The sequence below is a fragment of the Micavibrio aeruginosavorus EPB genome, assembly GCF_000348745.1.
Lineage (GTDB): Bacteria > Pseudomonadota > Alphaproteobacteria > Micavibrionales > Micavibrionaceae > Micavibrio > Micavibrio aeruginosavorus_A.
Map to the genome: position 1 here is coordinate 2,128,196 of NC_020812.1, position 57,671 is coordinate 2,185,866.

The 57,671-nt window shown below is 51.7% G+C and carries 53 protein-coding genes and 1 tRNA gene (2 of these 54 running past the window's edge); 11 read left to right on the forward strand and 43 right to left on the reverse strand.

The window, feature by feature from the left end:
- The 3 genes from A11S_RS10005 to A11S_RS10015 all read left to right on the forward strand — a co-directional run.
- A protein-coding gene (locus A11S_RS10005) for a hypothetical protein (protein WP_015468397.1) crosses the window boundary here: on the forward strand, nucleotides 1-658 show its 3' portion. Its footprint begins 137 nt before the window's first position; the window shows 658 of its 795 coding nt (coding positions 138-795); the start codon falls outside the window, past its left edge; it ends in the stop codon at nucleotides 656-658.
- A gap of 2 nt (nucleotides 659-660) precedes the next feature.
- The gene (locus tag A11S_RS10010) at nucleotides 661-2,343 is read left to right on the forward strand and encodes a methyl-accepting chemotaxis protein (protein WP_015468398.1); all 1,683 of its coding nucleotides are present in this window, start codon (nucleotides 661-663) and stop codon (nucleotides 2,341-2,343) included.
- Nucleotides 2,344-2,524: 181 nt separating this feature from the next.
- A complete protein-coding gene (locus tag A11S_RS10015; protein ID WP_041802698.1) occupies nucleotides 2,525-2,980 on the forward strand; it encodes a hypothetical protein in 456 nt (151 codons plus the stop codon).
- Between the two features lie 248 nt (nucleotides 2,981-3,228).
- Here A11S_RS10015 and A11S_RS10020 read toward each other — a convergent pair whose 3' ends face one another.
- Nucleotides 3,229-3,612 carry a DUF5681 domain-containing protein gene (locus A11S_RS10020; RefSeq protein ID WP_015468399.1) on the reverse strand — a complete coding sequence of 128 codons (384 nt, stop codon included), beginning with the start codon at nucleotides 3,610-3,612 and terminating at the stop codon, nucleotides 3,229-3,231.
- Nucleotides 3,613-3,737: 125 nt separating this feature from the next.
- Between A11S_RS10020 and A11S_RS10025 the strand changes: the two genes are divergently transcribed.
- Entirely contained in the window at nucleotides 3,738-5,156 is a 1,419-nt protein-coding gene (locus tag A11S_RS10025) for an ApeA N-terminal domain 1-containing protein (protein ID WP_015468400.1), read from the forward strand.
- A 63-nt stretch (nucleotides 5,157-5,219) separates the two neighbouring features.
- Here A11S_RS10025 and A11S_RS10030 read toward each other — a convergent pair whose 3' ends face one another.
- Nucleotides 5,220-7,055 carry a hypothetical protein gene (locus A11S_RS10030; protein ID WP_015468401.1) on the reverse strand — a complete coding sequence of 612 codons (1,836 nt, stop codon included), beginning with the start codon at nucleotides 7,053-7,055 and terminating at the stop codon, nucleotides 5,220-5,222.
- Between the two features lie 643 nt (nucleotides 7,056-7,698).
- On the opposite strand from A11S_RS10030, the gene A11S_RS10040 reads away from it, so the two are divergent.
- Nucleotides 7,699-7,893, forward strand: a complete 195-nt coding sequence (locus tag A11S_RS10040) for a hypothetical protein (RefSeq protein ID WP_041802702.1) — start codon at nucleotides 7,699-7,701, stop codon at nucleotides 7,891-7,893.
- 54 nt (nucleotides 7,894-7,947) lie between these two features.
- Here A11S_RS10040 and A11S_RS10045 read toward each other — a convergent pair whose 3' ends face one another.
- From A11S_RS10045 to A11S_RS10080, 7 genes are all read right to left on the reverse strand, one after another.
- Nucleotides 7,948-9,066: an AAA family ATPase gene (locus A11S_RS10045; protein WP_158497197.1), complete on the reverse strand. Its 1,119-nt coding sequence runs from the start codon at nucleotides 9,064-9,066 to the stop codon at nucleotides 7,948-7,950.
- Nucleotides 9,067-9,373: 307 nt separating this feature from the next.
- Nucleotides 9,374-9,565, reverse strand: a complete 192-nt coding sequence (locus A11S_RS10055; RefSeq protein ID WP_041802705.1) for a helix-turn-helix domain-containing protein — start codon at nucleotides 9,563-9,565, stop codon at nucleotides 9,374-9,376.
- A gap of 118 nt (nucleotides 9,566-9,683) precedes the next feature.
- A complete protein-coding gene (locus A11S_RS10060; RefSeq protein ID WP_041802707.1) occupies nucleotides 9,684-10,352 on the reverse strand; it encodes a hypothetical protein in 669 nt (222 codons plus the stop codon).
- Between the two features lie 67 nt (nucleotides 10,353-10,419).
- Nucleotides 10,420-12,030, reverse strand: a complete 1,611-nt coding sequence (locus A11S_RS10065; protein ID WP_015468406.1) for an AAA family ATPase — start codon at nucleotides 12,028-12,030, stop codon at nucleotides 10,420-10,422.
- A 120-nt stretch (nucleotides 12,031-12,150) separates the two neighbouring features.
- The gene (locus A11S_RS10070) at nucleotides 12,151-12,693 is read right to left on the reverse strand and encodes a HEPN domain-containing protein (protein ID WP_015468407.1); all 543 of its coding nucleotides are present in this window, start codon (nucleotides 12,691-12,693) and stop codon (nucleotides 12,151-12,153) included.
- Nucleotides 12,694-13,929: a tyrosine-type recombinase/integrase gene (locus A11S_RS10075; RefSeq protein WP_015468408.1), complete on the reverse strand. Its 1,236-nt coding sequence runs from the start codon at nucleotides 13,927-13,929 to the stop codon at nucleotides 12,694-12,696. It abuts the gene before it with no gap.
- A gap of 188 nt (nucleotides 13,930-14,117) precedes the next feature.
- Nucleotides 14,118-14,191, reverse strand: a tRNA-Gly gene (locus A11S_RS10080).
- Between the two features lie 158 nt (nucleotides 14,192-14,349).
- Between A11S_RS10080 and A11S_RS10085 the strand changes: the two genes are divergently transcribed.
- Nucleotides 14,350-15,177 carry a hypothetical protein gene (locus A11S_RS10085; protein WP_015468409.1) on the forward strand — a complete coding sequence of 276 codons (828 nt, stop codon included), beginning with the start codon at nucleotides 14,350-14,352 and terminating at the stop codon, nucleotides 15,175-15,177.
- A gap of 5 nt (nucleotides 15,178-15,182) precedes the next feature.
- On the opposite strand, the gene A11S_RS10090 is transcribed toward A11S_RS10085, so the two are convergent.
- From A11S_RS10090 to A11S_RS10145, 12 genes are all read right to left on the reverse strand, one after another.
- Complete coding sequence (locus A11S_RS10090) at nucleotides 15,183-16,121, reverse strand: hypothetical protein (RefSeq protein ID WP_015468410.1); 939 nt, start codon at nucleotides 16,119-16,121, stop codon at nucleotides 15,183-15,185.
- A gap of 117 nt (nucleotides 16,122-16,238) precedes the next feature.
- Nucleotides 16,239-17,060 carry an SAM-dependent chlorinase/fluorinase gene (locus tag A11S_RS10095; RefSeq protein WP_015468411.1) on the reverse strand — a complete coding sequence of 274 codons (822 nt, stop codon included), beginning with the start codon at nucleotides 17,058-17,060 and terminating at the stop codon, nucleotides 16,239-16,241.
- A gap of 22 nt (nucleotides 17,061-17,082) precedes the next feature.
- The gene (locus A11S_RS10100; RefSeq protein WP_015468412.1) at nucleotides 17,083-17,874 is read right to left on the reverse strand and encodes a polysaccharide deacetylase family protein; all 792 of its coding nucleotides are present in this window, start codon (nucleotides 17,872-17,874) and stop codon (nucleotides 17,083-17,085) included.
- Nucleotides 17,875-18,849 (reverse strand): glucokinase, encoded by a 975-nt coding sequence (locus tag A11S_RS10105; protein ID WP_015468413.1) that lies wholly within the window; start codon nucleotides 18,847-18,849, stop codon nucleotides 17,875-17,877. It lies immediately after the preceding gene.
- Nucleotides 18,850-19,770: a cation diffusion facilitator family transporter gene (locus tag A11S_RS10110; RefSeq protein WP_148285137.1), complete on the reverse strand. Its 921-nt coding sequence runs from the start codon at nucleotides 19,768-19,770 to the stop codon at nucleotides 18,850-18,852. It abuts the gene before it with no gap.
- Nucleotides 19,771-19,866: 96 nt separating this feature from the next.
- A complete protein-coding gene (locus A11S_RS10115; protein ID WP_015468415.1) occupies nucleotides 19,867-22,947 on the reverse strand; it encodes a MexW/MexI family multidrug efflux RND transporter permease subunit in 3,081 nt (1,026 codons plus the stop codon).
- 72 nt (nucleotides 22,948-23,019) lie between these two features.
- A complete protein-coding gene (locus A11S_RS10120) occupies nucleotides 23,020-24,156 on the reverse strand; it encodes an efflux RND transporter periplasmic adaptor subunit (protein WP_015468416.1) in 1,137 nt (378 codons plus the stop codon).
- A gap of 207 nt (nucleotides 24,157-24,363) precedes the next feature.
- Nucleotides 24,364-25,572: a response regulator gene (locus A11S_RS10125; RefSeq protein WP_015468417.1), complete on the reverse strand. Its 1,209-nt coding sequence runs from the start codon at nucleotides 25,570-25,572 to the stop codon at nucleotides 24,364-24,366.
- Nucleotides 25,573-25,588: 16 nt separating this feature from the next.
- Nucleotides 25,589-25,981, reverse strand: a complete 393-nt coding sequence (locus A11S_RS10130) for a response regulator (RefSeq protein WP_041802709.1) — start codon at nucleotides 25,979-25,981, stop codon at nucleotides 25,589-25,591.
- Nucleotides 25,978-28,188, reverse strand: coding sequence for an ATP-binding protein (locus tag A11S_RS10135; protein WP_015468419.1), 2,211 nt, complete (start codon nucleotides 28,186-28,188; stop codon nucleotides 25,978-25,980). Before A11S_RS10135 ends, A11S_RS10130 begins: the two co-directional genes overlap by 4 nt.
- Before the next feature lie 178 nt (nucleotides 28,189-28,366).
- Nucleotides 28,367-28,897 carry a rhodanese-like domain-containing protein gene (locus A11S_RS10140; RefSeq protein ID WP_015468420.1) on the reverse strand — a complete coding sequence of 177 codons (531 nt, stop codon included), beginning with the start codon at nucleotides 28,895-28,897 and terminating at the stop codon, nucleotides 28,367-28,369.
- Nucleotides 28,894-29,208: an ArsR/SmtB family transcription factor gene (locus A11S_RS10145; RefSeq protein ID WP_015468421.1), complete on the reverse strand. Its 315-nt coding sequence runs from the start codon at nucleotides 29,206-29,208 to the stop codon at nucleotides 28,894-28,896. Before A11S_RS10145 ends, A11S_RS10140 begins: the two co-directional genes overlap by 4 nt.
- Nucleotides 29,209-29,278: 70 nt before the next feature.
- On the opposite strand from A11S_RS10145, the gene A11S_RS10150 reads away from it, so the two are divergent.
- The gene (locus A11S_RS10150; RefSeq protein ID WP_041802711.1) at nucleotides 29,279-29,626 is read left to right on the forward strand and encodes a carboxymuconolactone decarboxylase family protein; all 348 of its coding nucleotides are present in this window, start codon (nucleotides 29,279-29,281) and stop codon (nucleotides 29,624-29,626) included.
- A 68-nt stretch (nucleotides 29,627-29,694) separates the two neighbouring features.
- On the opposite strand, the gene A11S_RS10155 is transcribed toward A11S_RS10150, so the two are convergent.
- Nucleotides 29,695-30,477 (reverse strand): META domain-containing protein, encoded by a 783-nt coding sequence (locus A11S_RS10155; protein WP_148285138.1) that lies wholly within the window; start codon nucleotides 30,475-30,477, stop codon nucleotides 29,695-29,697.
- 32 nt (nucleotides 30,478-30,509) lie between these two features.
- Entirely contained in the window at nucleotides 30,510-31,097 is a 588-nt protein-coding gene (locus A11S_RS10160) for a DNA-3-methyladenine glycosylase I (protein ID WP_015468424.1), read from the reverse strand.
- 95 nt (nucleotides 31,098-31,192) lie between these two features.
- Here A11S_RS10160 and A11S_RS10165 point away from each other — a divergent pair, with 95 nt between their 5' ends.
- The 3 genes from A11S_RS10165 (at nucleotide 31,193) to A11S_RS10175 (ending at nucleotide 33,101) form a co-directional block, all read left to right on the forward strand.
- Nucleotides 31,193-32,254, forward strand: coding sequence for an NAD(P)-dependent alcohol dehydrogenase (locus tag A11S_RS10165; RefSeq protein ID WP_015468425.1), 1,062 nt, complete (start codon nucleotides 31,193-31,195; stop codon nucleotides 32,252-32,254).
- A 21-nt stretch (nucleotides 32,255-32,275) separates the two neighbouring features.
- Nucleotides 32,276-32,635 (forward strand): NirD/YgiW/YdeI family stress tolerance protein, encoded by a 360-nt coding sequence (locus tag A11S_RS10170; protein WP_015468426.1) that lies wholly within the window; start codon nucleotides 32,276-32,278, stop codon nucleotides 32,633-32,635.
- A gap of 115 nt (nucleotides 32,636-32,750) precedes the next feature.
- Nucleotides 32,751-33,101: a zinc ribbon domain-containing protein YjdM gene (locus tag A11S_RS10175; protein WP_015468427.1), complete on the forward strand. Its 351-nt coding sequence runs from the start codon at nucleotides 32,751-32,753 to the stop codon at nucleotides 33,099-33,101.
- Between the two features lie 61 nt (nucleotides 33,102-33,162).
- On the opposite strand, the gene A11S_RS10180 is transcribed toward A11S_RS10175, so the two are convergent.
- From A11S_RS10180 to A11S_RS10210, 7 genes are all read right to left on the reverse strand, one after another.
- Nucleotides 33,163-34,464, reverse strand: a complete 1,302-nt coding sequence (locus tag A11S_RS10180; protein WP_015468428.1) for a hemolysin family protein — start codon at nucleotides 34,462-34,464, stop codon at nucleotides 33,163-33,165.
- Between the two features lie 131 nt (nucleotides 34,465-34,595).
- Nucleotides 34,596-36,755 (reverse strand): catalase/peroxidase HPI, encoded by a 2,160-nt coding sequence (gene katG / locus A11S_RS10185; protein WP_015468429.1) that lies wholly within the window; start codon nucleotides 36,753-36,755, stop codon nucleotides 34,596-34,598.
- Nucleotides 36,739-37,116: a Fur family transcriptional regulator gene (locus A11S_RS10190; RefSeq protein WP_015468430.1), complete on the reverse strand. Its 378-nt coding sequence runs from the start codon at nucleotides 37,114-37,116 to the stop codon at nucleotides 36,739-36,741. Before A11S_RS10190 ends, katG begins: the two co-directional genes overlap by 17 nt.
- Nucleotides 37,117-37,248: 132 nt before the next feature.
- Nucleotides 37,249-37,977 carry an outer membrane protein OmpK gene (locus A11S_RS10195; protein ID WP_148285140.1) on the reverse strand — a complete coding sequence of 243 codons (729 nt, stop codon included), beginning with the start codon at nucleotides 37,975-37,977 and terminating at the stop codon, nucleotides 37,249-37,251.
- 204 nt (nucleotides 37,978-38,181) lie between these two features.
- Nucleotides 38,182-39,876, reverse strand: a complete 1,695-nt coding sequence (locus A11S_RS10200; protein ID WP_015468432.1) for a methyl-accepting chemotaxis protein — start codon at nucleotides 39,874-39,876, stop codon at nucleotides 38,182-38,184.
- A gap of 419 nt (nucleotides 39,877-40,295) precedes the next feature.
- Entirely contained in the window at nucleotides 40,296-41,219 is a 924-nt protein-coding gene (locus A11S_RS10205) for a DUF4238 domain-containing protein (protein WP_015468433.1), read from the reverse strand.
- Nucleotides 41,220-41,228: 9 nt separating this feature from the next.
- The gene (locus tag A11S_RS10210; RefSeq protein ID WP_148285141.1) at nucleotides 41,229-41,738 is read right to left on the reverse strand and encodes a hypothetical protein; all 510 of its coding nucleotides are present in this window, start codon (nucleotides 41,736-41,738) and stop codon (nucleotides 41,229-41,231) included.
- A gap of 120 nt (nucleotides 41,739-41,858) precedes the next feature.
- On the opposite strand from A11S_RS10210, the gene A11S_RS10215 reads away from it, so the two are divergent.
- Complete coding sequence (locus A11S_RS10215) at nucleotides 41,859-44,150, forward strand: AAA family ATPase (protein ID WP_015468435.1); 2,292 nt, start codon at nucleotides 41,859-41,861, stop codon at nucleotides 44,148-44,150.
- A gap of 18 nt (nucleotides 44,151-44,168) precedes the next feature.
- On the opposite strand, the gene A11S_RS10220 is transcribed toward A11S_RS10215, so the two are convergent.
- The 13 genes from A11S_RS10220 to A11S_RS10280 form a co-directional block, all read right to left on the reverse strand.
- Complete coding sequence (locus A11S_RS10220; protein WP_041802718.1) at nucleotides 44,169-45,425, reverse strand: type II toxin-antitoxin system HipA family toxin; 1,257 nt, start codon at nucleotides 45,423-45,425, stop codon at nucleotides 44,169-44,171.
- The gene (locus tag A11S_RS10225; protein ID WP_015468437.1) at nucleotides 45,418-45,747 is read right to left on the reverse strand and encodes a hypothetical protein; all 330 of its coding nucleotides are present in this window, start codon (nucleotides 45,745-45,747) and stop codon (nucleotides 45,418-45,420) included. Before A11S_RS10225 ends, A11S_RS10220 begins: the two co-directional genes overlap by 8 nt.
- Nucleotides 45,748-45,936: 189 nt before the next feature.
- Complete coding sequence (locus A11S_RS10230; protein WP_015468438.1) at nucleotides 45,937-47,235, reverse strand: hypothetical protein; 1,299 nt, start codon at nucleotides 47,233-47,235, stop codon at nucleotides 45,937-45,939.
- Nucleotides 47,236-47,248: 13 nt separating this feature from the next.
- Nucleotides 47,249-48,667 carry an efflux transporter outer membrane subunit gene (locus tag A11S_RS10235; protein WP_041802720.1) on the reverse strand — a complete coding sequence of 473 codons (1,419 nt, stop codon included), beginning with the start codon at nucleotides 48,665-48,667 and terminating at the stop codon, nucleotides 47,249-47,251.
- The gene (locus tag A11S_RS10240; RefSeq protein ID WP_015468440.1) at nucleotides 48,654-51,791 is read right to left on the reverse strand and encodes an efflux RND transporter permease subunit; all 3,138 of its coding nucleotides are present in this window, start codon (nucleotides 51,789-51,791) and stop codon (nucleotides 48,654-48,656) included. Before A11S_RS10240 ends, A11S_RS10235 begins: the two co-directional genes overlap by 14 nt.
- A 6-nt stretch (nucleotides 51,792-51,797) precedes the next feature.
- A complete protein-coding gene (locus A11S_RS10245; RefSeq protein ID WP_015468441.1) occupies nucleotides 51,798-52,964 on the reverse strand; it encodes an efflux RND transporter periplasmic adaptor subunit in 1,167 nt (388 codons plus the stop codon).
- A 145-nt stretch (nucleotides 52,965-53,109) separates the two neighbouring features.
- The gene (locus tag A11S_RS10250; RefSeq protein ID WP_015468442.1) at nucleotides 53,110-53,328 is read right to left on the reverse strand and encodes a PAS domain-containing protein; all 219 of its coding nucleotides are present in this window, start codon (nucleotides 53,326-53,328) and stop codon (nucleotides 53,110-53,112) included.
- 99 nt (nucleotides 53,329-53,427) lie between these two features.
- Nucleotides 53,428-53,637, reverse strand: coding sequence for a hypothetical protein (locus A11S_RS10255; RefSeq protein WP_041802725.1), 210 nt, complete (start codon nucleotides 53,635-53,637; stop codon nucleotides 53,428-53,430).
- Nucleotides 53,638-54,098: 461 nt separating this feature from the next.
- Complete coding sequence (locus A11S_RS10260) at nucleotides 54,099-54,338, reverse strand: hypothetical protein (RefSeq protein WP_041802727.1); 240 nt, start codon at nucleotides 54,336-54,338, stop codon at nucleotides 54,099-54,101.
- The gene (locus A11S_RS10265) at nucleotides 54,338-54,997 is read right to left on the reverse strand and encodes a structural protein P5 (RefSeq protein ID WP_015468444.1); all 660 of its coding nucleotides are present in this window, start codon (nucleotides 54,995-54,997) and stop codon (nucleotides 54,338-54,340) included. The genes A11S_RS10260 and A11S_RS10265 overlap by 1 nt, the downstream gene beginning before the upstream one ends.
- 72 nt (nucleotides 54,998-55,069) lie before the next feature.
- Nucleotides 55,070-55,360, reverse strand: coding sequence for a DUF6127 family protein (locus tag A11S_RS10270; protein ID WP_015468445.1), 291 nt, complete (start codon nucleotides 55,358-55,360; stop codon nucleotides 55,070-55,072).
- Nucleotides 55,361-55,380: 20 nt separating this feature from the next.
- Entirely contained in the window at nucleotides 55,381-57,636 is a 2,256-nt protein-coding gene (locus tag A11S_RS10275; protein ID WP_015468446.1) for a host specificity factor TipJ family phage tail protein, read from the reverse strand.
- A protein-coding gene (locus A11S_RS10280) for an NlpC/P60 family protein (RefSeq protein WP_015468447.1) crosses the window boundary here: on the reverse strand, nucleotides 57,611-57,671 show its final stretch. It continues 374 nt past the right edge of the window; 61 of the gene's 435 nt are visible here — the last part of the coding sequence; the start codon falls outside the window, past its right edge; its stop codon occupies nucleotides 57,611-57,613. The genes A11S_RS10275 and A11S_RS10280 overlap by 26 nt, the downstream gene beginning before the upstream one ends.

A 57,671-nucleotide genomic window follows, 5' to 3' on the forward strand; every position in this document is an offset into this window, starting at 1 on the left:
CCACGATTTCATCGACCGCGACATTGTCCGCCTGTCCATCCTGAATCAGAACCAGAAATACAGCGATCTGGACCCCGCCGCGATCACCGCCCTGGACCAGCAATGGGTGGCCGAGTTGAAGGCGGATGAAAAGCCGCTGGTCGCCGCGACATTGTCCAACCCGCTCTCCACCTATCTGACCCGGGTTCAGGCCCATTCCTCCGGGCTGTACACCGAAATTTTCGTGATGGACAAAAACGGCCTGAATGTCGGGCAGAGCAACCTGTCCTCGGATTTCTGGCAGGGGGATGAAGGCAAATTCCAAAAAACCTACCCCGTCGGCCCCACCGCCGTGTTCGTCGATGACGCCGAATTTAATGACGAAACCCTGACATGGAACGCGCAGGTCAATCTGGCCATCGCCGATGAAACCGGAAGCACCGCCATTGGTGCCGTCACCGTTGAGGTGAACCTGACCGAACTGCAACGCCGCATGAACGCGCGCAAGGATGTGAAGAAGGCAGAGGCGCCAGAAGCCAAAGCACCTGTCGCAGAGCCTGTAGCCGAACCTGTGGCAGCAGCCGCGCCAGAACCTGAAGAAGCCCCCGCCGCCGAACAGGCCCCCACAACCAATGCCGACGCAAACAACACCCCGGCCGCAGAATCGACAGGTGAGTAATCATGTTTAAAAATATGTCGTTACAGAAAAAATTGCTTCTGGGTATGGGCTTCACAATGCTGATCAGTATTGCGGTCGGTGCCTATATTCTGATCAGCGTGCTGAGCCTGCAGAAAAACCTGGAATACGTCGAATCCGTCAACAAGGTGCAGGAAGAAGTCTACGCGCTGGAACGCGATCTGGCCGAAGTCAGAACATCCCTGGCCGACTTCCTGAACTCCGGCGATCTGGCCAAGCGTGACTTGTACCTCAAGGAACAGGCCCAGCTGGAAACGGAGAAAGCCGACACGCTCGCCCTGCTGAAAACCATTGGCGGCGATTACGCCACCAAGGGTGAGACAATCTATGCGGATCTTGCGGAATGGAAAGACACCATTGTCGCCAAACAGTTGGATTACATGACCCGGCCCGACACCGTGGACTTGGCTCGCCTGATTCAAGCATCCGAAGAAAACGCGACGATCCAGCGTAATCTGACTGAACATTTGAACGCCATCAACACGCCGCTGACCCAACTGTTACAGGACAGCGCACAATCGCAACGCCGTGTCATGGCAACAACGCGCATTGTGGTGATTGTTGGTGCCATCCTGATGTTCGCCGCCACTGTGGCCGTGTCCATCTTCCTGGTCCAGATGATCAGCAAACCGCTGGCCCGTCTGGTCGGCGTGACCAATCGCCTGGTGCAGAAACAATGGGATGTATCCGTCACCGACACCGACCGCAAGGACGAGGTGGGACAGATGGCGTCCGCCCTGTTGCTGTTCCGTGACAACGGGCTGGAGAATGAAAAGCTTCAGGAGCAACAGCGCAAGGAGGACGAAGCCCGCCTGCAACGCGCGCAGAAGATCGAGGCGCTGGTCGCCCGTTTCCGCGACGATTCCGCCACAACCACCAGCGCGCTGGAACAGGCCACGGCGGATATGCAATCGGCATCCGACATGATGTCGCGCATCGCATCCAAAACCATGGATTTATCATCCCGCGTGACCGAGGCCGCCAGCGAAACCGGCACCAACGTCCAGAGCGTGTCCGCCGCGACCGAGGAATTGACCGCGTCCATCAACGAAATCAGCGTCCAGCTGAACAAAACCAGCCAGCAATCGGTTGACGTTCAACGCGCCGCCGAAACCGCAGTGACGCAAATGAGGACACTGGAAGAAACCGCCAACGCCGTTGGTAACGTTATCCAGATCATTTCGGAGATTGCCGAGCAAACCAACCTGCTGGCCCTGAACGCCACGATCGAATCCGCCCGCGCCGGGGAATCCGGCAAGGGCTTCGCCGTGGTCGCCAACGAAGTCAAAACGCTGGCCAGCGAAACCGCCAAAGCGACGGAGAAAGTGCGCGAACAGATTGAGAGCATGCAGGCCCAGGCCCAGGATGCTGTCAGCATGATCGACAACATTTCCACCGTGATTGAGGACCTGACCGCCGCGTCCGCCTCCATCGCCGCCGCGATGGAAGAACAAAGCAGCGCCACGCAGGAAATTTCCCGCAGCGTCGCCAACGCCGCCATCGGCACCGAAGATGTGGTCCGCAACATCACCGAGGTCAACGCCTCAACCGAAGAAACCGGCACCACCTCCAGCAAGGTGCGCGACGTCTCCGAAGAACTGTCCCAACGCTCGGAAAGCCTGAAAAAGAGCATTCAGACGTTTATTGAGTCGATCAAGACGGCGTAGGACTGGACTAAATGAACAAATAAAAAACCCTCCCGATTTGGGAGGGTTTTTTATTTGTTCCCTGCACTGCCGGTCATGATTTTGGCCCACCAATAAAAGTCCGATTGCATATTTAACAATTGCAATTCAATATAGCCACGATATAACAACCAAAGGTATTTACTTAAGAAAGAAACGGCCAATGAAACTCACAATCATCCAGACCCTCATCATTGCCGTTGTATTATCAGGATGCGTTACAGCCCGACCGCCCATGACAGACCAACAGATCGCAGAGGTAAACGATGCGGCATTATGTTCATTATCCAATACAGAGAACGACATAAGAATTGACGCCGAGATAATGTCAAGGAAACTGGATTGCGATCCAGCCTCCCTTGTTTGTGCTGCCAAGGGGCTCAAAAAAGGAACATCAAAATTCGCGCAATGCAGAAAAGAAAAGGCTGCCGAAAATAAACTTCAAGCCCAGAAGCGCGCAAACCCAGCCTTCGGATATTGCTTTGATAGTGGTTTTGAAATTGGCAGCCAGGCTATGGCAACTTGTATGGCGGCTTGGAGCGATCGTGAACAAAAAGCCAAGCCCGTACATACAAGCTGTAGCACAAGAAAGAACTCCGTCCATTGCACCACTTATTAGCCTGCATGAATTGAAACGAGGAGATAACTTTCGAAAAGAGGATTCTCTTCTTTAGCAATCCAGAATTTGGGGCCAATAAAACCAAATCCGATGCAAGATTGCGGATAAATTGGAGGGTGAAGGGAATCACATTAAAAATCTAAGGCTTTGATTTGAATCAGTTTTGCCCTATGTGAACTTGTCACCCACCCCCATTTATGCCCCCAGCGTGATAAATCACCCGTAAACAGGGACGGACAGAAGTGAACCTACATGGAATTTGCTTCGCTGCCAACATTGAAGGTGAGCGCACTTAATTCACGGCCCTGCATACCAATCATAACGCTCCCCATCTGGGTGTAGGTGTGCTTGATTTCCGAGGATTCGGTGAGTTTGCCGTGTACCGTATCCTGAATTTCTTTAATGGCCGAAATATCGCCGGAGAGAGCCTTCTTGATTAAAGCTAGAGCAATCGCCTCCTCGACGGTGATCTTACCTTCAAGTTCAAAGGGAATATCCGAAGGGTTGTCTCTAAGACTGAGAGCAAGATAACGCTTAAGGATGGTGGAACGATTCAACGAACCCTTTGGCTTTCCCGCAGGATTCCCCGACTGCCCAGCTTGCCAAGGCGTTAAGTTTTCAGAATGTTTCACTGTTTCCTCACTGTATATACTTATTATACAATTTGTCCCATTGCTGACCATCATTAATAGTCAAATAATCATTTCTCTGACCTTCCATAAAAAAATTTTAGGCCCGTCCCAAGAAAGGCTCACTCATGCACCCACTGAAACCTGATGAACAAAGTAAAAAATGGATAGGTCGATTCTCAGTACAAGAGCGACCGGACGTATATGGTCATTTGTTTTTTACAGCCGACGAGGGCATCAGAACGGAACTCTTCTATGATACAAAAGAAGAAAAAACTCCTCACATTCCACTGAATGGCATGATCGACTGCATATCAGGAGTTACAGAAGGATCAGATAAAGTAACATTGATCAATTGCTTTGAAGGAGGATCGATACAACGGGGAGGCCTGAATCAATTCAATTTACATGTTAATTATCTTTTATGGGGGCAACATGTCACAGACCTAAACAAACCATTATTCAAATTATTTTCTTTCAGCTCTCAATCTTTCCACGCATTCATATCTCCTGAAAATATCCGAGTGCACCACAATCATAAGAATGACCGGCTTAGCGTTAAGTATGTAAAACCTAGGAATAAGATATACGAATGTGAAAATCTGGGAACCTTAGAAATTGATATTGGTATTCGGCAATTCTATTTGGGAGAATTATCCGATGGAAGTTATCCACTTAAAGAAGAAGCAAGATTAGAAATTAACTTTAAAAAGAAAAAGTCACTTAATGAAATAATAGCTATCGCAAAAACTCTCGATCTTTTTTTCTCAATTACCTCCGGAAAATTTATGGCTATGCCAAGAATATCTCTTGGGAAAAATGACCTCAAAGAACTTTCCGAAGGGAAAATTCATGAGAACTTTGCCGATCTCCTTTTGACAATGGATTGGTACAAGCCTCAAGAATTCTCGCATTGGAGAGATAATACTCTTGTGTTCTATGAGGTATCTAGAAATTGGGGAAAAATTATTTCTAAGCTAATACAAGAGTCAGATATTTTGATCAGGCCAATGGGGCTATATGCTGCCGCAACAGCGAGAAACCTAGATATAGAAACAAGGTTTTTATATCTAATTCAGGCTATAGAAGGGTTTCATCGTCGGATTTATGAGACCGAAATTATATCTAAAAGCGATTTTAAAGAATCTAAGAACAACCTATTAGCTACTGCAAAAAAAATTAAATCAAAATCCGCTCAAGATCTTTTTGTTAGAAAAATATCCGGATTAAGAAACGATCCCTCATTAAATCAAAGGATACAGCATCTCTTTGGAAATCTTCCAAAAGAGGTTGCATTCTGTAAGCCTGAATATGCCCCTAAAATAGTTAAAATTAGAGATACGCTATCGCATAATCTAGAAAGTAAATTTGATAACCATGCCTACCAAGAATGTGCTTCTTACAGCGATCTCTTGCAAAGGCTGTTTGAGCTTAGTTTGCTAAAGTATCTAGGAGTTACCAACAACACTCTTAAAAAGATATATGATAGAAACTGGAAAATTAGATACGTTAATAAAACCATAACAGAAATTTTAAAAGAAAAATAAAAGATCGGGTCAAAAATACGTTTATAGAGCACCCAAGCCTACGGCTCTTTACAAAACTATCTATTATTCACTCTCTTCCTGATTAGTCAGCCTTTCTATTTTTTCCAAGTAAGCCATTAATCTGAAATTATTGAGTTCTGATTCTTGGCTCAATTTTTTTACGACAGGAATAAGCTTTTCTTGAACATGCCGATGCTGAGTAACACAACCTGATATGGATGGCCTTTCCGATAAGAAAATCTCCATAAACCCTCGGAGTTGCCGTGATTCCTCAGAGGTTCTAAGAAACGCCTCAAAATCCCCCTCTTCAAAGCGAGATAATATTTCGTAATCTCCTTCAGTAAGCCTATATTCTGGACATCTTTCTGCCGCCTCCTTGATTCGATCAATTCGATCAACGGTAGAAAGTATTTCGGCAATCTCTTTATTGTAGAGCTCGTTATGAGCTTCATTAATTGAGGCGCTCAATTCGGCATCCAAGACACCGGAAAAATATATATCTACATCACGCAAGCGCAGAAATGCTGAATTTTTTGTACGAGCCAATTCAACATAGATACTTACTAAATCAGTTGCGGCTTCGTTCTCATTGAGCTTTCTTAAAATGCTTACATACTGATTTAAATGCCCAATCGAAGGAAAAAGATTAGTGCTTTTTTCTATGCTTTCCTTCATAACCGCAATCAACTCATCGGTATTATTTTCAAAGCCATCCCATAGAACATCACCCACCTTGCTGTGCAAATGAGATGCTTCGTTCTTTAGTTTAATTTTTTCCGCATCCTCTTTTGTTCGTTTCAAAAGGGTAGAGAGGTTATCTTTGTTTAAAAACCCCTTCTTAACATATTCTCCAAAAATTTGATCAAGGTCGTCTGCTCCATTCCAATCATATTGGGCTTTCAAACGAGAAAAACTTTCCACCCAGTTTTTATCAATCTTTTCGTCAGAATTTCTCTCCGAAGCGAGATAATCAATCATAGAGAACTGACGTGTATCCGTTTCTAAAGCCTCCTCTAAGCTTGGCCATCCCTCTGGCCTAGAGAAATATAAAACAGTAAAAAGACTTATAGAATTAATCGCATTTTTATAATAATCATCATCTCCTGAACCCCCTAAAAGCTCACTTAGCTTATCCAAATAGTTTTTAATTTTTTGGATAGTGCGAACATTCTCAACATCCATGGATATTATGCACTTTTCGATATACTCGTAATGAGCGGTATCTTCTGGGAAGACCAGTCTTACAAGATCACGACATTCCGGCTTATAATGCAGCTCTATATCTACAACTTTTTCTCTATGCTTCTCATATTCCGGCTTTCTCTCCCCTGCAATATTTTCGTCATTAACAATGATCACAACTTTGCATTTTTTTTGCTCTTTTAATAATGATACGAGGCCATAGATATCTTTGATATCCAACTCCCTTCCTGCCCGCTCTAGATCATCAATACAAATGAGCTGATCTCTAACTGAAAACCACCCAACACGCCATAAATCCAGACCGCTGCCCACAAAGGGTATATCTCCAAAACTTTTTATGAACTTATTCAGCTTACCAAAGGAGGCTTTTAAATAATTTAGCCCGTGGCCTTCCACAATCTGATTAAGATTGCTAGAAAGTGTTTCTAAATTAATTTCTTGATATGTATGCGAAATCGGCACCGATTGTTCAAATATCAGCGCCTTCAACTCATCTAAAGAGTTACAACCAAACAAAGAAACATAAGAATACTGCTTATGAGGAATAAAATTTCCTTCATTCTCCTGCGCCGCTTTTTCTAGCCATCTCGACCAAGCATATGTTTTTCCTATTCCCCATGCCCCCTTGATGACTAAAACTTTGGGTTCCTTCGCCCCCAAAAACTCAATCACAGCCTCTTCAATTGCCTCAATCATCGGATATCCCCTCTAAATGAAGAGATAACTTTAATTGAAATCACTTCATTTTTCAGCCAATATCTTCTTGGTTTGTTCTCTTTGGAATGAACTGGGGCTTTTCATCCCCGTTACTAGCGGCAAAGACACTGCCGGAAATGTGTCGTCACTCAGCTTTGACTGGGTGGCGATGTCATGTCCAACGCGCAAGCTAAAAGCATCGCGCCGTTTCTAGTAAGCGGATGAAAACACCCAGTCACCAGAGCAGGACAAGCTCTGGTGATTTTTCATTCCGGAAGAAAAAAACATATGAAGCTAGAAATACTAAAGAAGCTAAATTGGGGGCATTTAACTGTCGTTAGCCTATTCTTTTTATTCCCCATCTATGGCGCGGCTAAAGGGACGATGAGCCATGATAGCGGCTATCTTCTTCTACTAAATTTTCTCGCAATTCTTTTCTTGGTTCTGCTCTTAATAGGTATATGGAGCCTACCCGCGCTTATTCTCTTTGGCCTTTACAGGCTTAAAGGACTGACTGCCGAGGATATTCCGGATCGCTTCCTATATATATCCTGTTTTATAGGGTTTTTCTTATGTCTATATGCCGGAGTTTTCTTTTCGGATTTATACGAAGCTTTTCAATCAGCGGCATTGGAGATTATCTATGAACACTAAAGCAATAAAAAAAGGGGTTTTTGCTGTAATTCTTGTCCTTGTCTACCTCGGCTTCTTTATCTGGCAACAAAGCGTTCATTTAGGCGCATTGCCCTTAGTAGCTGTCACTGTTTTTTGGACATGGATATTTTACAAAGTTACAGGAATGGACTTCGGTTTCTTTTCCGAGGAGAAAGAAAAATGATATCCGGACAACAGACACCCCTCTAGGGGCGTGTCTTGTCTGTCCATCCTCGGTTTATCCGGGATTTGTTTGTCCAGATTTGTCCTTTCTGTCCACAATCCAGATATAGTCCGTATAACTGCATGTAATTCCTGCATTATTGAGTTGGTCTATAGCCCTTGTGATAGCTTTATTCTCACTGTCCGGTTTGTCCGACGAAGAGATTTTCTCACGCTTAAGATAATCTCTATATTCGGAAAGAGTTACACAATCCACCATTGGCATTTCTTTCCGAACTTGGCGTTTCTCCCCCTTATCAATGATGCAGTTTCGGAGAATGTCGAGCGCACGGCGTTTCTGACCAGAAAGCTTCTTTTCTTTTGGTGCGATAAGGCAAGGCGATAGAACGCATGATGTTATCGGCTCACCATCTTCATCCTCACCAATCTCAATCGGTGTCAGTTCAAAACTGAATTGATCGCCTAATTTACCATCACGCTGTTTGAGGACTTGAGCTGTAATGACCCCGCTATCCTGTGATACCTCAATCTCGGTATCGATGGCTGCACGAAGAGAGCTATGTCCTCTTGCTCCTCGGCTACTATCTTTTCCGGAGTGGTGAATCACCATAACGTGCGCACCTGTTTCTTCACGGATTTTATCGCAGCACCGAATGAAGAATCCCATATCTTCGGAACTGTTTTCATTGCCCCCGCCCATCGCTCGCGCCAGCGTATCAACCACGACGAGTTCAACGTCTTCAGTTTCCTTGATCTTTTCAATCAATTGGTCGCAATCGTTATTCTCGCCTACAAGCAGGATGGTACGAAGAGCCAAATATAGCTCGCCGTAACGCTCAAGTTTATGATGGTTACGGAATGCTATCAGCCTCTCAGCTATTCCTAGCCCACTTTCTGCCGCGATATAAATCACCTTGCCTTTGCGGGTCTTTCGATCCTGCCACGACCACCCCAAGGACATGTGGGCGGCGATATCGAGTGCAAAGAATGTTTTCCCGCTATTACTCTCACCATAGACAACGCTCATGCCACCCTGTTCAAGAAGGCCTTTGATGAGATACTTTCGACGTTCCATAGCCTGTAAATCAGGCCATGGATAAAGGGTAATGGGTTTCTTAGGGAGCTGCGCAGTACCTTGGTTAAGGTAGTCTGCAAACCCTTGATCTTCAGTCACCCATGGTGGTGGCTCCAAGGAAGACATTACACATCCTCCCAGTTAAACCGTTTCTCAAAATGACGCTTAATGAGCGCGGGCATTTCTCCAAGGCAGAAGAGGCGATATCGCCCTGTTGGTTTCTCGACGCAATGTGGCTCTCGGATACCAGTTCCCCCCTCGGAAATTCCATGGAGGTGGCTCCCTCCACAGAATGGGCAGATAGGAATATACTGGTATTCCGTCTGATATTTCTCGTTATAGACTCGGTACGAGAAGACAACAAAATGACCTTGTTTATCCTTTACATTGTTGATATCGCACATGATTAGGCTCCCCTTCCTTCGGATTGAATTTGAGGAAGCTGATTCAAAAAACGATCGATATCGTCCTTCAAGACCAACGTTCTTTTGCCGAATTTCCTAGCAGAAAGCGATCCATTACTAATTGCGCTGTAGAGCTTTGTTTTTCCAATGCCCGTCAAAACAGACACTTCGTCGATCGAGTATGAAAGTTGCATTTTAATCTCCTATGGATTGAATCATCGTGACGCCCTATGCGTTCACACGAATCTTCTTGCCACAGGAAAAAATGGTGCATTCCCGGAATAAGGCTCAAAAAGCTTTATTCCGGGAAAGTCATTGCTTTGACTTAATAATAATTACTCTATCGTTAGGACGATAGAATGCCTTTTTGATATTCTCCGGATATGAAATGTCTGCACAGGCCAATGCTGCTTTGATAAAATCCAGCTTAGATTGATCGCTTGATACGTCATTGAGGCGATCAAAGCTCTCGGCCAAATGATCAATAATCACCTTCCGAGCACGCAATTCCTTTGCGCCACGGCTTTCCCCTTGATTCTCTTTGATTACCTGATCAGAGCAACTAACTAACTCGGTTAGCTTTTCGATTAGACTAAATGCATCAAACCCTTTCGCCTTCAATTCAGCAGAAAAAAATGGGTCTTCTGTAAGAAGTTCGGAGTATAAATCTTGAGCCTTATTTTTTAAGGCCTGAAACTTATTTGATACATTTATTGGAGTTGGAGAATTATCAAGATACCTCACTAAAGTAGGATATATGCCAAGAAAAAAACGCACATTCTGAATCAGCTGATTTCCATTATTATATAGAGCCCTTTCCTCTTTGATCTCATCCTCGTTAAGGTCATATAGGCTTCTTTCAAAATCTTCTCTGGTTCGGAAATATGTGTGTCCTGCACACTCCAGCAACTCCATACATTGCTCTTCATTAAGCTCAAATAAAGATTCTTCAGAATCGATAATAATTTTTTTATTATCCATGAAAGACACTTAATGTCTTTCAAAAAAAGAGAAGAGGGCTCTTACCATAGCCCTGACAGCACCAAAACTAATTTCCAAAGATATCATTCTTAAGCTCGTCATATATCGCCATGCCCGGTTTTATTAGAGGTGAAAGCGTAGAACGCATAAAAGCCTTTGCATTATTCCCCCCTGAAGTTATCTGAAGAATTCTTTTAGTTTCGGTATATATTTTGCCAGATGCGCTTTTGATATCATCTGGAGGATTTCCTCTTGTTGCGCTCTCCTGAACTGCTTGCTGTTTAGCGTCCAAAACAGCAGGAGTTTGTGTAGGCTGCCCTAAGGAATCACATAAAGCTGTCAAAATTTCATCATCAAACAAATAAGATTCCAGATGTCTTCTGGAGAGAACTCTCACTCCTTGGCGCTCATAATCCTGTATGTCTTGCGGTGAATGATCATCTCGATCAATCATCCTCACAATTTCAGATCCTCTTGATAAGGCTTCAATTGCACCAATTAAGGCATGTTTATCTCCGCTTACGTCATGGGCATTGCCGCCAGCAATAAACTTTGTATCTGGGAACTCTTCTGAGAAAATTGCATTCAGGCATTGTGCGTCATGTTCGACATTCGGGCCAAATGCTGTACCACGCGGAACCCCTTCACATATTACTATTCTTTGCGGAGAAATTAACTCCGCTAAATCATCCAAGGCGACATGTAACACTGATTCCCAAAATGCTCTATTAGGTTGCACAGGTGAAATAGTTACTGGGTTATCAAAATCATTGTTATCGAAGTCTAGGAAAACCACTTGATCCGGATGTTGTATAGATAAGTCTCTGGCCTTTCTCATCATCCCTATTGAATGTGTCGATAACCAAAGCTGGGATTCTTGCCCGGTAAGACGAAATAACTCGCCTAACAACGCTCCCTGTAATCGCGTATTCATATGCAATTCAGGTTCATCTATGCAGAAGATCGTATTATTATAATCTCTGCTTTTTACGACCATATCCAAGATAAGATCGAAAGCAGATTTTTCACCCCCTGATAAATTTTTATAGTCGAACTTTTGGCTTATTCCTTTGGAAAAAAAGAATGTTCCATCTTCCAGTGGATCGCCTAGGTCGTTAATATTTAGATCAGGAAAAACATTCTGAATCGACGCTCTTATGTCGCCAATTACATGCTGTCGGAACTCAGCTATTGTTCTATTTTCATCAAAATCCACAAACGCATCTTTAAAAGCTTGTGATGCAAGGCGCTGGTAGTTCTTACCTACGGCTGCATCATTTTCAAAAAGATGATGAAAGCGGTTTTCATCTAGCTGAGATCCAACTCTTTGCAAGTTATCCATTCTAAATTGCGGATCATTTCTGTATGCTGTGCGAACATATAAAGCTTTTTTTCGTTCGTCAGTTTGAGTTGGCTCTTGCCCATGCAGAGTTACCTTTACGGCTTGCTGTAAATTCAAAACCGTACCGCTTCCTTGTTTGACATGATAATCTAGCAACCATCTTTCTCCTTGCCCCTTCCAATTTTGATGCCATGATTTTAAACCATCGAATAACGAGGATTTTCCACAACCATTTGGCCCTGCAATAATTACAAGCTTTGCCGTCTCAGGAATATTATCGATAGTTAAGTCCGTAAAACGTTTGAAATGTTTAAGCTCTATTTTCTTTATTTTCATTACAAGACTCTCTTCAAAAATATTTATTTATATTCCAAAATTTTTTGGAAATTCTCTCAGAACAAATAACTTACTCTGCCCTCATTATCATGCTATGTGCGCTAAAAAATGCCCCCTAGACTATGCTAGAGATCGTATTCGCGCAATATCAGCAATTGATTTAACGGCCTCTATAAAAATTAGAGCAAACCATTCTTCATACTGTAACGCTGTACTTTCATGAGAATAACGCCATTTTTCAAAACCATTGCTTATTGCGGTTAATTGATCAATGAACCCATCATAGGCAGTGTAGTCCTTAGAAAATCTCCTTACAGAAAGAGCATTGCCTCTCGCAACAAAAGGGTTCTGGTTAATCGATTTATGGGCGTAAACATCATGTTTTACATTCTCCGGAAGCTTCTCATAAAGCCTCAGAATATTGTGACCGCGTGGTGCTTTACCATTAAGAACGAAGTGAAGGTCTTTAATATAAAGCTCAACAGCGAAAGCTAAGCATACAACGCTTGGACTCATTGTGGGAAACGAACCAAAAGCTTTTCCACTTAATCTTGGCTTTCCTCCAGACCTCTGCATTTCCTCGAATGAAGCCGTGTTATGCTCGCTTAGTACGCGATAGGCGTTAAAAAAATCATCTGCCTGAAGTCGTATTTTTATATCCATTTATGCGTCCATCATCTTTTTAAAGTTTCCTGTCACTATATTCCCCGCCGTAGCAACCTCATCAAGGTAATCCGCCCATTCACCCATCATCTTCCGGCGTTCATCCAAGAATTGGGCGCGATCATACGCACGATCTATCTTGTTCCGGTGAGCATGGGCAAGCTGCCTGTCCACAACTTCATGCCGATAACCCAGTTTTTCCTTGATGTTCGACATAGCGAGAGCGCGGAAACCGTGTCCTGTCATGCGTTTCTTGTAACCCATACGCCCTATAGCAAACAGAATAGTATTATTGCTCATAGGGTCTTTTGGACGGACTTGGCTAGGAAATACCCACGGCGTAGTGAGGTGTTCCGTTTCTTTCTTTTGCTCTTTAAGAATCTCAATCACCTGCCGTGAGAGAGGCACGATATGAGGGTTACGCATTTTCATACGCCAGCCGGGGATTTCCCATGTCGCATTTTCAAGGTCGAACTCGTCCCATGTCGCGTTAATCAATTCACCCGTCCGGACAAAGGTCAGCATCAGGATTTTGATGGCACGGCGCGTGGTGGCAAACAATCTGGCCTCATTGCGTTCTAGCTTTTCAAGAAACTCCGGCATTTCCTTAATATCCAAACAGGCATAGGAGGTCGTTTTGTTGACTTTAAGCGCACCTTTCAAATCAGCCGAAGGATCACGCTGGCAACGGCCTGTAGCAATCCCATACCGAAATACCTGACCGGAAATCTGTTTCACCCGCGCCGTGACATCCAAAGCCCCTCTTGCCTCGATCCGCCGCAAAACGCTCAATAGCTCCGGAGCGTCGATATCAGCAATTGGTCGATTTCCAATATATGGAAATATATCAACCTCCATCCGGCGCGTGACATTTTGGGCATGAGTAGATGTCCATCGAGCCAATTGTTTCTCATGCCACTCCAAAGCAACAGCCTTGAAGGTATTTTCGGCATTCCGGATCGCCTCGCGCCTATGGGCCTGCTTCGCATTTGAGGGATCAACGCCCTGCACAAGCTGCTTCTTGGCCCTCTCCCGCCCGTCACGGGCATCCGCAAGAGAGACGATGGGATATGCCCCTAGCGAAATCCGCTTTTCCTTACCCAAGAAACGGTACTTCAAACGCCAGAGTTTGCTGCCGTTCGGCGTTATCTCAAGAAATAGGCCGCCCCCATCAAACAACTTGTAGGATGATTCTCTAGGTTTTGCGGCCTTACATGTCTTATCTGATAGCTTCATCTTGCCCCCATTTTTTAGGTCTTCTTGCCCCCATCCTTGAGGAAATACCCCCAAAGCTGCCCCCGAATTGCGCGATTGCTGGCGAACGATAGAATTTTACCACGAACAAAAAACGCAAATGTAAACCCTTATTTGCAAGGGTTTAGCATACGCCTGTGAATGGTGATGAATGTCTGCGAGGGATAAAATGGAGCGGGTGAAGGGAATCGAACCCTCATAGCCAGCTTGGAAGGCTGGAGCTTTACCACTAAGCTACACCCGCGCTCCGATTGGATGGTCCATATCTAAAGCACGAAGGGGCAAAAATCAAACCGAAATCCACGGTTTTCCGCCCTTTCCGCCGAGCACGGCCCCAATTAACAGAATCATAAAGCTTTTCGCCCACAATTCCCCTGAAGAACAGTGAGGATTGTGCCCGCGATGGCCGATGAACCAACACCCAATCCAGACACCAATACAGCGCCGGAGCAGCCCCTGAAACCCGTGGGCAAGGCCGGGAAGATCATTGCCCCGACGGCGACGCAATCGGGCGCGGGGGTGGCGTGGAATAACGGCACCGCGACCTATGCCGGCAGTGACGGCAAGGACATGTTCAACGGCAGCGAAAAGGACGATATTTTCCTGTCCAACGGATCAACCAAGAACGCCGACCCGTCCGACCCGGGGCGCGACCGTGAAACCATGAATGGGCACGCGGGCCATGACGTGGCCGTCCTGCCCGGTTTCCGTGAGGATTATAAGGCGGTGATGCCGCACGCCACCCAATATCCATCCGCCAGTTCCCCGGCATGGGAAAACACCGACACGCTGTATGGCCGCGTCATCGCGCTGGAAAATATTCACACCGGCGAAAGTTACGTGATGAGCAATGTCGAATCCGTTGTGTTCGACAAAGGCGATCCGTTCGCCAACCCGAAACAGGCCGTGCAAAACCTGCCCGAAAAGATTGAAAGCGGCGCGATGCAGAGCGTCAGCACACAGGAATTACATTTACAGGCCCAGGCCGATTTATCACCCGCCGAACAACGCGCCGCCAAAATCGCCGCCACCCGCGAATGCGCGCAAGAGGTGGCCGGGCAATATAAAATGGGCATGGGGGTTGAGGGCATGATCAATATGGCCGACACGGTCGTGCAGAAACTGGATCAAAGCGGAATCGAGGTTGATAACCGCAAGCCACCGGAACCAGACCAGCCGACATCCAACGTCACGCAACGCGCTTTTGCGATGGATATAAAGCCGATGTAGGCCTTTCAGCGCTTCAACACCGGAACCGCGCGGCCATCCTTGTGATAGTCACACAACACCCCACCCGCAACGGTGACAGCCTTCAGATAATCGAAATAGGATTTCACCGTCGCATAGGTCCGCGGGTAATGGCGGGACAGGTTGCTGCCCCCCTGGCCTGAGGCTTCGGCCCATAATTCTGCGAACACTTCGCGGCGCAGGCGTTGGCCTTCATCCTGTTTGCCGCCAATGCGGATGGGCATGTAATAATCCAGCGCCACCACATCGGGTTTTGTGCTGCGGATATGGCGCAAATCTTCGGCAATGGCGTTGCGATAGTCGCGGCGATCCGTCAAACGGCCATCGGCACGGGCCGCGCCATTTTTAAAACTGTAATTGCCAAGGATATCATCAATCATATGCCCGGTTTCATGGTTGGCGATGCGAACGCCGCGCGCGGGCTCTTCAAAAAATCCGATGGAGCGGTATGTGCCATTTTTATTTTTCCGCACATCGGCCAGCATAAAGGGGAAATACAGACGGCGTTCATACTCCAGATACAGCCCCGGCGTGGTGTAGCCATTGGCCGCATGTTTGCGCGACGGCAGTGATTCCGCCAGCCCGTACCGCGACCATACAAACACGCCGCCGTCATTATAGGTCAGGGCTTTGGTATGGTGCGGAATAGTCGCGTAAATTTTATCGGCGCGCGCGTGCATTTTGGCATCGAAGTGCGCCGATTGCATGACGAAGGTCAGCCCCTTCGTCCGGTATTCCGGCGCGGGATCAAGACCGGAGGTCACGGGGATAATCGCCGCCCGGCGCTGCATTTCCTGCACCGTGCAGGATGCGCCGAGCCGTTGCACCAGCGCATGATGGTCAAAGCTAGCGGCCAGATCGGTCGCTTGCGCCGATGCCATCCCCAAACCGGCCACCGCCGCGTAAAAGAGTTTTGTGAGCGTCATGGATTGTCCCCGTTCGTCTTTTTCTTATAAGCCGGACGCTACACCGCCACGCGCGGCGGGTGCAAGAACAAAGAAAAAGCCGCTGAAATCAGCGGCTTCCCCAATATTGTGCGGCGGTTATGAGCGCCAGTTCACCTTGATCCCGCCCGGCGGGCTGCCGAAGCTTTTCGAGGCGTTCCCGCCACGTTTAACCATTTCCGCAAACTCCATGCGACTGCCATCCGGCAGGTCCCAGCCCGAGCTGCCCTTGGCCAGGCAATATTCACCATCGGCCACGGCGAAAATGCCCGTGCCAACCATGGCCACCTGTTCCCGGCCATTGATTTCCACGGTGACTTTTTCACCGTGATGGGCATCCAGATCCTTTGGATCGATCGAGCATTTCAAATTGCCGTAGCCATCGGTGTACACAACCGCATTTTTCGGCAGCGCGTCCGGCACCGTATGCGTCACATCATCACCCAGCAGGCTTTCATCCCCGCGCGCAATCGCGCCCACGGCCACCGGGAAATTATCGCGGGACCGGAATTGCGACCCCGCCGCCGAAACCTTGATCAGGCGAATGGAATCGGTAAACGGTTTGATCAGGGCCAGGGAATAGCCGCTGTTCACCGCAACGATCCGCACGCCGTTTTTCAATTTGGCGTAGACCAGCCCTTCGCCTTCGTTATCGACGCGGGCTTGGGCCTTGTCCTTGCGCGGGGCCGTGTTGACGTAGAAAATATGGCGGTCGCCCAGCGGCGAATTCACCGCCAGCTGCGCCAGCATAAAACCCGTGGCAATCGTGTCGAAGACGGGGACCGATGACAGGCGCACGCTGAAATGCGCATCCGGAATATCCATCAATTGCGCATCCAAACGGTCGGAGACCTCGGCAAAGGCCATATCACCCAATTGACCGTAGTCACCAATGACCCGTACGAAATATTGCTTTGTCATGTTTGCACCCTTTGTTGCGTATTTAGATTTCGAATTTAAATCCACGGTCCAGCATATGGTCCACCAAAGCCAGCGTGTCATCAATAATATCGGCCTGGTCATGCGCCAGAATGATATGCGCCGTGTCGGTGCGTTGCAGCCACGGATCGTTATCAATCTTGGCCTTCAGATCATCCAGCGTTTTATAGGGCCAATTGCCCTTGTGCCGCGGCGTGATCATCCAATCCGATGTAGAGAAGGTAAACATGGCGTCAATCGCCTGCCCCATTTCGGTATCGCGATACCACGGCAGGGAAACATTGTTAAAGGCGGGTTTGGTAAAGCCGTTCGACTTCAACCATAATTGCAATTGCGCCTTTTTCCCCTTGGCTTCTTCACTCGGCGGGTCCATGGACACGTTCAGGCCATCAGCAAAAAGCTTGATCAAAATATCCCGGTGTTCGTCGGGAACCTTTTGAAAATCGACAACCCATCCACCCGTACCGCGATCCATGTGCGGAAAGCGGAAATAGCGCGGCCATGTATCCATACCCGCATCGGCCCAGCATTGGTCCAGCAATTTTTGCGTGGCCGTGATTTCGGCCGTGATGTCTTCAAACGAAATCTGGCTGGACCGGCGGTGGTTATAGGCGTGATTGGCCGCCACAAATCCCTTTTTAATCGCCCGCGTAACCGACGCCGGGTTCTTTTCCAGCAAGTCGCCGCGGCAGAAAAAGATTGCCGGCACGCCCGATGCCTCCAGCGCATCCACCATGTCATCCATACGGGATGACGGGGAATCATCAATCGTCAGATACGCAATACGCTCGGTCATTTATCCATTCTTTCTGTGATTGCGATCCATCGCAATCAACCCACGCAGGGCGATATACGGATCATTCACGATAAACACGGGTGTTTTGTCCAGGTCGGCCTTCACCGACGGCGCGGGCTTCAGGGTCATAAAGTCCAAAACGCGCGCATGATCAAACAAACCCTTTTCATACAAACGGGCCGTCAGGCCACCATCCAGATATAATCCGCCATACGCCTCCAGCGTAATGGCAACATTGTGCATGAACATCCCCAAAAATTCATGGAACAGACGCAACGTTTCAACCACCGCCGGATTATCCGCGTAATCCAGTATATTGGCGGCATTGTCCAGCGGCAGCGGATCATCGCCATTCATCTGGCACACGGCGCGGTACAGGGTGGGCAAACCACGGCCACTGACCACATCCTCAACAATAACCATGCGGTCATGGCCATTCAACCGCCCGACCAGTTCACAAATCAAATGGTGTTCATCGGTCAAACATGCGGCCATCATATGGCCACCATGCGTCCCTTGCACCCGCCAGCGCCCATGATCCAGCGGCAGCGCATAGGCCAGCCCCAACCCCGTTCCCGGCCCCAGAATGGCGCGCGGATAATGATGGTCGGATTGCGCCCCACGAACGACATGCAACGCATGATCGGGCACACAGGTCATCCCCCAGGCGGACGCCGCGAAATCATTGATGACACCGTCCAGCACCATGCCACGTTTACGCAGGGCCGCGGGGTCAATCGCCCACCCCTCATTGTTGAAGAACCGGTAAACCCCATCCCCCGTATCATTTGCAGCGGCAGCAACAGCGACAGAATCCGGATCATGGATATCCGTTTCCGTACAATAAAATTCAACCGCATCATGCAAATCGGAAAAATTGGATACCGCATAACGACGCGGATCAACCGGGTCACGCCCACCGTTATCCTGAGCCAAGCGAATATGCGTCCCGCCAATGTCACAAATCACGCGCATTTAATGGTGTACCCCCGGAACGGAATGGCGGCTGTCATCAATATCGCCGAGTGGGTCCATATGGATCATAACCTCCGCATTCGGAAATTCACGGACCAATGCAATTTCAATGTCGCGCGTAATGTCGTGCGCGTGCATCAATTTCATATCCGGGTCCAATTCGACATCGAAATAAATGTAAATCTGCATACCCGATGCGCGGGTGCGCAAATCATGGATACCGTGGATGCGCGGTTCGGCGCGGATGATTGCCTCAATCCGCGCGCGTGTTTCGCGCGGCAATTCGCGGTCCAGCAACATATCAATACCCTGCCGCCCGATCCCCCAGGCCAGCCAGCCCAGCCACCCGGCCACACCGAGGGCAAAAACCGGGTCAATCCACCACGGCCCGCCCATCGATTGCACGGCCAGCGCCGCAATCACCCCGCCATTCACCACAATGTCGGATGAATAATGCGCCCGGTCCGCCTGCACCGCCAGCGACGGGGCGGCCCGCAAAATATGGTTTTGAACCATCACCAGCCCAATGGAGAGTACAATCGCAATCGCCATAACGATAATGGCCACGCCATGGGCCTGAATATCCTGCGGCTCGGCCAGGCGGCGCACCGATTCCAGCGCCAGAAACACCCCGGCCCCGGTAATAAACGCGGCCTGAATCAACGCGGCCAGCCCCTCGACCTTGCCATGACCATGGCGGTGGTTCTTGTCGGCAGGCAACAGGGAAATATGAATGGCCAGCGCATTCATCGCCGACACAACCGCATCGGACAAAGAATCGATCAACGAGGCCAGGATACTGACCGATCCGGTCATTAACAGTGCAATTGTTTTGATAATGATCAGCACACTGACCGTCACGATCGAGGCGATCGCGGCGTGCATGGCGCGTTTAGGTTGGTAAATCGACGTTTCGGTCATGACCCGTGCAGGATGCCATGATTTGCGCCCCTGTTCCAGACGGGCACGAAAAAAGGGGCGGATTGTACCCGCCCCTTTCGTCAAATTCTTATGGGATTATTCCGCGTCAACCGCCGCCAATTGCTGGGCCCGAACGGATTTGGACGCCGCGCGGTGATCTTTTGCCAGAATCGTGTACACGGACGGCAACACGAACAAGGTGAACAGCGTCCCGATCAACATCCCGGCCACAATCACCACGCCGATGGAGAAGCGGCTGGCCGCCCCGGCCCCATCGGCCAGAACCAGCGGGATCAGACCCACAACCATGGCCGCCGTCGTCATCAAAATCGGACGCAGACGAACACGGGCGGCTTCCTCAATCGCGGCGCGGCGGTCCAGATCATGTTCCACCTGGGCCTTGTTCGCGAATTCGACCATCAAAATACCGTGCTTGGAAATCAACCCGACAAGGGTAATCAAACCAATCTGGGTATAGATGTTCATGGTCGCAACGCCAAAGAACAATGGCAACAACGCCCCGGACATCGCCAACGGCACCGTCATCATAATAACCAGCGGGTCACGGAACGATTCAAACTGCGCCGCCAGCACCAAGAAAATGGCGATGATGGCAAATCCGAACGTGATGTAAAGCTGGCTGCCTTCGTTCACGAACTGACGGGAATCGCTCATCCAGTCATAGCTGAACCCCTTGGGCAGAATTTCGTCCGCCTTTTGTTGCAGGAACGCGACAATATCGCCCATCGCCACACCCGGCATCGGAATGGCCGAGAAGGTGGCGGAGTTCAACTGGTTAAACTGGACCAGCTTGTCCGGCGAGGATTTCATGCTGACACTGGCGACCGTCGACAGGGGCACCATATCGCCATTGCCCGCCCGGACGTAATATTGCGTCAACGATTCCGGCGTAATCCGGTCGGCACGCGGCACCTGCGGAATAACGTCATAGGAACGCCCATCAAGGTTAAAGCGGTTCACATAGTTTTCACCCAGCATCAGCGCGAATGTATCACCGATATCACGCATGGTGATGCCCAGCTGGTTCGCCTTGTTCCGGTCAATCGTGATTTCCACGACCGGGGTGTTAAAGTTCAAGTCGGAGTCGGTCATCATGAACATGCCGCTTTCGGCTGCGGCCTTCTTCAGATCCTCCATCACGCGATAAACGGTTTCATACCCTTCGGTCGAGCGGATAACCATTTGCACCGGCATACCGCCCGTGGACCCCGGCAGAGCCGGCAGAGAGAACGTGAACACCAGCTCACCGTCAATCGCACCCACCTGCTGTTGGATATCCTGTTGAATTTGCGATGCGGACCGATCCCGTTCAGACCAGTCTTTCAACAACATGCCACCAAAGCCGTTGCTGGGCCCGTCGGTCCCGACAAGAACGAAAGTCGAGCTCACTTCCGGAACGGCGCGGAAAATCTTTTCCACTTCACGGCCGAACGCCATGGAATAATCAAGGTTGGCATATTGCGGCGCCTTGGTCGCGGTCAGCACAATACCCTGGTCTTCTTCCGGGGCCAGCTCGCTGCGCGCGCCACCGAACAACAGGCCCAACGACAGCAAAATGCAGAAGCCAAAGAACAACGTCACCGGACGGAATTCCAATGTCCCGTGCAAACGGCGGGCATAAAAACGCTCCAGCTTGCTGAACGTTGCATCCACCTTGCGCGCGAACCATGTTTCGTTCATGCCGTGTTTCAGCAAAACCGAACACATCATCGGCGACAGCGTCAACGCGACGATACCGGAAATAATAACGGCCCCGGCCAGTGTAAAGGCGAATTCCTTAAACAACGACCCCGTGACGCCGCCCATAAAACCAATCGGGGCATACACCGCCGCCAGCGTAATGGTCATGGCGATAATCGGGCCCACGATTTCACGCGCACCCTGAATGGCCGCCTGAACCGGGGTTTTGCCTTCTTCAATATGACGGAACACGTTTTCCACGACAACAATCGCGTCATCCACCACCAGACCAATGGCCATCACCATCGCCAGAAGCGTCAGCAGGTTAATCGAGAAGCCCAGCGACAACATCAAAAACGCCGCACCGATCAACGACAGCGGAATGGTCACAATCGGGATAATAACCGAGCGGAACGTGCCCAAGAACAGGAAGATCACAACCATAACAATCGCCATGGCTTCGATCAGAGTCTTTTGCACTTCATGAATGGCGGCGTTAATGAAGATGGTCACGTCAAACGGAACAGCCACCTCCATCGACGGCGGCATGGTTTTCTCCAATTCCGGCAACATCGCACGCACTTCCTTGACGATGTTCAGCGGGTTACCGGTCGGGGTCGCGTTCACACCGATATAGACGGCGCGTTTGCTGTCCATCAACGCGGCCTGGTCATAGTTTTGCGAGCCCATTTCAATGGTGCCAATATCACGCATCCGCACGATCGACCCATCGACGGTCTTCACAACCATATTGCGGAATTCTTCAACATCAACCAGGTCGGTGTTGGTTTCGATGTTGGTGATGATATAGCTGCCCTTCATCTGACCGGGCGCGGATTGATAGTTGTTGGCCTGAATCGCCTGCGCCACGTCCGATGCGGTGATGTTACGCGCCGCCATTTTCTGCGGGTCCATCCAGATCCGCATGGCCAGCGTCTGTCCGCCGATCACGTCGGCGGATGCAACACCTTCAACCGTCGCCAGCATCGGCTGGATCACACGAATCAGGTAATCGGTAATGGCCGATGTCGGCAATTCGTCGCTGGCAAAGCCCATATACATGATGGCCGATACATCGCCAGTGGACTTCAAAATGATCGGATCGTTCGATTCCTGCGGAATCAGATATTTCACCTGGTTCAGCTTGGCCTGAATATCGACCATCGCCTTGTCCGAATCCGAATTCAGACGCAAGTGTGCCGCCACCGACGACCGCCCTTGGGACGAGCTGGACACCAGATATTCAACCCCTTCGGCCGTTGCAATCGCCTGCGCGATTGGCGTGGTCACGAAACCCTGCATCAATTCCGGTGACGCGCCGGGATAACTGGTCGTCACGGTAATAACGGCCTGTTCAATTTCCGGATATTGGCGAATGGGCAAATCAAAAGCCGCACGCAGACCGACAAGCAGGATCAGGATGCTGACCACAACGGCCAGAACCGGGCGTTTGATAAAAATATCGGTGAAAACCATGGTCTTTCCCGTTTCTTTGAAATCTGGAAGAGGGTTACGCACCCGCGCCCTATCCGGCGCGGGCTGGATTGATTATTCCTTGCGATCGCTGTTTTCGTTGGCCTTGGTCGTTTCGGCCAGCGTGTCCTTGGTCGCGATGGTCACGGCACCGCCGGAGGTCAGCTTCAACTGCCCACCTGTCACGACACGGTCGCCTTCGCTCACGCCTTCAAGCACGACCACCTCGCCCTTGTAACGGGTGCCGGTTTTGACGTATTTGCGTGTGGCGGTCAGGATCGGTTCGCCGGATTCATTCTTGCTCTCGGTCACGATATAGACGGAGTCACCATAGATGGTGAAGTCGATCGCCGTTTCCGGCAGGATCACTTGATCCGCGCCATCGGGCAACAGCACCGTTGCGCGGGCGAACATACCCGGCTTCAACTTGCCCTCTTCATTGCCCAAAATGGCCTGCACCTTCACGGTACGGGTTTCATCGCCAACCTGCGGTTCAATCGCGTTGATTTTCGCAATGAACACATCCGCCGGATACGCATCAACGCGCAATTCCACCGCCTGTCCAACGGCAATATCGGCCAGCGTCTGTTCCGGCAGCGTAAAGTTCACGAACAATTCGGACAGGTCCGTCAGCGTCACAATCGCATCACCGGGGTTCAGATATTGACCCAAATTGACCTGACGTATCCCCAGCACACCATCGAATGGCGCGCGAATCTGTTTCTGGCGGATCACGGCCTCGGTCCGGGCGATACCGCCTTCGGCTTCGTTCAACTCGGCACGGTCGCGGTCAACGGTCGACCGGGTGGACGCCACGTCGACCAGTTTGCTGGACCGGGTCAAATTTTGCTGGGCCAATTTTGCCTGGGCCTGGAAGCGGGTCAGATCGCCCTTGTCCGGTTCATCATTCAGTTGCACCAGCAAATCACCCGCCGCCACCAGCACGCCGGCCTCGAATGTAATGTTGGTCACGCGACCACCCACTTCCGGGGATACGGTGACCTGACGCACGGCTTCCAATGTGCCGATGCCATCCAGGGTCCGGGTGACGGGTTTTTTATCCGCCGTAACCACCACGACCGGGGCCGGGGGTTGTTGCGACATCATGGCCAGAAACTGGCCCATCATCTTCTTCTTGAACATGTCGAACCCGACCAGTCCCCCGAACAGGATACCGACCAAAATCAGGACGATGATGAAACGCTTTGCCATGATAATACCCTTTGCCTTTGTATACGCGAGCGCACGTGTGGTTCACGCCCACCTTGTATATAAACTGTGTGGTTTAGTCTACTTGATTCGCCAGACGCGCACCAGATCCGGACTGACCGCCGGTCAAAATGCTGAAATTCCTATGCAATATTCTTGCCAAGGCGAAAAGCCACCACGGCACTGAGATATGACAAATATTAAACTTGTCTATCCCTGCCCGGATTCCGTCCCCGCAACCCCGGTTTTCAAGACTCGCAGGGTCCGCGCAATCAGGTCATCGGGCATAAAGGGCTTGGCGACATAATCCTGCGCCCCGGCTTCCATCCCGCGGTCAATATCGCGCTGGTCCTTGTGACCGCTCAGCATAATGACGGGAATGTCGGCCGTCGCCGTGTTGGACCGCACCCGTTTAAGCAGGGAGATCCCATCCACCTCTGGCATCATCACGTCCAGAATGATCAGGTCGGGCGCATTGGTCCGGATAATGTCGAACGCATCCTTGCCATCGCCGGCCAGCACGACCTTGAAACCACGATTACGGAACTTGCTTTCCAGCAATTGCAGAATCAGCGGATCATTATCCGCAATCAAAACCGTATAACGGCTGGCATCCAGAATTTTTTCCACGCGCGACACCAGATGATCCGGGTCGAACGGTTTGACCACATAATCAATCGCACCCGAATGCAGCGCACCGACAACATCCTGTTGCTGCGCCCGCCCGGTCAGCATGACCACAGGAACATCGACATAGGCGGGATCCTGTTTCAAACGGCGCAAAACCTCATGCCCGCTTAAACCCGGCATCATAATATCCAGAATAATCAGATCGGGCACGCCCTTCTGGCATTGCGACAAGGCGGCCTTGCCATCGCGGGCATTGATGACGTGAATACCTCTCTGCACCAGCTTTAACGCCAGCATCTGGCTCAGGCTTTCATCGTCATCAACGATCAGGACGTTCAACACTTCCTTCACATGCCCATCCCGGGCAGCGCTCTGATCCTTGGGTATTGTCGGACCGTCGCCGCCTTTATTGACGGCGTTGCGGCATGTGCCCTGCAAAACCTTCATCAGCATTTCAAACTCGGGATAGGATTCATCATCCATCGTGCCGTCATCGGGCATGGAACGGATCAGACGATCCAGAAAGACATCCGCCTTGCGTCCAGCATCGCTGACCGCCGAAAATCCGAACGTCGCCCCCGACCCCGACATGCCGTGCGCCAACATCTGGGCGCGCAATAAATCATCCTTGGTCAACGGGCTCAACTGGCGTTGCGCCAGAATGTTATCAATCGCTTCCACCGATTTTTCGAGACGGCGGATATATTCGTATAAAAGCTTTTGGTACGTTTCCTCATACGAGGGACGTTTGACCATTTCAATATCGTCGGGATTATGCTGATTCGTCATATCTATTGATCTCTATCTATTCATGAAATTTATTCCAGACATCACGCACTTGATCCGCCAGCGTCATGGGATCGAACGGTTTGGCAATAACCCCCGCCGCGCCCAAACGCATCAAATCTGAAACTTCTTCCGGACGTATCTTGGCGGTCATAAAGGCCACCGGTATCGTCGCCAAATCCGGATCGGCGCGCAGGGCCGCAAAGGTTTCCGGCCCATCCATATCCGGCATCATTACATCCAGCAGGATCATTTGCGGCGGGCTGGACCGCGCGGAATCCAATCCATCGCGCCCGCAACAGCACACTGTCACAGTCATACCGCCGACCATTTCCAGGGCCATCTGGGCCACGGTGCGGATATCCTCTTCGTCATCTATATATAAGATATGTTGCAGAGGGGCGTTTGTCATTTTTTCCATCCCGTCACGGTATTTTCAGTTTCACCCAGCAGGGTCTTAATAATCTCGATCATTTCCGATTCCGGCGTGCGTGCTTTAACCAAACAGGCCGCCGCCAGAGGTTTGATGTCATCCGGAATATCATAGGCGGAAATCACAACGATCGGACATTTGTCCTTATGTTTTATATGATCCAGCAACGACAACCCGCTGCCATCGGGCAAGCGCAGGTCCAGAATAATCAAATCGAAATCGCGCCGATCGATCATAATATCGGCATCGCGCAATGTACGGGAGTTGCGCACCACGATTTGCGGTTCCAGACCGCTGCGAATAACACGATAAAAATCAGGATCATCTTCAACGTGAAGGACGGATTTTTTCAACTGATCCACCAGCGGATCCTCATCCTCCACCGTGTCGGCAGCATTATAAATTGGCAGTTCGACGAAAAATGTCGTGCCCTGTCCCTCTTCGGTTTCGAAATACATCCACCCGCCCATCCGTTCACACAGCCCCTTGGCAATACTGAGACCAAGGCCCGTCCCGCCCTGCGCCCGTGCATCGGATGAATCTGCTTGCGCGAACTTTTCAAAGATGCGGGACTGGAACTGACGCGGAATACCGGGGCCATGATCGCGTACATGCAGACGAACGCGCGGCCCGTCAATCACATACCCGGCTTCAACCGTGGCCCCGCGCGGTGAAAATTTGATCGCATTTGAAACCAGATTGGATAAAACCTGCTGGAAGCGATGCTGGTCTATCAAAACCGACACTGGCGCAGGCGCCTGGGCCAAGCCCAACTGCACACCGTATTTATCGGCATAACCCTGATTGGCCTCGACCATCTCCTGCAACACCATTCCCACATCGTGCGGAACCATGTTCAATTCCAGCTGGTCTGCTTCCAGCTTGTTCATGTCCAAAATATCGTTGATCAACAAAATCAAACGGTCGGAGTTTTTATAGGCAATATCCACCAATTCCTGTGCCTTTTGTGGCAAAGCCCCGACAACGCCGCCCGCAACCAGGCCCAGCGACCCGCGAATGGATGTCAACGGTGTGCGCAATTCATGGCTGACGGTCGAAACGAACTCGTCCTTCATCCGTTCCATATCTTTGCGTTTGGTGATGTTTTCGACCGAAATAATAATCCCGTCCGATTGGCCGCCCCTCATCGTGCCCCAGGGATGCAATTCCCAACGCGCCCAGATATCGGGGCGACCGGGTTGCGTAATCTTGTCTTCGGCCACGACAACCGTTTCGCCGTTCAGACATTTTTCGACCGCCTTTTTCCAGTCATCGCGCGTTTGCAGATACGGCAGAACGTCTTTCAATTCCATGCCCGTGGCACTGCGATACCAATGGCTGTCAAACTCGCTGGACCATCGGTCGCTGGCAATCACGAATCGTAAATCACGATCCAGCGCCCCGATTGCCGCAGGGGCATGACGGATGAAGGCGCGCAATTGTTCATCGGTTCGTTCGATCCGGCGGCGGTCGCGAATGGCACGTTCCCGGCTGGCCGCCAATCCCCAGAAGGACAGCAACAGCAAAACACCCAAAACAATATTCCCCGCGATCACAAAACGGGAATACGACGCCATGCGCAAATCCGTTTCATGCAGCATCGTCCGCGCAGATTCTTCGCGAATGGCGATCAACCGGGACACCACCGCGCGAATATCGTCCATTGCGGCCTTGCCCTGGCCACTTTTGATGTTCTGAACCGCATCATCAAATCCGCGATCCCGCACCAGGCGCATCGTGTCATTGGTCACCAGACGCTTGCGATCCACCAATGTTCGCAGATCATTCACCAGCGCGAGACTGTCCGCATCATCGGCCAGCTTCTGTTCAAGATTGCGAATTTCATCGACGATATGAGCGGGGGCCACGCTTTGATCGAGGAACGGGGCAGAGACGATCCGGCCATCATCGGCAAAATCCAGTTCATCGACCCGCATGTCATAGAGGTGAAGAAACGGCCCCAGAAAATCCGGATCGCGGGTCAGGATATATCCCCGTTGCCCGGTTTCCATGTCCTGCATCGTGTTCATAAGGTGGTGCAATTCACCGATGACAATATAATCCGCCGTCACGCGCGCATCGGCATTGCGAAAACTGGACCACTGGATATAGGGCAAAACCCCCAGCACATTGACCAGAAGAACCAGAATCAGAAAACCAATAATCGCGTAATATCTGACTTTCACAGCATACTCGTCCGGGGTGGATTTGATTGTGAGAAACGGCCCGATTCTATTTAAGCGGTATTTCGCCTAAGAAAGGATGAAGGAACGGGCTGGGGTATGCAACCCAGCCCGTTGATTTTTAACGATTTTTACATATAACCCAGCGGAGTGCATGGCCTCTAGGGCCCAAATTCCCGGCTCAGGTGCGATTCCACGGCATCCGGCGCAACAGCATTGCCAAACCGCACCAGCCGGTCAGCCCGGCAACAAACAGGGCCGTCCCCAAAATTCCAGCCAGCACAAAGCCCAGCGTCAGCCCCAGAAAACCAAAGAGAACCAGCACGGCCACAGCCCCGCCGACAGCCATCTGGACTTGGCGAACAATGGACAGGACCGGATCGGATGACACCACCACGGGCAAGCCCGCGTCCTTCCACGCAATGATACCGCCGTCAATATTGTAAACGTCGTAAATTTTGTTTTTATCCGCGGGCAACGCGGCACAGGCCCGGCTGCCTCGGCCGCCCATCAGACATTGAAAAATAATCTTGCGCCCCTTCGGCACGTGCATCTGATCAAACAGCTCCGGAATGCGTGACAACGGCACCGATGCCGCGCAGGCGATATGTTCCGCGCTGAATTCATCGGCCTCACGCACGTCAATCAAGATGGCCTCACCGGAGGACAACCAGTCATGGGCCGTTTTTGCATCAATCACCTTCACGCTCATTTCGCACCTTTTTTCTTTGTTTGCGGCGTACAGAATTTTTCGTACAGCATGCCCATAATTTGCACCACATCGTGCTGGGCAATCGTATAATACAAAACACGATGCTCACGACGATAGGTCACGATGCCCTCGCGTTTTAACTTCGCCAAATGTTGCGACATGGATGTTTGCGCAATGCCCGTCAGATCAATCAGGTCGCTCACGCTTTTTTCGCCGTCCAGCAAATGACACAGGATCACCAAACGGTGACCATTTGATAATCCCTTCAAGAACGCGGCGGCCTTGTCGGCTTGTGCCAGCATATCGTGCATTGCATGCCCCTTTACAATTTATATTTTTATGATATTATATTTTTATGAATTGATCAAGGAGAATGTCACCATGACAAAAGATTACAAACAACTCACCCAGGATATTTCCCAATATATGGCCGAACTGCGCACCCTAACGCCTGAGGCGATGCAGGGTTTTTCCGCCATGGCCAAGGGCGCGACCGCCGATGGCGCACTGGACAAAAAGACCAAGGAATTTATCGCCTTGGCCATTGGTGTCAGCCAGCGATGCGACGGATGCATTGGCTTCCATGCCAAGGCCCTGAAAAATCTGGGGGCCACGCGGCAGGAAATCGCCGAAGTCGTGGCCATGTGCACCTATATGGGCGGTGGCCCGGCGCTGATGTATGCGGCGGATGCCCTGCGCGCCTTTGACCAGTTCAGCGCCGAAGCCTGATCCGGATACAAAAACCCCCGGTCCATCGGTCCGGGGGTTTTTATTATTACAGCCATTTAAAAGCCGAACTATTCCATCGGTGGCGTATGCAGAACAATCTGTTGCCCCTGATCATTGCGCAAAATCACCGTGCCATCCGGCTGCATCTGCAACGCTGTCATGCTGGTCAGCAAGGCGGTAAAGGCCGCCTCCTGCTGTGCGACCTCATCGGACAGACATGCCATACGCGTCATGGCCAGATCCGGCTTGATGACCAGACCATCACGGCTCAGCTCATACGTCCCGTTAAAGCGGTTACAGCCCGCAAACCCGCTGACCCGCCCCTGATCATCAAAACGCACCGTCAGCGGATTTTCAACGCCCTGGGGCACGGCATCATTCATCGTCTTCACCTGCCACTCGGTGTTTTGTACGGATGACGTTTGGGCCGGAACCTGGCTGGCGCTGTCGGGCGTGCCCATTTTTGCGCCCTGAACCTGACAGCTCATCTCACCATGGCCGGGAATGTTCGCCAGCGCCTCATCCCCCTTGTTCCACAGCATCGCGGCGGGTGTAACGCCGGAGGCCGTTTCGTATTTCGCGCCCGATGCGGACACAACCGATTGCAATTGATAGGTTTGATCGCCCACCATCATCACAACCTTGTCCTGCCCGTCAAAAGCGGCCTGCACGATCACTGATTCGCAATTAAAAATCACAACACCCTGGCCCGACGGTGCCAAGGCCGATGAATCTGTTTCCGTTTGCTGGGCGTCAGAGGCCCCCGCATTCTCCGCCGCCTTGTCTTTTTTCGGCAGGCATCCAGCCAGCGCCAACGTGGCCGCGCCCATTAAAATCATCGTCCGTATCATGGCTCTATCCTCCCTTTGCGGTCCGCAGTGTATCACACCTGTTTATGACGAAAACAATCGATTGTGTGGTCGTTGACCATGCCAATCGCCTGCATATACGCATACATGATCGTCGGCCCGACAAAGGTCATGCCGCGCTTTTTTAAATCCTTGGACAGTGCCACCGACTCCACGCTTTGCGCCGGAACATCCTTCATCGTCTTGCGTTTGTGGTTGATGGGTTTACCGCCGACAAATTGCCAGACATAGGAGTCGAATGTTCCGAATTCCTTTTGAATGGCCATGAATGCGATGGCGTTCTTGCGCGCACCGAACACTTTCAACCGATTACGGATAATGTCGCTATTTTTCAATAACGCCTCCAGTTCGGCGTCAGTCATTTTCGCGACCTTTTTGACGTCAAAATTCTTGAACGCTTTGCGATAAGATTCGCGCCGCTTCAAAATTGTGGCCCAACTCAGGCCCGCCTGCGCCCCTTCCAGGATCAGCATTTCGAAATGATGACGATCGTCATGCACGGGCACCCCCCATTCCACATCATGGTAATGGATGTAATAATCGGCCCCGGATTCAACGAATCCCGCGCCAGCCCAGCCACAGCGTTGCTTTTCTTTAGGCATTTTTAAGCCCTCTTGCCCATTGTCAAAACCCATCTAGTTTTATCCGCACGTTCGAATTTTGGCCACGACCATTTTTAAAGAAGGAATCTTCAACCATGTCCACCAAAGCCTATGCCGCACAAACCGCCAAAACACCGCTGGCCCCCTTCACGCTGGAACGGCGAGCCGTGGGCGCCAAGGACGTCGCCATTGATATTTTGTATTGCGGCGTGTGCCATTCCGATTTGCATACGGCGCGCGGCGAATGGGGCGGCGTCAAATTCCCGTCCGTCCCGGGCCATGAAATTATCGGCCGCGTCACCAAAACGGGCGATGCCGTTAAGAATTTCAAGGTCGGCGATATCGTCGGCGTTGGGTGCATGGTCGATAGCTGCCGCACCTGCCCGTCCTGCAACGAAGGGCTGGAACAATATTGCGAAGGGCCTGATGGCTTCACCGGAACCTATAACGGCACGATGAGCGGACGCGGCGACAACACGTTCGGCGGCTATTCCACCGACATCGTTGTGGACCAGCATTTCGTCCTGAAAATCACCCATGCCGAATCCGATCTGGCCGGGGTCGCACCGTTGCTGTGCGCCGGTATTACCACCTGGTCGCCCTTGCGTCACTGGAATGTCGGCCCCGGCAAAAAGGTCGGCGTGGTCGGTATTGGCGGGCTGGGCCATATGGGCATTAAACTGGCCCACGCGTTGGGGGCCCATGTCGTGGCCTTCACCACATCGGAATCGAAACGTCAGGACGCCCATGATCTGGGCGCGGACGAAGTGGTCATCTCCAAAAATGGCGCGGACATGAAAAAACACGCGCTCAGCTTTGATTTCATCCTCAACACCGTGGCCGCGCCGCATAATCTGGATGCGTTTATGTCCCTGCTGAAACGGGATGGGACAATGACATTGGTCGGCGTGCCGTCGGAACCGCACCCGTCCCCGTTTGTTGGCAACCTGATCTTCAAGCGTCGCCAACTGGCCGGATCCCTGATCGGCGGTATTCCGGAGACGCAAGAAATGCTCGATTTCTGCGCCAAGCATGGCATCACCGCCGATATCGAGATGATCAAGATGCAGGATATCGAAAACGCCTATGAACGCATGTTGAAAAGCGACGTCAAATATCGCTTCGTCATCGACATGAACACCCTGAAGACCGCTTAACATCTAAAAAAGGAGAGAACCATGAAGACAATCGCTTTGCTATCCGCTGTCATCCTGACCATGGGGTTGGGGTCTGCCGCCCACGCCGAATATACAGGCCCAGGTGCCGGGGCACCGGCACCGTCCAACGTTGCCGACATTTTGAAAGACGGGCAGGACGATCAGAATGTGACATTGCGTGGCCATTTGGTTGAGAAAGTCGGCAAGGAAAAATACATTTTTGCCGATGAAAGCGGAAAAATCCGTGTCGATATTGACCATGACGATTTCCCCAACGCCGCCGTTGACGAAAAAACCATGATCGAAATTACCGGCGAAATCGAAAAAGATTTCATGGAAAGCCCGGAAATCGACGTTGATACACTGACCATCGTGAAATAAGGTGTCAGATACAATAAAAACCCCGCATCACCTGCGGGGTTTTTTATTGGCCCGGCACCCCTTATAGTGATTCGCGCCGCAAGGCCCTATCACAGACCCCAAGCCAAGGCTCACCATGGACACACCGCCACCCTGCCCGCAATGCCAATCCACCTATACCTATCACGACGGCGTTTTGTATAATTGCCCGGAATGCGGTCACGCCTGGTCCGCCGATATGGCGGGGAACACAACGGACGCCGATGAAAAAATCGTCCGCGATGCCAACGGCACCGTCCTGAACGACGGCGACACCGTAACGGTCATCAAGGATTTAAAGATCAAGGGATCATCCGATGTGGTCAAGGTCGGCACCAAAGTCAAAAACATCCGCTTGGTTGATGGCGACCACGATATTGATTGCAAAATCCCGGGCATAGGCCCGATGGGATTGAAATCCGAATTTGTGAAAAAAGTCACCGACTAAGCAAAATATCGACCCCTCATGCAAAAACCCCCGCCATCAATGCGGGGGTTTTTGCATGGGCTTAAGCCTCTGGCCCGGGCATCGCCGTTCGGGTGATCAGCACTTTATCAATGCGCAAACCGTCCATATCGACAATTTCGAAACGATACCCTTTAAATTCAAAATACATCCCGGCGGCCAACGACCCGCGCAAATGCATCATGACAAAACCGGCAATGGTTTCATAATCATCATCGGCCGGAACATCTTCGATCCCCGTCACCATGTGAATTTCTTCAATCGGGGTCAATCCATCCACCAGCCACGACCCATCTTCGCGTTGTACGATCAACGGCCCTTCATCATGGTCGTAATTGGACGGCATCATGCCCACAATCGCTTCCAACAGATCCGATGTGGTGAACAAGCCATCAAACGTCCCATATTCATCAATCACCGCGGCGATGTGCAGGCTTTTGCGACGGAACAGGCCCAAAACATCCAGACAGGACGTGTTTTCATTCACAAACAACACGTCATGCATGTAATCGCGCACGTTAAAATCATGGCCCTTGGCGTATCCGGACAACATCTGCTTGGCTTTGACAAAACCCAGCACATGGGTCTTGTCCTTGTCGATGACGGGGTAGCGGGAATGACCCGCCTCGGCAATTTTTCGGCACACATCATCAAAACTGTCATCGACATCGATAAAGCTGACATCGGTGCGGTGGGTCATGATAGATTTAACATCACGATCCCCCAGCCGGATCACGCGGCGGATAACGTCGTGTTCTTCGCCTTCAATGGCCCCGCTCACGACGCCTTCGGCAATCATAGCGGTGATTTCTGTTTCCGTGACACCCTCATCCCGCGGCTTAATTCGCATGACGATCATCAAAAATCGGGCGGATAATTCCAACACCAATACAATCGGCGTACAGATTTTTGACACCCACTTCATCAGCGGTGCCACCAGCATGGCAAATTTTTCCGAATTGTTCAGCGCCAATTGCTTGGGCACCAACTCACCCACAACAACGGAAAAATACGTGATCAATCCAACCACCAGCATCACGGCCAGCGTTTCCCCATGGGGGGCGATCAATTCAATCTGGTTAAACGGCTCTTTTAATTTTTCGGCAATGGTCGCACCGCCATACGCACCGGCCAGAATGCCGACCAGCGTAATGCCCACCTGCACCGTCGACAAAAACCGCCCCGGATTTTCCGCCAAATCCAATGCGGCCTGCGCCCCCTTTTTCCCCTGCTTGGCATATTGGCGCAGCAACGGCTTGCTGGACGACACAATCGCCATCTCCGACAACGCAAAAAACGCGTTCAGCAACAGCAGGAAAGCAATGATCAAAATCTCGTTCGACATGATGGTCCAATAAGGGTGGAAAGTTAAAGCACGCCAGCTTTTTCATAGCATATTTTCTTAAAATCCAGAACCAATGAAAAAGGGCGTCATAACCCACGTTACGACGCCCTTTCCCAATCTTTTCCAGTCAATCAGATCAGGTCAAACCGATCCGCATTCATCACCTTGGTCCAGGCGGCGACAAAATCCTTCACGAATTTTTCCTTGTTATCGTCCTGCGCATACACTTCGGCATAAGCGCGCAGGATGGAATTGGACCCGAACACCAGATCCACCCGCGTGGCGGTCCATTTCACCGCACCGGTTTTGCGGTCACGGATGTCATACAAACCGTTACCCGCCGGAACCCATGTATATTTCATGTCGGTCAGGTTGACGAAGAAATCGGTGGTCAATGCGCCTTCACGATCCGTAAACACGCCGTGTTTCGTGCCGCCATGGTTTGTGCCCAAAACCCGCATGCCGCCGACCAAAACGGTCATTTCCGGCGCGGTCAGGCCCATCAGCTGGGTACGGTCCAGCATCATTTCCTCGGTGCTGACAACGTAATCTTTCTTCACCCAGTTGCGGTAGCCATCATGGATCGGCTCCAGCGGAGCGAAGGACTCGACATCTGTCATGTCCTGTGTTGCGTCACCACGGCCCGGAGCGAATGGCACGGTCACATTGAAACCGGCGGCTTTAATCGCCTTCTCAACCCCGACATTGCCGCCCAGCACGATGACATCGGCCACGCTGGCGCCCGTTTCGCTGGCAATTTTTTCATAGATGGCCAACACTTTGGACAGGCGGGCGGGTTCGTTGCCCTCCCAATCCTTTTGCGGGGCCAGGCGAATGCGCGCCCCGTTGGCACCCCCACGGCGGTCCGACCCGCGGAAGGTCCGCGCGCTGTCCCATGCGGTTGCGACCAGTTCGGACACGCTTAGCCCTGCGACCTCAATCTTCGCCTTCACCGCATTCACGTCATATTTCGCATTGCCCGCCGGGATCGGATCTTGCCAGACCAGATCTTCCTGCGGAATATCCGGGCCGATATAAATGGATTTCGGGCCCAGATCACGGTGGGTCAATTTGAACCACGCACGTGCAAACGCATCGGAAAACGCATCAAAATCATTCATGAAGCGCAGGGAAATTTCGCGGTAGATCGGGTCCACACGCAACGCCATATCCGCATCGGTCATCATCGGATTGTGACGGATGGACGGGTCTTCAACATCCACCGGCTTGTCTTCATCCTTGATCGATACCGGTTCCCATTGCGTCGCGCCCGCGGGGGATTTGCGGAGTTCCCATTCATGCCCAAACAGCATTTTAAAGAAACCATTGTCCCATTGCGTCGGGTTGGTCGTCCACGCGCCTTCCAGCCCGCTGACCATCGTGTCACGGCCAATGCCGCGGCCCTTGGTGTTCATCCAACCCAGGCCCTGATATTCCGGGCCGGCCGCTTCGGGGTCCGGGCTCAAATCCGATGCCTTGCCATTGCCGTGACATTTGCCAATGGTGTGCCCACCGGCGGTCAGGGCCACGGTTTCTTCGTCATTCATCCCCATGCGGGCGAATGTTTCACGCATCTGCGCGGCGGTGGCCAGCGGATCGGATTTTCCGTTCACCCCTTCCGGGTTGACGTAGATCAGGCCCATTTGCACGGCGGCCAGCGGGTTTTCCAATGTCGCCGGGTTTTTCACATCGCCGTAACGACCATCGCTGGGGGCCAGCCATTCTTTCTCATCCCCCCAATAGGTATCTTTCTCAGGGTGCCAGATATCTTCGCGGCCAAAGGCGAAGCCGAATGTTTTTAAACCGGCCTCTTCATACGCCATCGTTCCGGCCAGCATAATCAAATCGGCCCAGCTGATTTTATTGCCGTATTTTTTCTTGATTGGCCACAGCAGGCGACGCCCCTTGTCCGTGTTCACGTTGTCGGGCCAGCTGTTCAGCGGGGCGAAACGCTGGTTGCCGGTATTCGCGCCGCCACGGCCATCCGTGTTGCGATACGATCCGGCGGCATGCCACGCCACGCGGGCCATCATGCCGACATAGCTGCCCCAGTCGGCAGGCCACCATTCTTGCGAATCCTTCATCAGCGCGCGCAAATCGGCCTTCAGCGCGACAACGTCCAGCTTTTTCAGCTCTTCGCGATAATTGAAATCCGGCCCCAGCGGGTTGGTCTTCACATCATGCTGGTGCAGAATGTCGAGATTCAACGCATTCGGCCACCAATCCATCACGGATGTTCCAATGGCGGTCATGGCACCATGTGCGACAGGGCACTTACCGGCAGTTTTCATGATCTTCTCCTTCATGATTGTGAGACGCAGCGTTTTGACAAGACGGGCAGATACCCCAGAAAATGACTTCGGCCTGATCAATCGCATAGCCATGATTGCTGGACGGCGACAGGCACGGGGCAAAGCCCTTGCAATCCGTATCCTCGACATGACCGCACACACGGCAGACAATATGATGGTGATTGTCCCCCACCCGGGTTTCATACAAAGACACCCGGCCCTTGGGCTTGATCTCTTGAATAATTCCCACTTCGGTCAACGCATTCAGGTTGTTGTACACGGCCTGCAATGTTGCCGTGGGAATCTGGCGCTGGACAGCGGCAAAAATCTGGCTTGCGTCCGTATGCGGGTGGTCGTGCAACGCCTGCAAAACCGCTTTTGCACGGCGGTCAGGCTGAGATTGCGGTCTTTGAGCAGAGATGTGAAATCGGTGTCCATGCCGATTTTTATAACAGATCAAAAAATTGAATCAATCAATATTTTATAACCCGTATCACAAATTCAATTTCACCTGCATCTGCGGTACGGATTCGGTCATGCCGTTCACGCCATACTTATTGTGCCAATATTGGTATTCAATCCCGGCCCATAATGTGTCGCTTTTCCAACCCGACAAATCCCCCACATCGACCAACAGCCGCGGCACGATCAGTTGGTTGGGGTGGGATGTGTCCTCATGCCCGGAAAAATCGCTGAAGCCTTCGGCCATAAAATTGACCCCGCCGACCGTAAAGGGGCGTTGCCAGGCCAGTGTCACCTGCCACGTCCGCCCATCCAGTGCGACATCATCCCGCACATACGCATTGGCCGAAAAGAAACGAAAGCCGGGCAGGTCCAGATCCACCGCACCCCCATATAAATAACGGGGTTTTAATTCCCGCCCCTTTTCCAACGTGGTTGAAATCAAGACATCTTTAATGGGGCCGAACGACAAATCGGCCCCCGTGATTTTGCCCAGCGACAGGCGCGGCGATATTTCAAGATAATAATCAGAATCCCCGCCATCGGGGTAGGTCAGGTCCGTAAACGCAAACAAATCGCCAAAAGCCCACCCGCTGGCATGTTCCAGCGTGACAATGGTTTGCCGTTCCTCCGCGCTCAATTTGTAATCATGCCCGCGCAGAATCTGCACATTATGCGCCGACCACTGCAACAGCTCCCCCGCCATGGCGGGCAGCGGGCACAGGCATAAAAACGACCAAACACACAGGAAACCGCGCATAAAATGCCCCACCGATGAATCAACAATCAAAAGAAAAAATATAAACGCCCAAGATCAGGGCCGGATTTATTCTAAATCAATGCATTCGCATAGCAATGGCCTTTGTGCCCCAGCCCAGCACACCACATACGGGACAATGCGAAACAGCGAATATTTGGACACGCGATTCATAAAAAAGGGCTTCGCATCGCGAAGCCCTTTTTATCAATTCGCTACGGTCAATCGTTTGATACGGCTCTTTTTTTTTTTTTTTTTTTCAGCCATTGTTTGTGTGCTGGATGATATTTCCCTTGTTACGGCGCTCTGCTCTTCGATGGCACTGGCGACACCAGCCACATATTTGTTCACCGTATCAATGGACTTTGAAACACCTTGAATATTGCTCTGCAGGGCTTCGGATGCCAATTGAACATTTTTAATTTCTTTTGTGACGTCTTCGGTGGCTTTGGCCGTTTGACCAACCAAGGCCTTCACCTCACCCGCAACAACGGCAAAGCCCTTACCCGCATCGCCCGCGCGCGCGGCCTCGATTGTTGCGTTCAGGGCCAGAAGATTCGTCTGCTCCGCAATTTCATCAATGACCTGGATAATACCTTCCATTGATTTTGTTGCGGCCATTAATTGATCTGCTGCCACACTGGCCTGCACGGATGTGCTGGCGATTTCCTCCGTTGAATTTGTGGTCAGCGCCATGTTTTTACTGATTTCAGAGATCGACGCTGACATTTCCTCAACCGCAGCGGCCACCGTTTGGGTGCGCGCCGTTGCTTCATCCGCGATACCGCCGACCTGAATCACGCGGGTGACATCGGTTGCATATTTTACAACCTTAAACGGCTTCCCATTCATATCAAAAATGGGGTTATAGGACGCTTGGATCCAGATTGGATCACCATTTTTGCAGATCCGTTTATAAACCCGCGCATCAAATTTACCCTGACGCAGATTGGCCCAGAAAGCTTCATATTCATCGCTTTGGGCATCCTCACGTTCAACAAACATCCGGTGATGCTGACCCTTGATTTCATACAGCGTGTAACCCAGCGCATCCAAAAAATTCTGATTTGCGGTGATAACCGTACCATCAAGATTAAACTCAATAACCGCTTGCGATTTTCCAATGGCCTCAATCTGTCCAGCATAATCCGCATTATCCAGCTTAGCCGACGTCACGTCAGTTGCGTATTTCACAACTTTGAACGGCTTTCCGCTCATGTCAAAAATAGGGTTATAGGAAGCTTGGATCCAAACCTCTTTCCCATTTTTCCCGAATCGCTGGAATTCCTCTGCAATAAATTCACCGCGGTGTAACTTTTGCCAAAACATCTCATAATCAGCACTTTTGGCGTAAGACGGTTCCACAAACATACTGTGATGTTTACCGCGAACCTCGTCCTGCGCGTATCCCATGGTCGTTAGAAAATTTTTATTAGCCGTAATAATCGTTCCATCCATATCAAATTCGATAACGGCCTGGCTTTTGCCGATTGCGGACAATTGCCCTTCATAATCTGCGGTTTCCAACTTCTGCGCAGTAATGTCTGTTGCATATTTCACAACATAAACAACCAGACCCTTCTCATCCTTTACGGGATTATAAGATGCCTCGATCCAGATCTCTTTTCCGCCTTTTGCCAATCGCTTAAACTGGGCCGCGACAAAATCCCCTCGGCGCAACGTGTCCCAGAATTCTTTATATTCATTGCTTTGGGCATATCCGGGATCTATGAACATCCGGTGATGCTTGCCCTTGATTTCATTCAGGCTATACCCCAAAACATCGAGAAAATTTTGATTTGCATCCAAAATTTCCCCCTCGGGTGAAAAGCGAATAACCGCTTGCGAACGCTCCAAGGCTGCGATTTCGGCTTTATTAGAAAACGGGGACTTCTTAAACATAAATCTTACCTCCCAGGTAAGATCCGTACGCAGAAAAGTGTTTTTTTAAATAGACGTCAAAGCGCACAGATTTTAACAAATTAGAAAACTCGTGAACACGCATTGGCTTGCAAAGAATGGCACTTGGCTAGAGAATAAAGCCCCAATCTTATGGAAACATTAATGGCAAGAAAGTCGAGGCTGAACACCCCATAAAAGCACATCATTGCGCCCCCTTTCTTGCAATGTGAAAGCAAAAAACCCCGCCAGAAAGCGGGGCTTTTTTGCTTATAAAGTCATCCAGCGCCAAGCGCGGAACCCGATGGTGGCGTATTCGCTTTAATCAAACCACCAACTCTAATATCACGCGACACTTTGTAATCAAATTACAAAAATGTTCGCCAAATTTAGAGCCTTTTGGCTGGCGAATACCTTCCGCCTTAACCCGCCTTCCGCTGAATAGATTCAAGCTGCTGACGGTCTGCTGAAAACACCATTTCATATGATCTTTCCACCATGCCCTGATTATAAGCATCTACTTCTTCCGCCGTCAATTGCCGCCTGAGAGTTGGCTGATCCTGCGGCGGCTCATCCAGCAACAGCATCGCCAAACGCGGACTGATGGGGTAGTAAAACGCCAACCTTTCTGGCGGCTGATCATCGGATGTGGCGTGAATGTTAATGGTCGGCTGGTCAGCAGTTAACAAGGGGATGCCCGTATCGTTTTCCAAAATGATCAACTGGTGCTGCTTCCTTTCGGCATACAAGCTCCAACCCAGATTTCCCGCGAATATGTGGCTCAGGACGTTCCATGTTTTCTCCAGATAGGCACTGGTACCCAGCGGATAGGATTTCGTGAAAAGCTTCTCCTTCAGGCCTTTTGTTCGGAAATGCTGGGCGCTCAGGAAATACATAAAATTCGGCAATCCCCTATCATCCGGGAAAAATGATGCATCACCGTTTCGCAGGGCATCGAGGTATTTCTGGGCAACATTCTCAATCCGGCCATGCAGCATCTCCTCTGCATTATTGACCGCGATATCCAGCTCCCGCCTCAATTCATGCCCCTCCGGGAGGGACGAATTAGCGGAATCACTCAGGCGTGTGATAGTGGTAAATGATGCGAGAAGCTTCCGGTGTGCATTTTGAAGATGGGCAGGCGCGACGTTGATCGCAAACAGCTCAAGGAAGTTGATATCTTCCGGTGTTAGGCTTTTAAGCCGATAGAAATCGCGCTCCTTGGCCACATCCTTCGGCTGCACGGGAAAGATTTTTCCGTCTCGTAAGCAATGGATGACCCCAGCGCCATCAGCCCATGCCTGCAGATAATAACGCCAGACAAAGTGCTGCCCACGGATTTTCACGTAAAACCTTTAGGCTGCTTCGCGCTGACGTTCCAACTCATCCAGTTGGATATAGGCATCATCAAGGCATGTAAGTGCTTTGCGCTTTGCCGCTTCCAAATTATCCTGCCACGCTGGCCACGACGGGCTGTATTTTGTAGGGATATGGACGAGATGCACCAACCAGCGCCCTTTGCTTTTTGGATACAGATCAATGCTAAAGTCTTCCAAGACTGTAGAGACCGTACCATTAGACTGACGCTGCCATTGAATACCTGCGTACTTCTTTTCACGGCGGCGCTGCTGCCGGAGAAGCGCCCTTACGATGACACGCATCTCGCCTGATACGCCCGTGTCGCCCGCCGCCATCCGCTGAATGCTGCGCAAGATTGCGGAGAAGGATCGATGATCCCCCATGTCCTGCATGCGTTTGGCCAGTTCAACGGCAGTTTCTTCTAGTTCATTTAAATCTGAGCGAAAGGCTTCTGTAATCTCTTCGGGGGTTGGCTGATAATCAAAAATATTGGCTGCCTCGGTCATAACAATCTCCTCGATGTCATTCTGACGTATAAATAACGTCATTTTGTCATCTTGTAAAGCGTCATTCTGTCGTGTATTAGACTCTATTAGCATCTGCCGAATCTAGAACAAGGACATAACATGGTCGATAAAATCCAGCTTTTAAGAAATGTGGGCCAATTTGATTCCGTCACACCGCCCCATCAAACGGCCATGCATAAGCTCGCGCTCGTCTACGCAGAGAATGGTCGTGGCAAAACGACATTGGCTGCGATCCTTCGCTCCCTAGGCACAGGCAACACCGATCTGGTAAGCGAACGCCACCGCCTTGGAGCGGCGAACTTGCCACATGTTGTCATTAATTCTGGCACACAGACCTACACGTTCCAGAACGGGACTTGGTCTGCCCATCTTCCTGCTATTGCGGTTTTTGATGATCACTTCGTCTCACAGAATGTCTGCTCTGGTGTTGAGATTGAATCCGGCCACCGCCAAAATCTTCACGAATTAGTTTTAGGCGCACAGGGCGTGGCATTAAACGGCCAATTGCAAACCCATATCGCAGCCATTGAGGGACATAACCGCGTTTTAAGAGAACGTGAAGCCGCAATCCCTGCGGCTATCCGCAACGGCCTTTCCATTGATCAATTTTGCGCTCTGCAGCCCAAAGATAACATCGACGCTGAAATTCAAGAAGCTGAACGAGCTGTTGCTGCTGCTCAGTCAGCCGAGCCTGTCCGCCAACAGGCCAATTTCCAAACTCTGTCATTGCCTGAATTTAACGTGGATGAAATTAACGCTGTACTCCAGCGCGATCTGCCTGACGTACAAGCGGAAGCTGCTGCTAATGTCCAGAAGCATCTGGCGAAATTGGGTAAAGGTTCAGAGGCTTGGATCAGTGAAGGCATGCAAAAGATCGCAGTTTCTTCCGCTGGACATGACAAAGAAATCTGCCCGTTCTGCACACAAGATCTCGAAGGCTCAAACATTATCGCCCACTATCAGGCATATTTTAGTGATGCTTATGCCACATTAAAGAAGGCCATTACCGAAACAGGGAAAGCCGTTGCAGATGCCCACGAAGATGACATTCCAGCGGCATTTGAACGAGCTGTTCGCGTGTGTGTACAAACAGCGGAGTTTTGGCGCAAATTTATGGAAGTTCCCGCGTTCGACTTTAATACTGAAGAAGTCGCCCGTGCGTGGAAGGCAGCCAGAAAACCTGTCCTAGAAGTGCTCCGAGCAAAATACGCCTCACCTCTTGAAAAGATGAATTTGTCAGATGAGGCCCTCGCTGCAATTGCATTATATGATAGACACCGCTCCGCAGTGGCAGAAACGTCTAGTGTACTTGAGGGCTGCAATCCTGAAATCGTCTTGGTGAAGGAACGTGCGGCATCAGGAAATTTGGTAACGCTAACCAGCGATCTAGCAAAACTGAAAACGATTCAAAAACGCCACAGTCCTGAAGTTGCGCCACTGTGTGATGCGTATATACAGGAAAAAGAAGCGAAAAAGGCGTCAGAGGGCTTGCGTGATACGGCCCGTGCCGCACTTGATCAATATCGGGAGACAATCTTCACCAGTTATGAAACAGCCATCAATGCTTATTTGGTAAAGTTCGGAGCAGGATTCCGCCTCTCCAGCATGGCCTCTGTAAACAATCGAGGCGGCTCTTCTTGTACTTATAGCATGTTGATTAATAATGTAGCTGTGCCAATCTCAGCAGACAGTGGGCCTTCGTTTAAAAATACCCTAAGCGCAGGTGATCGAAATACGTTGGCGCTCGCCTTCTTTTTTGCATCGCTCGATCAAGACCCAGATCTGGCGAACAAAATTGTTGTCATCGACGATCCCATGACCAGTCTTGATGAACACCGTACCCACCGAACACTTAATGAGATGCATGAGCTTGTAGGAAAAGTTAAACAAGTCATCGTGCTTTCACATTCAAAGTCCTTCCTCTGTGATCTATGGATCAGCGCAGACAAGTCAAACCGTAGCGCAGTTCAAATCATTCGTAGTGGGCAGTCTTCGGTAATTGAATCATGGAACGTCCATCAGGACTGCATCAACAATAATGACAAAAACCATGCTCTCATTGAAGGTTATATTAGCGCAGGCGATCCTGCGAATGCTCGTCCGGCAGCTGTGGCTCTCCGCAATGTTCTGGAAGCCTATATTCGGGTGGCCTATTCGACTAATTTCCCTCCCGGTTCGTTGCTCGGCGAGTTTCACAACCGTTGTGTCCAAGCCCAAACAGCAGGACAGCCGATACTGAATGCTGCAGACACGACAGAACTGCGCCAACTAACGAATTACGCAAACAAATTTCACCATGACACCAATCCAGCCTATGCGACTGAGCTGATCAATGACCAGGAACTGCTGGATTATTGCCAAAGAATTTTGAGATTTGTTCGCAAACCTTAACGCGGATCATCCTAAAAATCACATATCGCTAGCCGCTTGCGCATCGGCATGTTCAAACGCCGATGCCATTCGGTCAATTTCGCGCCTGTCCAGCGCATAGGCTTGCGCCACATCGCGCCATTGAGCCACACCCGCGCCGACCTCTTTGATAATTGCCTTGGCTTCGCCCGGCGACAGCCTGAAATCCCCAGCCACGGATAGGGTCAGATCAAGCGATGCCGTACCATCGTAAAGGTCGATGGTCGTAGTCAGAATGCGCGGTTTGACCTCTACAGGCGTCGGGTTCATGTCGTAGGCCGGAGATAGCCGCCAACCTGTGTGGCGTTCATAAACGAAGCCGTGGTTGCGCAAATGATCGTCGGTGTTGGAAATCAGAATACTAAAAACGATCCTGCGCCACATCTCGGCCAGATCTGCCGAAGGATTTGCTCCATACTGGCGCAACGCATCCGCGATCTCCAGATAGCTGTGCTGCTCATTGTCCTTGGCCTGCAGCATGCTCATGGCCGAAAGGAAAGGAATGCGCGTGTCGCCCACGCGGTCGAAGCGCCGAATGATCAGGACAGGTTTGTCCATGATCGTTTCCAGCCGCCATGACGGAACGGTCAATCCGGCTTTTTCGGCCAGCACCAGCGCGACGGCTTCCCAGACCACAACATTGTAGTCATCATCCTTGCGCGGGAATTTGGCGATAGATAGGTGGCCGTCCGAATCCCGCACTGAGGCTTTTGGCCGCGCACCGCCCAGCGACGAGCCGGGAGCCAGCAGGATACGCAAATCCTCGGCGTTTTCTTCATCATCGAGAAAGCGCTCCGTGGCCGACAGCAACCGTGGCAAGTCAACCAGCGGCGGAATCGTTCGTTGCCCTCTGGGCGCGAGAAACGGCCCGTCTGGTGTGTCGGAAAACCTCAAGGCTCCTTGCCGCGCTTCGTCGTTTACCCCCAACAGGAAGTCGCCTTCGCCCAGCGTTCGCGGCATTTCACCTGCAGCGCGCGCGCGTTGACCTTCTGCCCGGCGCATCAGGACGCGCCCCCAGCGATCCGGCGCGGAATCGCCGATAGAGCCGAACAGACTTTGATCGGCCACGGTATGGAAGGAGCCAGCTGTCAGGGCCAACGCGGGTTCCAGCGCGAAATGCTCCGGGTGTTTCAGCCAGCTGTCATTATATTCAAAAGACGCGCTCTCACGGCCTCGGCGGTTGTGGCACCACAACCGCCCGATAGGATGGTTCTCATCGCCCAGCGCAATGGAGACGTATATTTCCCGGCTACTCATGGCTATCCCCCTTGGACGGCAAGCGGATGCGTTTGGGAAGATTTTCTTCTTCCAGCATGCGTCCGACCGTATCGTGGTTGGCATCGGCCATATCGCCCAGACGTTCGGTCAGGCCTAGCACAAACAGCACGGCGGCATACCCGCCCAGCGAAACCGAAGGGTCGCCCTTTTCAATTTTGCCCAGCGTTGCCTTGGACAGCCCAGCGCGTTCAATCATCAATGCCACAGGGATGCGGCGGCGGCGGCGGCTGTCGCTGATGTCCTGTCCCAGCTTGCGCAGGGCTTTCTGGACGGGAATGGGAAGATTTGTTTTGTTCGCCATTTTACACCTTAAGGCCTGTTATATGAGCCGTTATCCTTTATAAGGGATACTATAATATACTTTAAAGCATAAATCAAGCCTGACACCCATAAGGCATCGTAAAACAGGCTTTAACCGACATAACGGCTCTTATAATAGCCCTAAAGTGTGTTTTTGGCTAATTGGGTGTAAATGGGTGTCTTTTTGGATCTAAGGCAGCTTTTTCGTTTCCAGCCACCTGCATTTGCCGCCGACCAGCGCGGCATCAGATCTGCGTATCCCGTTGGCAATCAGATCAATCACGCGGTCATCTTCCATGTAGCCATTGTGGGCCGACACGGGATTGGCAAAATTGGCGGTGTCAAAAATACTCCTCTCATGGGCAATGTTTAGGCTGATATTCGTGACCGCCGGGCAAATCCGGCTATCGATATTGCTGGTGGCATAATCCGATGCCACCGGATAGGAAAGGATGTCGTTCGGGTCGCTAAACGCGATGATATTCATGCGCCGAAGCACGCGGTCATCCGTCTTGTCACCACCAACCTCGCAATAGGCCTTTTCTTGCCCCGCCACGGCAGGCATGGAGCGTCCAGCCTGCAGCAGCGGCAACTGGTTTGCCAGCATGAAAACCGTGAATTCTTTGTCCTGCGCGGCTTTACTCCGCTTCGCATCATCCGGCCCTTTTTTGACTGTACCATTCAAGGCCACCAGATCGTGGATCGTATCGATGGCAATGCGGCTCCCCAAGCTATGGGTCACGAAGTAATGGTCATCGCGCATCATATTCGCGTAAGTCGAATGCGGCCATTGGCGGCATTGATGCACGCCGTCTTGCGGTAACTTGTCCCAATCATTCCCCAGCATCCAGCATACGGCCTGTGAAACCGACTCTGTGACCCTCTCATAGCCGTTGCCGTTATAGATCAGCAGATCTGGCACGGTTTCATTCATCAGGTTCTTGAGCGACTTGTTTATGCTGGCTCTGGGCAAGCCTTCGTAATTGGCGGAATCCGCCATGATGGCTTTCTTCTGCGGGTCGGTGATTGACGACCAGGTTAGTTCGTAAAAGATAAGCTGGCGTGCATTCTGGGCATCTGTGTGGCGACTGATTTTCAGTGTGCCAAGCGTGTGAGGCTGGTCGTCGGCCCACTGGATTTTATTGCTGTCCAACGTGATGGTTTTGACTGTGGAATCCACAATGTCGAGGCCTAAGTCCTCGAACAGCTTCTTTTGAAAGCGGCTGGAATAGCCCGGCAAGTGGCTGCTGACACCGTGAACCATCAGGATTTTGGTGACCTTGGGCGTGCTGGGGGCTTGCTCATCAAAGCTCTGCCGGATGCCGTCGAAAGCCGGGCCTTCGATTTCACACTGACGCGTATCCTTAACTTCCTCCTGATTGATGACGGCTTCCGTGACGCCCCGCGCGATACTGGAGCAACCGCCCAGCAACATAGGAGCCGTCAAAATCGCCAAGGAGGCCATATATTTTAAGTAAGATATCCGCATCGCATTTGTCCTGTTAGTTTTTCCCTCCGCCCAAAACCTTGTAGAGAGTTACGAAATTCACCAGACGTTCCTGCTGAACAGCGATCTCGGATTGCTGGGCGTTGTAAAGTTGGCGCTGTGAGTCCAGCGCATTCAAATAACTGTCGATCCCTTGTTCATACCGAGCGCGGGAGATTTTGTAGGCATTGCCTGCAGCGGTGACCAGCGCGGTCTGGGCGGCAAGCTGCTCGGTGTAAGTGCCACGCGCGGCCAATTCGTCCGACACTTCACGGAAGGCCGTCTGGATGGCCTTGTCGTACTGCGCCACGGCGATTTTCTGGGTGGCGGTCGCATTATCCAGATTGGCGACATTTCGCCCACCGCTAAAGATTGGCACGGTGATCTGCGGCACGAACGACCATGCCAGCGATGATCCCGATTTGAAAAGGTCAGACAGGCTTTCACTGGCAAGCCCCGCCGATCCGGTCAGGCTGATCGTCGGGAAGAACGCGGCACGGGCTGCGCCGATATTGGCATTCGCCGCCTGCAACGTATGCTCGGCCTGCCGGATGTCCGGGCGCTCTAGCATAACGGCGGACGGCAAGCCCACAGGTAGTATTTCAGCCAATTCCACCGTATCCAGCGTCAGGGCATCTAAAGCCGCCTCATCGGACTTTGCCCCCATCAGCAGTTCCAGCGCATTGCGATCCTGCGCTACGAGGCGAATATAACGGACGCGGTTGGCACGGGCCGTTTCCACGGATGTCCGTGCCTGTTCGAGATCAAGCAGCGACGATATGCCGAGATCATGGCGGCGTACGATAAGGTTGTAGGATTCCTGCTGTGCCTTAAGCGTATCCTCGGTAATAGTCAGGAGCTTTTTATCGGCCAGATAGGTGAGGTAAGCGTTAGCGGTTTCCGCAATCAAGGCTATGCGTGCAGCACTCTGCGCTTCTTCGGTTGCAAAATACTCCTGCAGCGCCTTTTCATTCATGCTGCGGACGCGCCCGAACAAATCAAGCTCAAAGGCGGTGATGCCAACATTGGCGCTGTAGGTGGAGGTTGTCATCTCCTGTCCGGTCATGGAGGCATTTTCCGGCACGCCTTGGCGCGTCATGCTGCCACCTGCGTTGACGGATGGCACAAGGGCAGAACGCTCCACCCTGTAAACGGCGCGGGCTTGTTCAACCCGTAATGCGGCCACCCGCAAATCCCTGTTATTCTCCAGCGCCGTCTGGATGATTTGTTGCATCTGCGGGGACTGGAAGAACGATTGCCATGTGACAGCCGATATACTGGCTTGAGGATCGCTCATGCCGCCCGCATAGGCCTGTCCTTGCGGCCATTCCGCCGACACGGCCAAGTCCGGCCTTTTGTAGTCGGGAGCCATGGTGCAGCCCGCCAGCAGGGCTGCCGTGGCCGTCACCGTCAGAAGTGTTTTAGATAGGCTCATGATGACCACCCTCCGGTATTGCTGTCGCGGGCTTTTTCTTTTTCACAAAACGCGCCTGAATTACGATGAAGAACATCGGGACGAAGAAGATAGCGAGGAACGTGGCGGAGATCATGCCGCCGATCACACCAATACCGATGGCGTTCTGGCTGGCCGACCCAGCGCCGCTGGCAATCGCGAGAGGCATTACACCCAGAATAAAAGCCAAGGACGTCATCAGGATCGGGCGCAGGCGTTGTTCTGCTGCATGCATGGTGGCCTCAAACAGATCAACCCCGCTGTCGTATTGCGCCTTGGCAAATTCAACGATCAGGATGGCGTTTTTGGCGGACAGGCCGATGGTCGTGAGCAAGCCCACCTGAAAATACACATCATTCGACAAGCCGCTGGCAAATGTCGCCACCACCGCGCCGAGGATACCCAGCGGCACGACCAGCATGACCGCAAATGGCACCGACCAGCTTTCATACAGCGCCGCAAGGCAAAGGAAGACGATCAGAAGAGAAAGTGCGTACAGCAGCATTGTTTGCGCTCCTGCGGCCCGTTCCTCGTAGGAAAGGCCTGACCATGCATAGCCGATGCCGTCAGGCAGTTTGGCTGCAATCTCTTCCATGGCGGCCATGGCATCGCCAGAGCTAACTCCTTGCGCGGGTGCACCCTGAATTTGCAGCGACGGCGTGCCATTGTAACGCTGCAGCTTGGGAGAGCCATACGACCATTCCGCCGTGGCAAAGCTGGAGAATGGCACCATATTGCCTTCCTGATTGCGGACAAACCATTTGTCGACATCATCAGGATTCATACGGTAAGACGCATCACCTTGCATAAACACGCGCTTGATCCGCCCCTCATGTGAGAAGTCATTAACGTATGACGATCCCCAAGCGGTCTGCAGCGTGGCATTGATCTGGGCGATGGACAGGCCTTGGGCGCTGGCTTTCTCGTGGTCGATATTGACCTTATATTCCGGCACATCCGGCAACCCGTTCGGTCGCACACCCGCAAGACGAGGGTCTTGTGCCGCCATGCCGAGCAGCTGGTTTTGCGCGGCGACCAGCGCCTCATGTCCCAAACCCGCCTGATCCAGCAATTGCAGTTCAAAACCGGACACGTTGCCCAGCGCCGTGATCGGCGGCGGATAAAAGGCATAAACGGAAGCATCCTTGATGGTCGACAAAGCTCCCATCGAGCGCCGCACGATATCGAAAAGGCTTTGCCCTTCGCCCGTGCGTTCGGCCCAATCCTTCAGCTGGATAAACACCACGCCAGAGTTCTGGCCGCGCCCGGCAAAGCTATAGCCGGTGACTGAGAAAAAGCCTTCGATGGTGTCTTGTGTAGCGAGGTACTGCTCGACCTTTTCCATGCTCTCCAGCGTCCGTTCAAGTGTCGAACCTGCAGGAGCCGCCACCTGTGCAAACATGATGCCCTGGTCTTCATCCGGCAGAAAGGCGGTGGGGATTTTGGTGAAGATGCCCGCCATCGCCACGATCAGGGCGAGGTAGATCAGCACAAAGCGCACCGAGCGCCGCGATACATACCCAGCGCTCTTGCCATAGCTTTTTTTGCTTCGTTCAAAAGTACGGTTAAACCAGCCGAAGAAGCCCTTTTTGTCACCGTGGTGATCGGACGGCTTAAGAATGCTGGCGCACAAGGCGGGCGTTAGAATAACGGCCACCAGCACCGACAATGCCATCGCCGAAACGATGGTCAGCGAAAACTGGCGGTAGATAGCGCCTGTCGAACCACTAAAGAAGGCCATTGGCACAAACACTGCCGAAAGCACCAGCGCAATACCCACCAGCGCCCCGGTGATCTGCTTCATGGATTTCTTCGTAGCTTCGCGCGGCGGCAGCTTTTCCTCTTCCATGAGGCGCTCGACGTTCTCGACCACGACAATGGCATCATCCACCAACAAGCCGATGGCCAGCACCATGGCGAACATGGTCAGCGTATTGATGGAATACCCGAATATGGCCAGTACGCCGAACGTCCCCAGCAACACGACAGGCACGGCAATCGTCGGGATCAGCGTGGCACGGAGGTTTTGCATGAACAGGAACATGACGGCCACCACCAGCACGATGGCTTCGATCAACGTCATAACGACACTTTTGATGGAGAGCTCAACGAAAGGCGTGGTGTCGTAAGGATAAACGACCTTCATATCCTTGGGCATGAAACGCTCCAGCTCCGCCACTTTCTCCTTCACCAGCCGCGAGGTTTCCAGCGCGTTGGCTCCGGTTGCCAAGCTCACGGCCATGCCCGATGCGGCCTTGCCCCTGTAGCGCGTGATCATGCTGTAGTCCTGCGCTCCCAGCTCTACTCGCGCCACATCCTTCAGGCGGACTTGAGAGCCGTCTTTATTCACCCGCAGGAAAATGTTTTCGAATTGCTCTGCTGTTTTTAGGCGTGATTGCGCGGAGATCGTCGCATTCAGTCTTTGACCTTTGACGGCGGGAACGCCCCCAAGCTGACCGGAGGAAACGTCAGCATTTTGAGCGCGCACCGCCGCCACCACCTCGGTCGTGGTCATGTTGTAGCTGTGCATTTTGTCAGGATCGAGCCAGATGCGCATGGCGTGGGGCGGGCCAAAGACCGTCATATTGCCAACGCCCTGCACACGGCTGAGAGGATCGACCAGCCTTGAATTCACATAGTCGCCAATCTCCTCCTGCGTCATTTCGCCGTTATCAGAATAGAAGGAAATCACCATCAAGAAGCCGGACTGGCCCTTCGACACCGTAATGCCTTGGCGCTGCACTTCTTCAGGAAATAGCGCCATCGCTGCCTGCAGCTTGTTTTGCACCTGTACCTGTGCGGTGTCTGGGTCGGCTTCAGGTTCGAAGGTCAGCGTCACGCCGACATTGCCGGAGGAGTCGCTTGATGAGGAAAAGTAGCGAAGGTAATCGATGCCCGTCAGGCGCTGCTCAATAACCTGTGTCACGCTGTTTTCCAGCGTTTCAGCAGATGCACCGGGATACGATGCGCTGATTGAGACCGTAGGTGGAGCGATTTGTGGATATTGTTCAATGGGCAGGGTGAATATCGATAGTAACCCGCCCAGCATGATCAGGATCGAAATAACCCATGCAAAAACGGGACGATCAATAAAAAACTGGGCCATGATCTTTTAATCCTGCTTCTTGTTAAGGGTGGCTGTAGATTGCTCTACCGCTTTCACGGCGGTGTCGGGCTTGAGTTTTTGCCCACCCTCAACGACCACGCGATCTCCAGCGCTCAGGCCTTCCGCAACTAGCCAGCGATCCCCGACCACCCGCGACACAGTAATGGGACGGATTTGTGCCTTATCGTCCTCGCCAATGCGCCAGACAGTCGTGGAGCCATCGGCATTGCGGGTTACGGCCTGCTGCGATACCAGAATGGCATCAGCCTTTTGAGCCTGCGTCACACGCGCTTTCACAAACAAGCCCGGCAACAGATCGATTTTCGGATTCTCAAACAGGATGCGCAGTTGCACCGTCCCCGTTCCCTGATCGACGGTCACATCGGCAAATTGCAGAAGACCTTGTTCGCTGTAGGGTTCGCTTTCCCCCTCAATGGTCAGTGTGGCGGAGGCCTGCGCTGATGCCGAACCGCCATTTTCAAGAAAACGCTGCATCCGGCGCAGATCTGCGACCGATTGAGTAACGTCTACGTAAATTTTGTCCAGTTGCTGCACAACAGCCAGCGGCGCGGCCTGTTCTGCCGTAACCAGCGCACCTTCTGTCACTGAGGATTTACCAATGCGGCCAGAGATGGGAGAAAACACTTTTGTGTAATCCAGATTGATCTTGGCCCTTGCAACGGCGGCTTTGGCAATCGCTACATCGGCCTTGCTCTGCTGCAGGGTGGCAACGATATCGTCGTATTCCTGCTTACTCACACCGCCAATCTTTACCAGCTCGGCGTAACGCGCGGTCTTGGCCTCTGTGGATTTGATATTGGCCTCGGCCTTCTCCAAGTCAGCCATCGCGCTATCATAGGTCGCCTTATAGGGAGCCGGGTCAATCTGGTAAAGCTGCTGGCCTTCCTTAACGTCACTGCCTTCCTCAAATAGGCGCTTGGTCACGATGCCGCTGACCTGTGGGCGAATTTCCGCAATCTTGAACGCCTGCGTCCGGCCCGGCAGCTCCTGATACAGATCAATGTTTTCTGGCTTAAGTGTCACGACAGCAACGTCAACGACCCGCGCCGCCGATTGCTGCGCTGTTTTCTGGCCTTTGTCATCTGAGGGCCACCAGATATAAGCCCCAACGCCCACCAGCAGCATCATGGCTACGATTGCCAGTTTCTTCATCGGGGACGCACTCCTCGTTAAGTGATTGAAATGCCAAAAATAGCGACATTATTTAATGTTGTAAATGTATTATTTCATGTTTATCATTAAAAAACACATAAAAAAAGACCCCGCGTTGGTGGGGTCTCAATTTACTGCGTTAAGCCTATTCCCTGCCAAATAACTCTGATGTGTTAATGGTTCTCGACAAACATCTGTGGTTTTTGTCTTTTATCTCATCCAGCGCGTAGCCCAGCGCAGTTAAAAAATTGTCATTTGCCCAGAGGATTTTGCCGTCCCTATCAAAATGAATCACGGCTCTTGAACGATTGAGAGCTGCAGCAAGCGCTTCATCATCGCTTTTTCTTGTTATATCGAGCATCATAAGACTTCCTTCTATTTAATTCAGAGGCAGCCATCTGCTTATGAAGACGGATACCAAATTGGTATTATCCTGAAATATTTTTTGGAACAATCCTATAGATCAGTGAAGTTTGCTTTTATATGAGTCTTCAATAATATCCGCTGCAGCATTCCAGATATTTTTGATCCAAGGCGACATATAGGTGAAGCGTTGGTATCTATCATCACCTGCAGCCATAAGCCTTAATTCGGCAGCAATGATTGCGGGGCCATCTGCAACACTATCTAGGCCTGCTTGTAAGGGGGTTCTTTTATCGTCATCATCGGTCATTACGGTCTCCTAAAACTAAACGATCACCAGAGACAATCTCTGGTGATCGGGGAGTAGTTACCGTCCGAGAACGGCCAGCGTATTTACGCTAGGCGCTATTGTATTCCGCTGCTCCCCGACCGTAGTCGAGAGGCAGCATCTGGGTGACGGCTGATGCCATTGCCGTCTCGGAAGGGGTAACTAGCCCCGGATCAGCCTTTTTCGCTGATCCGCATGCATGTTAGCCAATCCAAATAAGTTTAGCAATTAACGAAACGCTGATTATGGCGAATCTCTCACCGATGGGTCGCCCAAGTATACATGCTTAAGGGCAGCTTTCACGGATTTGCGCCCGTAGCACGCCGTAGTCTTGAACAGCCACCGGGAATGCCGCATTGCCTGATGCAGCTTCAATTTCATCCGCTAACTTGTTTTGAAATTTGCGATCATATTCCTTGATCGGCGGACAGGTGGTTGCCGGGTTAGAATTTGCCCCGGCGCAAGCGGTCAACAAGCTCACTGCGAGTACGGGGAGCATCCAGCGTTGCACGAAGTTGCGCATTTTTTACCTCGATGATTTTTTTGAGTTGGTCGTTACGTTCAGCACTCCGGCCTGCCTGACGTGCGCCAAGCAAGACAACCAGAACCGAAAGGCCAGCTGCGCCCCATCCAAGGAGGCGCAGCATATGACCCGACAGCCAATTTTTAAGAATGCTCCCCATCAACGAAGCCCTTTCCGGCGGTCATCGATCCGCGCCCACAGCATGACGCCAATACCAATCAACGTAACCACTAGCAGCAGCCATTTCGCCGCCTCCAAATAGGGAGCAATAGCCATCAACGTGGTGGTGGCTGGCTCCAAGGAATCCTGAATGGCTTCGATTCCTCCAGCGCCCAGCGTGCCTGCCGTGGCAACTTGGCCGCCTTTGACCGTGCGCGAAGTCTGCAGGCTTTTTTGACCCGGCTCCACCCCAGCCAGCACCAGCGCCTTGGTAATTTCAACATCACTGTACGGTTGCTGGCCGTTCTCATGCTGGATGATGGCTTCCAGCACAGGCTTCAAATGTTCGAAGCGATGCATGTCCAGCGTTTGTAATGCGGCGAAGCCTGTATGGCGTGCAACCGACTGGATATAAGCCTTTGTATTGTTCTCCACGGCTGGTGCCCAACGCGTGATGATCATCTCAATGGTGCAAAGACCGTATTTATCCTGATAGGTGATGAGCAGTCGAGCCAAAGCACGGATGCCATAAACGGCGGATTTGAACATGAAAAATTCCCGGTCGTTCTGCTCCTTGGCAAGTCCCTGCCATGGGTCGTTTGAACGGCGGATGTTGCCGGGGTTGTTGTTACGGATGCCGCGCGGTTTTTGCGTCGTCATGGTTTTTCTCCTTTGTTGAAAATGAAAAAGCCGCCTTGAACGGGCGGCTCGGAAAGCTCGTGTGTGTGATTTTTATCGGTGAAAAATACCTCCTTTCGCGGCAATGCCAGCCACCAGTAGGGCAAGAAGCCCGACCGTTACCCAGCGCACCAGTGTTTGCAAAAATGTCCGCTGCATGATTTTGATAGAGCCTGCAAGATCGCGCAGCGTGCGGATATCATGGGCGGCATTCTCATCGGCAAGGCCGACTTCCTTCAGGGCTTTTCTTGCGCCCCGACAGGCAGCCTGCTCCAGCAGGGTTTCAAATTCGCTGCGCGGTATGACAATCATGTCCTCCCGCTGCGGTGGTTTGGCAGCAGACATCACTTTTCTCCTTCTCAAGGTTATTGGTCAGCGGTGTGAACGAGTGAATTCTCGACCACCGCCGATATTTCGATGATTTCCCCGCGCGGGCGGACAGCCAAAACCCGTGCCAATACGCCCCATTGCTCACCGACACCAAAGGAGAAGTGCGTGCGCTCTTCTTCCGTGCCTGTGTAGGGCGTAAAATCGATTTCCTCCATCAACTGGAGCTGGTAGTCGCTCCCGCCCGCAGAAACCGTCCACGGGCCGCTTAATGAGCCGTCCTTCCGGCGCAGAACGACATAGTGCGTACCAGTGTCAACAAACGTCACAGGCTCGGACAAGGTCAGGACAGGCTCGGCGTAATCGATTACATCACCGGCTTCTCCCCAGCGCGGCATGTCATGGGAAATGGCAATCAGGTCGCTATAGGTCGGGATCATACCTTCCAGCTCAGTGCGGAAGGATACAATGCGCCGCCGATAACGGTTGGCCGCCGCCATATACATCCCCTCGCGTGTGGCCTGGTCTTTATCGGTGCAACCAAACAAGGAGACTGTGGCAGGCTGTTCGGCGGCGCTATCGGGAAGGCTGGCAATGACTTCGTCCTGTTTCCAAGTCTTCTGGTTGAAAAACTCGACCTTTACGCTGTCAGCAGTGTCTTCTCCCGGCATGACGAAGTCGATCTTGAAACTGCCTTTGACGATATTGCGCGGCGAGAACATGGCCACAGGAAGCGCACGAGACTCATCACGGGCAAAACGAACCAGTCCGCCCTGCAGAAACGGCAGCGTGCGACCGCACCGGGCGACTTGCGTCAACGCATCCCACACGGTCAGCTTCCGGTCGAAAACGCCGTTGAAGGTATCGCCTCTGGATGTCCACACCGCATCCAGCGCCACCAGTGCCATGAGATCAATCCGGCTGTCAGTCAGCTTTGCGCCATAAGTGGCTTTCAAAATATCCGCCAGCGCCCATGCAATCGAACGCGTTGGCTGCAGATCGCTCCAACCTGTATCGGGATGCCAGCTTTTCAGTTTGCGGGTGGCGATACAATTGACCATGCGTGCTGACCGCTGTGACAAGTTATCGGTCGCCCGCATCTTCATGGCCAGCAAGGTCACATTCCCAAAATCCGCTTCACCCACCAGATGCGCTTTCAGCGCGTTCCAGTTGATATCGTTACCAGCGCGGGCCGAATTATCCTTGCCATTGGTGCGCAAGGCTTGAACTTCATAACGGCCAGCGGGAACCGGATATTTATAGGTGAGCCGGATCGGCGTATTGGTATTGGCTGTATGACTTTCCGCCGCCAGCGTTGTCCATGCACCCAACGCATTGCCTTCATCATCGATCAGGCGGGCCTGCACCTCCCAAGAGACTGTCCGACTGGCCAGCGATCCGTTGTCATTGGCGTAATACAGCCCTTTGGGCATGACCACATCCAGCGCTAGCAGATCTGTTGTGGTTTCGGTGGGGTTGGCGACAAACGGGCCGACCCAATCCCCGCCATCACCCAGCGCCAACAATTCCTGCCCCGCGATTTCTGCTGCCGTCACCACATCCGTATCCAGCAGCGTAACCATGCCACCGGGCGGTACGATTTCGTAAGTGATTTCTTGAAACGAAGTGATCGGCGTGTCCTCGATGCGGATTTGCTCGATATCGTATTCACCCTGACCAATGACGTGCAGCTGGTAGAGATACTGCTCATTTCCGCCAAATTCGGAATATGGCGTGGCACCGAAATCGGGATAGATCACATGGCGGCCATAAACGACCGGGATTGGCTCACCCAGACGCGCCGAATTGCCCTGTGCCTGAATGGAATAGGTCGGGCTGGGGCTGGTCGCATTGTAATTACTGATTGCCGAGCTGGGCATCGGCGGCGGGATTAGCGCGTTGACGAGCACCGACCCTGCCAATGCCACGCCAGCCGTTAATAACGAAACACCCACCGCGCTTGTTACGCCCATGGCTGCCCCTAGTGCTGCGCCTGCGTAAGGTGCGGCCACCATGATGGCAATGGTCAGCACTGCGCGGAAAATCTTGCCGCCACCACCGCCGCCTTGCGGCAGGGTGATAAAGGAAACAACTGTCTCCTTTTGAAAAATGACGACAGCCCAATCCTTACGCAAGACAGGTTCCCCATCAACAAGACACAACGTGGGCTTGGAGAACTCTGCAATCCCGCGCTCATTCAGCCACCCGCGAATTGTCTGACCAATGCGGGGCGTGAAAATGTCCACGTCCTTGTGCAAATAGAACGGATTATAATGGATGGCGATTTGTGCCATGCGCGTGATCTCCGATGTAACGATAAAAGTTTTCA

Coding starts and splice junctions, on each gene's coding strand:
- A11S_RS10010 (WP_015468398.1), top strand. CDS start 661: ATGTTTAAAAATATGTCGTTACAGAAAAAATTGCTTCTGGGTATGGGC.
- A11S_RS10015 (WP_041802698.1), top strand. CDS start 2,525: ATGAAACTCACAATCATCCAGACCCTCATCATTGCCGTTGTATTATCA.
- A11S_RS10025 (WP_015468400.1), top strand. CDS start 3,738: ATGCACCCACTGAAACCTGATGAACAAAGTAAAAAATGGATAGGTCGA.
- A11S_RS10030 (WP_015468401.1), bottom strand. CDS start 7,055: ATGATTGAGGCAATTGAAGAGGCTGTGATTGAGTTTTTGGGGGCGAAG.
- A11S_RS10040 (WP_041802702.1), top strand. CDS start 7,699: ATGAACACTAAAGCAATAAAAAAAGGGGTTTTTGCTGTAATTCTTGTC.
- A11S_RS10055 (WP_041802705.1), bottom strand. CDS start 9,565: ATGCAACTTTCATACTCGATCGACGAAGTGTCTGTTTTGACGGGCATT.
- A11S_RS10060 (WP_041802707.1), bottom strand. CDS start 10,352: ATGGATAATAAAAAAATTATTATCGATTCTGAAGAATCTTTATTTGAG.
- A11S_RS10065 (WP_015468406.1), bottom strand. CDS start 12,030: ATGAAAATAAAGAAAATAGAGCTTAAACATTTCAAACGTTTTACGGAC.
- A11S_RS10070 (WP_015468407.1), bottom strand. CDS start 12,693: ATGGATATAAAAATACGACTTCAGGCAGATGATTTTTTTAACGCCTAT.
- A11S_RS10075 (WP_015468408.1), bottom strand. CDS start 13,929: ATGAAGCTATCAGATAAGACATGTAAGGCCGCAAAACCTAGAGAATCA.
- A11S_RS10085 (WP_015468409.1), top strand. CDS start 14,350: ATGGCCGATGAACCAACACCCAATCCAGACACCAATACAGCGCCGGAG.
- A11S_RS10090 (WP_015468410.1), bottom strand. CDS start 16,121: ATGACGCTCACAAAACTCTTTTACGCGGCGGTGGCCGGTTTGGGGATG.
- A11S_RS10095 (WP_015468411.1), bottom strand. CDS start 17,060: ATGACAAAGCAATATTTCGTACGGGTCATTGGTGACTACGGTCAATTG.
- A11S_RS10100 (WP_015468412.1), bottom strand. CDS start 17,874: ATGACCGAGCGTATTGCGTATCTGACGATTGATGATTCCCCGTCATCC.
- A11S_RS10105 (WP_015468413.1), bottom strand. CDS start 18,849: ATGCGCGTGATTTGTGACATTGGCGGGACGCATATTCGCTTGGCTCAG.
- A11S_RS10110 (WP_148285137.1), bottom strand. CDS start 19,770: ATGACCGAAACGTCGATTTACCAACCTAAACGCGCCATGCACGCCGCG.
- A11S_RS10115 (WP_015468415.1), bottom strand. CDS start 22,947: ATGGTTTTCACCGATATTTTTATCAAACGCCCGGTTCTGGCCGTTGTG.
- A11S_RS10120 (WP_015468416.1), bottom strand. CDS start 24,156: ATGGCAAAGCGTTTCATCATCGTCCTGATTTTGGTCGGTATCCTGTTC.
- A11S_RS10125 (WP_015468417.1), bottom strand. CDS start 25,572: ATGACGAATCAGCATAATCCCGACGATATTGAAATGGTCAAACGTCCC.
- A11S_RS10130 (WP_041802709.1), bottom strand. CDS start 25,981: ATGACAAACGCCCCTCTGCAACATATCTTATATATAGATGACGAAGAG.
- A11S_RS10140 (WP_015468420.1), bottom strand. CDS start 28,897: ATGAGCGTGAAGGTGATTGATGCAAAAACGGCCCATGACTGGTTGTCC.
- A11S_RS10145 (WP_015468421.1), bottom strand. CDS start 29,208: ATGCACGATATGCTGGCACAAGCCGACAAGGCCGCCGCGTTCTTGAAG.
- A11S_RS10150 (WP_041802711.1), top strand. CDS start 29,279: ATGACAAAAGATTACAAACAACTCACCCAGGATATTTCCCAATATATG.
- A11S_RS10155 (WP_148285138.1), bottom strand. CDS start 30,477: ATGATACGGACGATGATTTTAATGGGCGCGGCCACGTTGGCGCTGGCT.
- A11S_RS10160 (WP_015468424.1), bottom strand. CDS start 31,097: ATGCCTAAAGAAAAGCAACGCTGTGGCTGGGCTGGCGCGGGATTCGTT.
- A11S_RS10165 (WP_015468425.1), top strand. CDS start 31,193: ATGTCCACCAAAGCCTATGCCGCACAAACCGCCAAAACACCGCTGGCC.
- A11S_RS10170 (WP_015468426.1), top strand. CDS start 32,276: ATGAAGACAATCGCTTTGCTATCCGCTGTCATCCTGACCATGGGGTTG.
- A11S_RS10175 (WP_015468427.1), top strand. CDS start 32,751: ATGGACACACCGCCACCCTGCCCGCAATGCCAATCCACCTATACCTAT.
- A11S_RS10180 (WP_015468428.1), bottom strand. CDS start 34,464: ATGTCGAACGAGATTTTGATCATTGCTTTCCTGCTGTTGCTGAACGCG.
- katG (WP_015468429.1), bottom strand. CDS start 36,755: ATGAAAACTGCCGGTAAGTGCCCTGTCGCACATGGTGCCATGACCGCC.
- A11S_RS10195 (WP_148285140.1), bottom strand. CDS start 37,977: ATGCGCGGTTTCCTGTGTGTTTGGTCGTTTTTATGCCTGTGCCCGCTG.
- A11S_RS10200 (WP_015468432.1), bottom strand. CDS start 39,876: ATGTTTAAGAAGTCCCCGTTTTCTAATAAAGCCGAAATCGCAGCCTTG.
- A11S_RS10210 (WP_148285141.1), bottom strand. CDS start 41,738: ATGACCGAGGCAGCCAATATTTTTGATTATCAGCCAACCCCCGAAGAG.
- A11S_RS10215 (WP_015468435.1), top strand. CDS start 41,859: ATGGTCGATAAAATCCAGCTTTTAAGAAATGTGGGCCAATTTGATTCC.
- A11S_RS10220 (WP_041802718.1), bottom strand. CDS start 45,425: ATGAGTAGCCGGGAAATATACGTCTCCATTGCGCTGGGCGATGAGAAC.
- A11S_RS10225 (WP_015468437.1), bottom strand. CDS start 45,747: ATGGCGAACAAAACAAATCTTCCCATTCCCGTCCAGAAAGCCCTGCGC.
- A11S_RS10230 (WP_015468438.1), bottom strand. CDS start 47,235: ATGCGGATATCTTACTTAAAATATATGGCCTCCTTGGCGATTTTGACG.
- A11S_RS10235 (WP_041802720.1), bottom strand. CDS start 48,667: ATGAGCCTATCTAAAACACTTCTGACGGTGACGGCCACGGCAGCCCTG.
- A11S_RS10240 (WP_015468440.1), bottom strand. CDS start 51,791: ATGGCCCAGTTTTTTATTGATCGTCCCGTTTTTGCATGGGTTATTTCG.
- A11S_RS10245 (WP_015468441.1), bottom strand. CDS start 52,964: ATGAAGAAACTGGCAATCGTAGCCATGATGCTGCTGGTGGGCGTTGGG.
- A11S_RS10250 (WP_015468442.1), bottom strand. CDS start 53,328: ATGATGCTCGATATAACAAGAAAAAGCGATGATGAAGCGCTTGCTGCA.
- A11S_RS10255 (WP_041802725.1), bottom strand. CDS start 53,637: ATGACCGATGATGACGATAAAAGAACCCCCTTACAAGCAGGCCTAGAT.
- A11S_RS10260 (WP_041802727.1), bottom strand. CDS start 54,338: ATGGGGAGCATTCTTAAAAATTGGCTGTCGGGTCATATGCTGCGCCTC.
- A11S_RS10265 (WP_015468444.1), bottom strand. CDS start 54,997: ATGACGACGCAAAAACCGCGCGGCATCCGTAACAACAACCCCGGCAAC.
- A11S_RS10270 (WP_015468445.1), bottom strand. CDS start 55,360: ATGTCTGCTGCCAAACCACCGCAGCGGGAGGACATGATTGTCATACCG.
- A11S_RS10275 (WP_015468446.1), bottom strand. CDS start 57,636: ATGGCACAAATCGCCATCCATTATAATCCGTTCTATTTGCACAAGGAC.